Consider the following 57,671-nt stretch of genomic DNA (forward strand, 5'->3'; position numbering starts at 1 on the left):
TCATTTCCTGAAACAGATACCTCATTTTCAATCAAACCGGTTGCATTAACTCTACAGGTAATATCTAAACTGACGCTTGCCCCCTTATTTAAGTTGCCAATAGTCCAAACACCAGTATCCCTATTATAATTACCACTGGATCCGACAAAAATCAAAGAATCCGGAAGCAAATCACGAACAACAACACCAGTCGCACCATCAGGACCCAAATTAGAAACAGTAATTGTCCATTTAACCAAATCACCTAAGTTTGGAGTGGATTCATTTACAGACTTTTCAACAACCAAATCAGTTGCAGGTTTAACTAAAATAGGAACTTCCGCCCGATTATTAGACAAATCTTGGTCAAACTCATTTCCACTAACAGTAGCAACATTAACAAAACTGCCAGTAATATCAACCTTAGTATAAATGTCTACATTAACGCTTCCTCCAACAGCAAGATTACCGATTTCAATTTCATTATTGACCAAAGGCCTAGTGGAATTCAAATAAACAAAACCCCTAGGCAAAGCATCATAAATTCTAACACCAGTAGCAGCATCAGGACCTTTATTAGTAACGACTAAAGTCCACTTAACAACATCATGATAATTAGCAACACTAGCATTAACCAATTTAACAATGGCCAAATCACTGGCTGGATTAACCCTAATGATTTCATCGTCCTGATTGTTTGTTTCATCATAGTCATATTCATTTCCTGAAACTGACACCTCATTTTCAATTAAACCTGTTGCATTAACTCTGCAAACAATATCTAAACTGACGCTTGCTCCCTTATTCAAGTTACCAATGGTCCAAACACCAGTATTCCTATTATAATTACCACTGGATTCAACAAAAATCAAAGAATCCGGAAGCAAATCACGAACAACAACACCAGTCGCACCATCAGGGCCCAAATTAGAAACAGTGACTGTCCATTTAACCAGATCGCCAATATTTACTACAGATGCATTGACAACTTTTTTAACAGCCAAATCACAAGCTGGATTAACGTCAACTTTGGATTGGTCATGATTATTTGTCAAATTATAGTCATATTCATTTGCAGTGACATTTGCCTTATTAACAATTTCCCCTGTTTTATTTACCAAAGTTTTAATGTTTACAATAATTACTTCACCCACTTTCAATGAACCAATTGTCAATACTCCAGTGACGGGATTATATTTGCCTCCAGTATCATCTTCCAGATAAATTAATCCTTCAGGCAAAACATCCCTTACAACAATGCCTGTTGCATTGCTTGGACCATTATTTGTAATGTTCAGTGTCCAAATTACAACATCCTCATAATTAATATCATCGGAACTGACTGACTTTCTAATTTTATCATCGACTTGTGCAGTGACTTTAAAGGTTGTTGTGTTGGTTATCGCTTTGTAGTATGTGTCTTCAAAATGTCTTGCAGTAACAACATAGTTACCCACCTTTAAATTGTTTAAGATACTGCTTACCTCTCCAAAACAGTTTGAATTTAAGGTGTTATTATAAACAACAGTGCCATCTTCATGTTCCACAGTCAATAATATTTCCATATTATACTCGCGGTCATCTTGGTATAAATGTCCGCTTGTTGTAGCGCCTAAAACAGGTGTTTGACCATCAATCTCAATATATCTGTTATCTGCAGCATTATAGATTGCATTTGAAACGGCTAAATTGCCATATTCCGCAATATTATTGCCTCCATGAATGACGGAACTAATTTTTTCAGCTTCTCCGTAATAGATATCTTTAGCATAAACCGGGAGCAGATAAACCCATGCCTGATTTTGATATAATGTATTGCCAACTAATTTTAATTTGGTTCCATATTTGTCATAATAAATCGCACTGCCGTTTCTTGCTGTGTTGAAATAAAACTCGTTGTTTTCAACAATAGCTTCAGTACTATTAATATAGATTGCACCTCCCAAACCATCATCAAGTTTGGCTTTATCCGGTATTGCATCATTTGATATGAATGAAGAATCCTTTATTAAAGTATTCTTTCCTTTGATATAAACGGCTCCACCATCAACATTGGCAACATTATCATCAAAACCTGAACTTTGGATTACAACATTTTCTGCATTAATATTTATTGCACCCCCGATTTCAGAGGCATTATTCTTATTGAAATTACAGTTCTTGATGGTTATATTTAAACCATTTAGTTGGACAGCCCCTCCAATTGGAGCAACATTGCCTTCAAAATTACATTTTTCAATATCCAAATCCATCTCATTGTATGAAAAACCTGTTGATAATGCACCCCCATAATAAATTGCTGAATTATTGATGAAAGTACAATTTTTAATTAAACCGGATGCATGGTATGTTAAAGCGCCCCCTTGCGCTGCGGAATTATTGATAAAAATACAATTTTTATATTGAATTCCATCACGAACACAGCCTGCACCACCATGAGATCTTGTATGGATTGATTCGACATAATTATTCATAAACTTACAGTTGTTCACATAACCTCTTGACACTTCATCCATAAGGCCAATTTGAATTGCCCCTCCATAAATGTATTCCTCTATATCACTGGACACTCCATTAGAATCAAAAATACAATTTTTAATCCATGTATTATCACCATGCGCCGCAACTGCACCAGCAGCCGCAGTTGCATGATTCCTAATGAACTTACAATCTTCAATAACCAAGTTTGCAGCATCGACTGAATTATATAATGTTGCTATTGCCCCTCCTTTATATGCCGTGTTATTTCTGAAGGTGCAACCCTTTATATGTACATTTCTCGCCATGATATGAATGGCGCCAGCCAAACTATTTCGATAGGCATTTACAAAAGTCAAGTTTTCAATTGTCGACCCCGCTGCTCCATCATGCAAGACAAGAATATGGGTGATGCCCTTACCGTTTAGGTTTGCAAAGGAATCAGAAACAATATTTAACCTTTTATCTATAATTATATGATCATTTTCTTTTTCAGCGCGGAAATATCCGCTTAACTTAATCGTGTCTCCAGGCTGCGCCAATGCAACCTTTTCCCTAATCTTTGCGAATGTTCCGCCATTTAACAATTCATAAGTAGTACCTAAAACTTCATTATTCTGACTTACGCTTACCACATCCTCTTCATTTAAATTCGAACCTAAAACATTTTCATGAGAATTTCCAATTTTATCTTCAATATTTAAATCATTTCCAATTTCGCTGACATTTTGATTTAAATCCACAGCACATGCATCTTCCATGCAAACGCCAAATGCCGTGAATATTAAAACAACAAACATTAATGAAATTAGGAAATGCTTGCTAATAGCTATTTTTTGACAATATTTCATTTAAATCACCTTTTACGAGGACGATGATGAAACTATTAATTAGCAAAAAACTATTAATTAGCAATTAAACTTTTTATTTCAAATTTTATTTTAAAAAAGATAATAATTTGTATTGAATTTGACAATAAATGAATAATCTTAGAGATTTGCTTCAAGAGCCATCTATAACAAAACAATTTCATGCAAATATTTTGACAAAAATTATTCAGTTATTCCAATCCACTACTCTAAATTAAATTTTTATTAAAACCTATTAAATTTAATTTAAAATAAAAGATAATCATTCTAAATCCTCAAAATAGATATTAAACTAAAATATATTTAAATTTTTGGTTTAAACGGAATTTAAATCATTAAAATTAAAAAATATTGGATTTAAAAAGAAATTTAATAAACCACTATGAAAAAAATATTTTAATTAAAAAGTTGATAATTATATATTAATCAAATGCAAGGTAAAGAGATATGAAAAAACAAATTACAATATTATTATTGGCAATACTTATTGTTGCCCCCCTTGTTCAGGATGTAAGTGCATCTAGAACTGTTTTTTTAACTTCAGACAATATTATAGACCATGAAAATGATGTCAAGGTATTAAACTCCATCAAAGAGTATATTGAAGAGATTAGTGATGGAGAACTTCAGGTTATTGTTGATAACGAAGCCCCAGCACCAGGAGAAGGATATCGAGCAATACAGGTAACAAGCGACATCAGCATATGTCTTTCAGCAGCAGATGGAGGAAATTATCTGCAATTGGCAGAAGCCAGCGCAGATTCAGATAAACAAATAATATTAATTAATATCGGCAGTTATGATTTGAATAACAATAGTAACTACCTCAGAAGAGCATGGGATGACAATTACTCTAATGAAACTTTCATGGGAATACATGACCCTGGAACATTCCTTAAGAATGCAGGAATATACTATATCCAGCCTGTTGAAGAATTTCCAGATAATTTTAATGACGATGGATATCTAGCCAAATATGACGAAGAAATGAACAAGCAAATTGCACAAGAAATCGTAGACATTGCAAATGAACATGCAAACGACACCACCATGTTAAGCGACAATTTAGTTGTGAGGAACACCATTTCTCCAGCAGAGATGGCAGAAGCAAGTAAAGCTTTATTGAATAGTAACGACACAGAGATGAACGGAGAATACGGAAATTATACTGCTCCACAATTGCTTTATCAAACAAGCTCTTACTTGAATGGAAATGGTCTGGACATGCCCCGTTCATTTGATGCCCCTGAAAATCCAATGGGAATCTCATTTATGGTAAAAGATTCATACAGCATCTATGATTATATGAAAATGGCAGGCATTGTTAGAAATTATATGGATGAGAATGGACAGGCCCCAGACTCAATAGAATACGAAGGGGCACATATAGGATACTATGATCTAGTTTATAACTTTGCAAAAATAACTCAAAACCACACAGATGCAGAACATATGGATTTTGAACAAGAATATAAATTCGATAAGGTAAATGATTCAATATTGCTTAAAGCATTCCCATTCATTTTAATCTTATTTATATTATTCCTAGCATATCTAGGATATCAGAAAATAAGAAGATTTTAATAGATTTAATAAACGAGGAAAATTTATGAAAAGATATATCGCAGAATTAATAGGAACAATGGTTCTTGTTTTATTTGGTTGTGGAAGTGCAGCTATAGCCGGTTCTGTATTGGGTACTGTAGGTATCGCACTAGCTTTCGGTTTGTCTATAGTTGCTATGGCATATGTAATCGGAGACATCTCAGGATGTCACATCAACCCTGCTGTTTCAATCGGTATGTGGATTGATGGAAGAATGGAAACAAAAGACCTACTCCTGTATATAGTATTCCAATGTATCGGAGCTATTATTGGTATTGCAATACTCGCAGTCATTATCAACTCCGCCAACCTTGGAGGATACATGGCAACTGGATTAGGTCAAAATGGATTTGGCTCTGCATCAAGTGTTGGCATTAACGTTATCGGAGCTATAATCACAGAAATTATTTTAACCTTCGTATTTGTATTTACAGTTCTTGGAGTTACCAAAAAAGCAGAGAATGGAACTATTGCAGGTATTGTAATCGGTTTAACACTTGCGTTCGTTCACATCATGGGAATTCCATTAACTGGTACTTCAGTAAACCCTGCTAGAAGTTTAGCGCCTGCATTATTCTTAGGCGGCCAAGCATTGCAACAAGTTTGGGTATTCATATTAGCCCCAATCATCGGTGCAGTGATTGCAGGATTATTATATAAAGGATTAATCTCAGAGGATGCATAATCCTCTAAACTTATTTTTTTTTAAATTTTAATGCTGCCACAATAAATATGGCCATTTAATTTTTCAACATCATCTTTAATATTGAATTCAAAGCTATTTCTATTTGCAACATACATATGGGCCAAGGCAATTCCAACATCGATAGGATTCCATCTCTTAAGAAGCTGCCTTTTAACTATGTTCTGTTTTACCCTATACACATCGAAACCATCAGATGAATGTTTAAAAAACCATGGTTGTGAGTTAATGGCCGATGGGGCAAGTTGTGCAGGAATTAACAGGTCATCTTCAAAATCACTTATCTTAGACAAATCTTTCCTTTTGAAATTGGAAATATCCCTAGTCATCTTTTCAGATTTTCCAAAAGCGATTAGAATAACAAAATCCGGATTCTTAACTTTAACCGAATCCAATCCATCCCAACAGCTGCCAATTCCTATACTCTGCATGAAAAGGGAAACCTGTTGGAAAACAAAACCAACATTTTCAAGATAATTGCCTTTTTTCTCGGAATATATTGCCAGATAATATGGAGCGCTCCAACGATTGCGAATATTAACCTCATCAGAACTCAAAATGTTATAATAAAATTCAATTTCATCATTCAATGGTTCAACAGAGGAAATAAAATCAATGATGGAATCCATGTCTATTTCATCATCCAGATATTTCCTACACGATTTTCTAACATATATCTGATTTTCTAAATTCAATTAAATTCACCCTAATTACAGCACTGAATTAAAATTTAAATAACATATTATAAATAAATTATAATAGGTGAATATATGAAAATAGTTGTTGCAATTGGAGGATCAATTTTACTTAAAGAATATGATTGTAAAAAATTCCAAGAATATAGTGCTATTTTAAAAGATTTATCCCATGACCATGAATTATTCGTTGTTGTAGGTGGAGGAAAACCTGCAAGAGAATATATTGGAGTAGTTCGTGATTTGGGTGCTGGAGAAGCGCAATGTGATGATATTGGAATTGAAGTGACAAGAATCAATGCAAAATTATTATTATCCGCTTTGGGTGATGCAGCATATCAAAGAGTCCCTCACAATTTCCAAGAAGCTTTAGAGTTTTCTGCTAGTGGAAAAATTATTGTTATGGGCGGAACTGAACCTGCACACAGTACTGATGCAGTATCAGCAATTTTGGCAGAATACATTAATGCAGATAAACTTATTAATTTAACATCTGTTGATGGAATGTATACCAAAGATCCGAATAAATTTGATGATGCTAAACTTGTTCCTGAAATCACAGCAACAGATTTGCTTGAATTTTTAAGCGGCAAAGATGTGAAAGCTGGAACTTATGAATTCTTTGACACAACAGCAGTGCAAATGATTAAAAGATCCAATTTGGAAACTATCATAACTAATGGTTTTGAACCAGAAAACTTAATTAAAGCCGTTAATGGAGAAAACATAGGAACAAAAGTTATTAATGAATAGGTGAAAAAGTGGAAAACCTAATTGATATCGGATTGAACCTAATGCATTCTTCCTTTAGAAAGGACAGAGTGGAAATCATTGAAGAAGCCAAAAAAGTTGGTGTATCCCAGTTTATTATCACCGGCACTAATGTTCATTCTAGTCAAATAGCAGCAGAATACGCTTCAAAATTTCCAGGAGAATTATATTCCACATCAGGAGTGCATCCTCATGATGCAAAAACCTGTAATGGACATACTCCATTTGAATTGGAGAAAATAGCTAAAAATGATTGTGTTGTAGCCATTGGAGAATGCGGCCTTGATTACAATAGAAATTTTTCACCACAGGATTTGCAGAGAAAGTGGTTTGAAGCTCAAGTAGAAATAGCTGAAAAATTAGAAATGCCTTTATTCCTACATGAGAGAGAAGCACATGAAGACCTATACAAAATATTATCAAGACATGACAGCGTTGTTGAAAAATCAGTAGTTCACTGTTTTACTGGAACAAAACAAGAAGCTCAAAACTATATAGATTTAGGTTGTTACATCGGTGTTACCGGATGGATTTGTGATATGAAAAGAGGTAGAGACCTGCAAGAAGCTGTAAGTGTTATACCTCCTGAAAAATTAATGATTGAAACTGATGCCCCATTTTTAATACCTAAAAACTTTGACAAAAAGCCTAAAAAAAATAGAAACGAACCAAAATATTTGCCTCATATCCTCAAAACAATTGCCATCTGCATGGGAATTGATGCAGAGGAACTTGCAACTCAAGTTAATAAAAATACTAAAGAATTTTTCAAAATATAAATGGAGATGAATAACATGGCAGTAGAACCTCATAAACATTGTCCAATTTGTGGAACCCCAATACCTTTAGACGAACTTGTATGCTCACCAGATTGTCAAAAAGTCTGGGATGCCAGATTAGCGCAAAGAAGAAAATCAAGAATTATACTATATGTAGTCATTGCAATATTCATTATTATTTGGGCAGTGATGACCTTTATGAAAAAGGGATAAAATGATTTTAACATCAGCAAATACACTGGAATCAAAAGAAATAATCGACTATAAGGGACTGGTTACTGGAGAGTCCTTAATCGGATCCAACATTTATAAGGATTTATTTTCCGGCGTTCGCGATGTGGTTGGAGGAAGAACAAGCAAATATCAGGAAGAACTTGAAAAAGCAAGAGATATTGCGCTTGAGAGTATGGAAAAGAAAGCTGAAAGTTTAGGTGCAAATGCTATTATTGGACTTAAAATTTCTTACGACAATCTTGGAGGCACCATGGGAAATACAATTCTCGTAACCGCCTATGGTACCGCAGTAAAATACGAATAACATGAACTTTAGAGAAAGAGAAGTAAAAATAGCATATATCAGGGAAGCAATTTTCTGCATTGCAACAGGATGCGCAGCGGGTCTTTTTGTATATGGACTATTTTTATACTTCAATATCGCCATTTTTGGCTGGAATTTAGGTTTGATTTTTGCGCCCCTGTCTGCGGGTTATGTGGAAACAGCATTGGCCAATAGAATTATAGGACAAAACATCGGTGCAATCAGTGCATTCATCACGTTCATTCATACTACTTTTTGCAGTTTTATTTTAAAAAATCCGACATTGGGAGTGAATGCCATTACAGCGATTTCACTAGCCGTGATTCTGCAATCCGCTTTCCCAACATTGATAAACTATATCATAATGGTTGGAGGTTTGGGAATAATCTCCTACTTTTCAGGAATATTTAACAGAGTTACATCATTCTTCAAACGAAACATTGAATATGTCTATTACAAATACATTGTGAAAAAACCTCATGTTGTTGAAGTTGAGGTAGTTAAAGCTTTTGATGAAGAGGAAAGCAATCAAAGAATCAACGAATTAAATTTCTTTTTCATGACAAGTACTGATGTTATGGATCGGAAAATCGTTAATTTAGGCCAATTCCAAGCAAACATAATACTTGAAAAAGACAAACGATTAGTTAATTCCGACCAGAAGAAAGTTGAGATGACCACATTAACAAACCTTAAAAAAGGCAAAGACGATTCTTTAATAAAATTGGCTAAAATTATCAGCGAAGCTGGAGGAAATGGTGTTGTTGATTTGGAAATTGAATATGGATTAATTGGTCTTGGCGGGGACAGATATCAAATAAGCGCAATGGGAATGGGCGTTTATTTGACTTGATTAATTTTTCTTATCTGGAAAGACACTCCTAACTCTTTTTAAAAATTTTTTAAAGAACCTATTTAACCATCTTTTTTTCCGAATTAAGTCATAATAACATTTATATAAAGATATTAACATAAATATATAAAAAAACTTTTTACATATTCAAAAAGAACTCATAATGAGAGTAAAGAAGGTGTAAATATTTCGATTAAAAAGACAGCATTATTTATCTCTGTTGTTTTAATGTTCTTTTTAATATTAGGAGCAGTTAATGCATCCGAATTAGATAATGTAACAAATAATGAAAATACTAATTTATTAATGAATAAATTATCATCAGCAGATTTAGAAGAAAAAAGTTTAGAAAGTGTTGTTGATGATAATACTTTAAATAATGCAAATGTGCAAGCAAATGGTGCTTCTTCAACAAATACAACCAAAACAAGCACTAAATTAACAGTCGATTCAGCACATTATTCCAAATCAAATACGATTTTCAAGGTTATTCTACAAGATAAAGATGGAAATCTATTAAATAATAAAACCATTACTCTTAAAATTAATGGAAAAACTTATTCTGCAACTACAGACATTAATGGGTCTGCATATGTTAAAACTGCTTCACAAAAAATAGGAACTTATAGCGTGACTGCCAAATTTAATGGGAATTCAAAATACACCAAAAGCTCCTTTTCAGGCAAGGTAAAAGTGCTATCCTCCATTACAAATAGGGCAAATATTGTAAAAACATATGGAGTCGAAAAGAATTTTACGGCAACATTTTGGAAAGACAACGATAGACTATCAAATACAACTGTTAAAATCATTATTAATGGAAAAACATATGCCGTTAAAACCAATTCAAAGGGTGTTGCTCAAATAGGCACAGACCTTGCACCAGGAAAGTATACCATTAAGTCATATAATCCGTATTCCAAAGAAACAACATCAAATACACTGACAATTAATAAGGACAGTTCCAAGATTGTTGCATACAATGAATACATACCGCCTAAAACCAAGTATACTTATTCAATTACTTTAAAATCAGGGCAAAATACTCCTATCAGCAATGCAAAAATTCAATTCACATTCAACTATAAAAAAACAACTGCTTCAACAGACAAAAATGGGAAAGCAAGTCTTGCCATCCCTGCCCTTTCAAAAGGCACTTACAAAATTAGTTACTCCTATGGTGGAAATAGCAAATATAAATCTGTTTCAGGGTCAAAAACATTATATGTTCAAGATTCAACCACCAAATTAACTGCAAATAATTTGAAAATGCAGTATAATGACGGATCAATGTTTTCAGTTAAAGCAACCGACACATCAGGAAAAGCTCTAGTTAATAAAACCATTACATTTACATTAAATGGAAAAACAACCACTTCAAAAACTGATAGTGCAGGAATAGCTAAATTGGCAGTTGGAGATTTAAATCCTGGAACATATACCGTTAAAAGCGTTTATTCAAAATTAGGTTCTAAAGATTACAAGACTATAACAAACAGCATCACCATATCCAAACAAAAACTAAATATAAATACGGCAGATACAGTAGTGAAATACAACTCAGGTTCCAGTTTCCAAGCAATAATTAAAAACCAAACTGGAGCAGGCATTAAGGACATCACAGTCATATTTACATTAAATGGAAAAACTTCCAATGTAACCACCGATGCAAACGGAATTGCAAAATTAGTCATTAGGGAACCAATGGGATCATATCCAATCACAACCCAAATCGTTGATACTTCACTTTATACTGCTCAAAAAGTAACAAATAACATATTAGTTAACGGCACTAAGTTTAGGGCCAGTGACATGACATTGCCTGCAGATACCCCCGCCACATTCTCAGTGACATTACTTGACACACTGAACAATCCAGTGAGGGCAACTGTTAAATTTACATTAAACAATAATGTAAAATCCGTACAGACCGATGCCAACGGAATTGCAAACCTTCCAATATCTGGACTTAAAAAAGGAACATATAAAGTCACATATACTGACGGCTCTACTTCTGGAACATCTACAATAACCGTTACAGACAAGGTTACATTGCAAGAAGTCATTAAGGCATCACAAAATGTTAAATCATACATAGAAGGCAATGGAGAACTGCCAAATACCGTTACAATTGGCGGTGTAACTTACAATACTGCATCATACTTGTATATGGCATCACAAGCAATCATTAACCTAAAAAATAATAACAAAGGAGATATTGTCGTGAAATCTGTAAACAATCCCGCCAATCCACAGGCAGCAGCAAATCTGGGCAATTTATATGACTACCTTTCAGTTGCAAAAAGCATTGTAAGCACAGCAAATTCAAAAGGAATGATGCCCGATTCAGTGAGTTCGGCTGTAGGAAACATAGGATATAACGGATTGGTATATGCCATTGCCCGTGTTGTAGCATTTTATGGCGATAACTCAGCTATGCCTAACTATGTAGTTATCAAAACTTATTCAAAACCAAGTTATGATTCTCCTTTAAACACAAAGAACACAATTACAGACTTGAAGCCATATTTAGCGGCTTCAACCAATTGCCAAGTTAACGACCCTGCAATTGTATCAATAGTGAAATCACTTACTTCAGGATTAACTACCGATTTGGCTAAGGCAACTGCAATCTATAACTATGTGCGTGACTCAATTAACTATAATTTCTATTACAACACACAACACGGTGCTGTCGGCACTTTGAATGTTAAAAACGGTAATTGTGTTGACCAGTCACACTTATTAGTTGCCATGTATAGAACTGCGGGCCTTGCGGCAAGATATGCTCATGGGACATGCACATTCTCAAGTGGAACATACGGCCATGTCTGGACTCAGGTATTAATAGGCGACACCTGGATTGTAGGCGATCCGACAAGTTCAAGAAATTCACTTGGAAACGTTGCCAATTGGAATAACAATAATTATCAATTTAGAGGGTTCTTCCAAAGCATTGCATTCTAATTAGTTTCTTTTTAGACGAAATAATGGTGGAATAACATTGATTGTAAATGGAAAACGCTCATTGGCGCATGTTGAAAAAGTCACTTGGGTTAAACCAATTGAAGGCCATGATGGCCTTGAACTTATTGGAGTTCTAGGATGGAAATGCATCTCTGAAAGTGGAACCTTTAGCGAAGGGGATTTATGCGTCTATATTGAAATCAACTCTAAAGTTCCAAAAAAAGAATGGTCCGAATTTCTATACCATCACGACTATGAAGTTAAAACAACACACTTTAAGGACCTTAATGTTATTTCTCAAGGAATTGCACTGCCACTTAATGTTTTTGACGTTGAAATACCAAATAAAGAAGGAGAAGATGTAACAGAACTGCTCAAAATAACCTCTTATAATCTAGAGGATTTTACTCTCCAAAGCGATTTGCCAAATGAATACGATTTGGAAAATCAGCGCAGAGAAGAGATGATTGGAGATTCTGGAGATTGGTTAATGAATAGTGGATGGGGTAAAAAATCAATGAGCTATTTGTTTGGAGAAGAAAAAGACCCAAATCAAGGTTTTCCAACAAGATTCCCACACATTTCAAAAACAAACCTAGAATTCATTGAAAACATACCTGACATACTAAAAGATAAAACACCGTTCATACGTGCCCAAAAATGTGACGGCCTATCCGCAACATACATCCTTGAAAAAATAAAAAAGAGCTTCGGCAAGCCAGCATTTGAATTTTATGTTTGCTCGCAGAATTATCGGCTTTTTAAGAGAAATGATGACTCTTCAGACAATATGGAAAATTATTACTGGGAAATGGCTGAAAAATACGATATAGAAGATAAGCTTAAATTTTATCTTGAAAACAATGAAGAGTGCGAATATGTCTGCTGGCAAGGTGAGATATGTGGTCCTGAAATTAATGGAAATCCTCAGAAACTAACCGAAAATCATCTGTTCTGCTTCCAGATGATTGACAGTGTGTTTGGAAAATTTGATATCCGCAATGCCAAGCATATCTGGTATGAATATGATATGGAATGTGTTCCAATAGAGAGCATGACCTACATTCTTCCGGATGATTTCGAAGAATTCAAAAGAACTGCAGATGGATATTACAGCAAAAATGTATGCGAAGGCCAAACTGACTGTATAAGAGAAGGCTGGACATATTACAAAACAACAGACCCAAGTTTCAGCTTTAAAAACACTTCAATTAACTATTTAATAGACAAGAATATTTAAGGAACTATCCCCAACATTTTTATAGCCATGTAAAAAACCAGACATGAAAATACTATTTTTAATTTCTTTTGAGGCACTTTATGTGCCATTTTAGCACCCAGATATGCGAGAGGCACTGAAAAACAAGCAATTAAAAGAAAGTTAATAACACTTACATAACCTATCGAATAAGGGAATGTATTCACTCCCCAACCAGAAACGACATACGATAAAAATCCTCCAACTGCAGTTAGGGAAATAAAAATAGATGATGTTCCAATAGCTTCTATCAATGAAAAGCCTAGAAGTGCAGTTAGAATAGCGATTAAAAATATGCCTCCCCCAACACCCAGAAGCCCTGATGAAAATCCGACCGCCAGCCCAGTGATGGAAATTGTGGCATAATTGAATGATACTCTAGCATCTTCACGTTCTTTATTAATGTTTACGATATTGTTAACAGTGATGAAAAGCAACAGGCATCCGAAAATTATTTCCAAAATCCTTGACGGCAATGCAGATGCTACAAAACCACCAATAACGCCCCCAACTATTCCAAAAATACCTAACTGAATCCCTGGCTTTATAATTCCATCCAATGTTCTGGTGTGTCTGTAAGCGCCGCTTATTGAAGTTGGAATAATAATAGCCAAGCTAGTTCCCAAAGATATCAAAATTGCCAAATCAGGCACAACCCCAATGTACTTTAGCAAAAAGTATTGAAGGGGGACTATTAAAAATCCACCACCGACACCCAAAAGTCCTGATGCGAAACCCGCACAAATGCCAATTAAAATTAAACCTATAATATACTCAATTGGAAACATAAACATCATTTATTTAAAGTATTAATATTAAATTATTGTTCATGAAACTAAATAAAACTATCATAGTTGGATTGATTTTAATATTATTTTCAGGACTATTATTTGTAACAAACATTTTTAATCCAATTATCAGACCAATCACATACATATTCCTAATGGGATCATCAAAAGGCAAAGACATCATGTTTTTTGGTCTTTTAGGTTTATTCTTAATATTATCACAGGTAATCAAGAAAGACATCGATGTCACCAAATATTTAAAAATCTCAATTGTGATTGGTTCCATCACTTTAGTTTTTGGAATTCTTTTAGAAGTGATATTCAGATTGCAGATGGGAATAAAACTCAACACAATTTTTGCATCTATGACTAGCACAATGACAACTACAAGCATTTTGCATACTCATTTGATAAAGGCCATTTTGGGAGAGGTTCTAACTAAAATTATTGGACCTTTTATTCAAACAGACATTAATACAGGAGTCAGCCTATACCAATACCTTCCAAGTTTCAGTTTTCTAATAATAATACTGCTTCCAACATTGTTCATTACCATTGTTCTGGCTAGCCAAAAACGTCCATGGTTTTCAAATCTGTTGCTGGCATTCTTTTCAAGTTGCTTAATCATTGGAATTATTGACGGAGGATTATTCGGGACACCAGCAATTGTCGGAATAATGGGAATTTATCTAGTTTACAGAAACGGATACTACATTACCCGGATTGCCGGAAAAATATTTAAAGATGAAAATTTACTTAAAGAAAACGAAAAGTACCAGCCCCCATATAGAAATAAGGGATTGAGTAAAAAAAGGCGTATCTTTAATCATATCTTAGTCTACATTGTTGTAATTGGAATAATATTCTTACGCTTTACAATTGCATTTGCAGGAGCAGAACCTGATTGTTATACCGTGGATGTCATAAATGCCACAGAAGATGAAATCGATTTGGGAAACATCAGCGATAAGGTCATCAGTGTTGAAAACCATACCGACTTAAACAAAATAACATACCTGATAGACCCATCTTACAATGAAATGCAACTTTTAAATGACCTAAAGGTTCCCCTGAATGATTCATGCGAATATTACACCGTTTCCTGGAACATTTATTCATATTTATAATTGATGCTCATGAAAAGAATATATATCATTTTACCAATTCTTGCAGGATTCATGTTCGGATCAACCGGAATATTCGTGCGAACATTAACACAAAACGGAATTGACTCGACAACACTTCTGTTTTTAAGGTTTTCAATAGCCATAATTCCAATATTAATGGCAATACTGCTAACAGACAAAAGATTACTCAAGATAGACTTATCTGACATCCCCCTACTTCTAGCATGTGCCATATCTATTGTAGGGCTTAATTTATGTTATAACGAGGCCATAAATACCATACCCTTGTCTTTAGCTGCAGTGCTTCTTTCAATAGCTCCAATTTTTGTATTGATATTTGCATATCTCCTATTTAGAGAAAAAATCACATCAAAAAAGTTAGTTTGCATGCTTTTGGCCATATTTGGATGTCTGCTTATGACAGGAGTTTTAGAAGACAGTTTGACAAACATTCCATTATTTGGAATAGCTTTAGCTATCGGTGCAGGATTATTCTGGGCAATTTATATAATGGCTTCAAAAAAATCAATCGAAAACGGCAAACATACCTACACCATTTTAATCTATTCCATCATCTTCATTTCAATTGCACTCATACCTTTCACAGATTTCAGCCAGATTACAAGTTTCATCTCCATTAACCCCATATCAACAGCAATATTTTTAATATTGCACTCCACTTTCTCATTTGCCCTGCCATATATATTCTCAACATTGAGTCTAAACTACATGGACTCCGGAGTGTCGTCCATTTTTCTTTCAGGCTCAGAACCATTTGCAGCATTGATATTCGGATTATTACTCTACTCAGAAGTGCCAACCCCACTAATGCTTTGCGGTTTCATCACCACCATAATTGCAATGATGATGCTGTCTAGAAAAGAAAGCGTGAAAAATTAATTTTGGAATTCAAGATGAGAGGTGCATTTCAACTGTAAGTACCTCTAAATTAAACTTTTTTAAAATTAAAGTAAAATTAGTCTATTTAACCTATTTAAAGAATAATACTAATTTAATTAAAAAAATAAAATCGCCCAATCCAACAAATCGAAAACCTGATAAAAATCTTGACTTACTCGATTGAAATTCTCATACAGTAAACATCAAAAAACTGTTGAAATCAGAAAATGAATATGCTAATAACGATTTTCAATAGAACTAAAAAATCATGACTGATATTTATCAAAAATAAGTAAACGATTCAACAGAATGCATCAAATAGAGAAATTTTTTAATACTCCAAAAAATCGGCAAAAAACACATCTCCTAGAAAAGAATTATTTTCTAGAGACCTGAAAAAAACCACCTAAATTTAGATTCATGCATTTTTTACAAAAATTTATAAATTTAAAAAATAAATTTTTAACTATGATTTTCAGCATTATCATTCCCACTTACAATGAAGAGGAATACCTCCCAATCTTATTGGAAAGCATTAAAAATCAGGATTTCACAGATTATGAGGTAATTGTAGCTGATGCTAACTCTGAAGATAAAACAAGAGAAATTGCTAAAGAGTACGGATGCATAGTTGTTGAGGGAGGCCTTCCAGCTAAAGGTAGGAATAATGGTGCTCGAATAGCTAAAGGAGACTATCTGCTATTTTTGGATTCTGATTTAAGACTTACTGACGATTACCTGAGAAATGTCATATATGAATTCAGAATGGAAAGGCTTGGGATTGCAATAACCCAAATGGAAGCGATGTCAAATAAAGTAGAAGACAAACTATTCCATGATTTTGCAAATTACTTCATGATTGGTGTCGAAAAGATTAAACCCCATGGTGCAGGTTGTTATGGAATAATAGCCAGAAAGGAACTTCATGATGAATGCGGTGGCTTTGATGAATCATTGACATTTGGTGAAGATACTGATTATATTGAAAGGTTAGCTGAAAAAGAACCATTTAGAGTGCTTAGAAATGCTAAAATTGGTGTTTCAACCAGACGTCTTGAGGAAGAAGGAATTGAAACATTAATCCGACAATATGGGAAAAGTACTGTAAATGACTTTTTAGGAAAAAGAACTGATGCCAGTGAACTTGACTACGGTTTTGATCATGGAAAAGAAAAAATAACCACGACCAGATTTAAGAACTTGGAAAGAAGAACCGAGCAAATCAACGAACTTAAGCAAAGCTATGACAAATCAAGAGATAGCATAAGAACCATACAGTCAAATGTAAAATCAAAACATCGCCAAAGAGACAAAAAAGTCATCTTTTATTGTGTTTGTGGCGAAGGCATGGGGCATGCAATAAGAACTGGAGTTATAGTGGATAGGATAAAGGAAAAATATGATGTTCACATATTTTCAAGCGATAGGGCTTATAAATATTTAAATTCAAAATTTGATAATGTTTATGAAATAGGTGGATTCAATACTGTCTACATAAACAATAAAGTAAACAACCTAAAAACATTATCCCATGCCATAAAAAGGAATCCGACCAATATTAAAGTAGGATATGAAAATCTATATAAAAAAGCAAGGCAGTTAAGGCCAGACGTCATCGTTACAGATTTTGAACTCTACGCTACAATGTTGTCAAAACTTAGAAATATCCCTCTCATTAGCTTAGACAATATCCATATGATTACACAAACCAAAATCGACTATCCCAAAGATCATATCGGGGAAATGCTTAAAGCTAAAGGAGTCATTAAAACATATGTGGTTAAACCTAAAATACATATTTTGACCAGCTTTTTTTACCCAAAAATTAAAGCAAGGAAAAATGCCGTGATCTATCCTCCAATCATTCGTGAAGAAATCCTAAAATTAAAACCTGAAAAAGGAAACCACACCGTCGTGTATCAAACAAGCCGTGAAAGTGAAAAGCTTGTTCGAAAACTTAAAGCGCTTAAAGATGAACAATTCATTGTTTATGGATTCAATAAAGATGAAGCTGACGGCAACCTAACCTATAAACACTTTAATGAAGATGAATTTTATGATGATTTGGCTTCCGCCAAAGCCGTAATCTGTAATGGAGGATTCACATTCATATCTGAATCGATCCATCTCAAAAAGCCAATTTATTCCATCCCTGCCGCAGGCAACTTTGAACAAACCTTGAATGGTTTTTATGTTCAAAAGTTAGGTTATGGGGAATACCACGAAGTCATGAATGCCAAAAGAGTGGCCAATTTCCTAAAAAGCCTTCCAAAATATCAAAAAAGTCTTGCTAAAGTTAAAAAAACAAACAATGACGGAATCGTGCGTGAGCTAATTTATAGAATTGAAAAATATTCAAACTAATTCTTATTGCCCTAAAAAAATGCCTTAATAATGAACCATTTAAAAAAAAAAACTAGTTTTCCTACAAAAGTTAATATTTATTAATTAAATTTGACAAATAATTTATTATAGCATATAGGTGATCTTATGAATAGTAAAAAGACTTTTGGAATACTTTTCTTGATTCTAGTCCTGATTACTAGCGTAGGCGTCATATGCGCTAGTCAAGAAGTAGACTTTGCAGGAAAGAAATTCAATATTCCAGACAACTATAAACTTAAAGAATCAGACACTAATCTCGATGATGACGGTTTTGGATATCAAATTTATAGCTGTTCAGACAATATTGATGAAGACATTATTATTAACATCAATGTAAACACCCATCTTGGAACACTGAATCCGAATCCTGGTGAAGTAGAAAAGACCGTGAATGGTGTTGATGGATTCTATGACTCATCAAAAGGCACATTCACTTATGCTGATGGGGATTATCTAGTATCCATTCAAGCTCCGGAACAGCTACTTGAACAAATCGTTATTCAAAAATACGAAAACAGTTACGATGGACCTTACCAAGATTAATTAACGGTTTATAAGACCATTGTAAGAAAATCCATTGAAAAATTTAAGATTGGGGTTATTCCATAACCTCATAATTCTTTTTTTTTACAAATTAATTAATTTATAACAAAAGAAATAATTTCAACAAAATTTTGCTCAAAAAACAGTACATTTAACAAACTGATTTTAAAAAAAAAGAAAAAAAAGATTGGTTTGATTATGCTTCAGAGTATAATAAACCAATAGCTCTATTGTAGAAGAATACAAAGTAAACTGCAAAAATACCTAATAAGACACTACCAATAGTATTATTTAATTTACTGATTAATCCAATAATAAATGCAGCGATTAGTAATACAAGAACAATAACAATAACTGTTGCAATTATTTTACCTAATCCTACTCTGGAAATGTCTCCAATAGCTTCTCCAATAGCTAAAGCTTCACCTAAACTATCAGTTTTTGCTAATCTACATTTAGCCATAAAGTTAGCCAAAGCAAATATGATGACTAAGATTATACTGATTATGAGAAGTATCCAATTTTTAAGGAAAAGACCTAAAATTAAAATAATAATTGCTGGAATAATGTAATATACAATGCTAACAATAATTAATTTAATAGCATTTCCGATTTGTCTTCCGAGGTCTATTCCAGGACTATCAGATCTTCTTTCAATACCGAATTTTACAATGTCTAAACCGTATCCTTCAATCAAGAACAATACAAGAATAAGAACAATAAGTCCAATAATAGCCAATGCACTGAAAGTAAATCCAGCTAAACCTTTTGAAGAGACTGAAACTGCAGTTGAGACTAGAGTTGCACCTCCGATTAATCCTGCGATTATACTTAAAACTGCATATAAAACTAATGCTTTAATATTACTAAATGGATATGCTAAAGCATCTCCTATAATATCTCCTACACCCATTTTTTATCACCTTTTTAATTTAATTTATTATCACTCATATTAAAGAGTTATTTATTATATTATACATTTATATTATTTAAATATTAAGTAAAATAATAATTCTAAAATACCGATTTAATTAAAAAAAATCTTTTAGCAAATTTTAGAAAAAAAATGAATATTAAAAAAATAAAAAAAAGAATGATTAATCAGGCATTGCCTTAATTAATCAAAATGATGCAACTATAAAGTCACACCCATTTCTAACTGTTCTGTTAATTCCTTGTATCTGTTACGGATAGTAACTTCAGTCACGCCTGCAATATCCGCCACATCCCTTTGGGTTTTTCTCTCACCGAGCAAAACAGATGCAATGTATAGTGCAGCTGCAGCTACACCGGTAGGACCTCTTCCAGAAGTCAATCCCTTATCCATTGCTTTTTCAATTATTTCAATGGCCTTGGATTGCGCTTCACCGGATAAACCTAATTCAGATGCGAATCTAGGAACATAATCCACAGGAGAAGTAGGCGGCAGTTTTATATTCAATTCACGGGTCAGGAATCTGTATGTTCTACCAACTTCCTTTTTGGTGACTCTAGACACCTCAGCAATTTCATCTAAAGTACGCGGTACATTACAGCGTCTACATGCAGCATATAGAGAAGCGGCCACTACTCCTTCAATACTTCTTCCTCTGATTAATTTATTGTCTACTGCACTCCTATATACAACAGATGCGGCCTCCCTTACAGACCTTGGAAGACCTAATCTTGAAGAATCACGATCAAGTTCACTTAATGCGAACGCAAGATTTCTTTCGGTTGCACCGGAAATCCTGATTTTTCTTTGCCATTTTCTTAATCTGTACCATTGAGCTCTGTTTCTTGCAGGAATATCACGACCGTAAATATCTTTGTTTCTCCAATCAATCATTGTACTTAAACCTTTATCGTGAATGGTGTAAGTGATTGGAGCTCCCACTCTTGTACGCTTATCTCTTTGTTCATGGTCAAATGCTCTCCATTCGGGACCCATATCAACAAGATTTTCATCAATAACTAATCCACAACGAGCACATACAACTTCTGCTCTTTCATAGTCACCAATCAATTCAGTAGAACCGCATTCAGGACATACAGTTTGTTTATCTTGTGCATAATTATCATCTTGCATTTCTGTTGTTCTTGTCTTTCTACGTCCTCTTCTTGGCATTTCTTCTACTTCTTGTGTCGTGTTCTCATCCTCCTTTTTCTAGACTTTTTGGATTTCGGTTTCGATACAAACAGTTTTTCACCACAGTTTTTTGCAATTACATCTCTATTCGCTGATTTAAATAGGCGAACAGAAACATAGGGCTTTTTTGTTGGCCCGAATACATAGCCGACCTTACCTATCTTGTTTTTCTTGCTGTCAAAAACAACTGCACCTGGTGAGGGTGTCTTATCAGATCGCACTATTAATTTTCCAGAGTTTGCTATATGCAAACTTTTTCCTAAAAATTTCATAAAATCAAACTTAAAATCAAATCTGTATCATTTATATAATTAGAAATAGGTCATATATAAAGGTATCGATATATTTATATATAAATATTGATTTCTATTTAAATGTTTTTCTATTTGAGTCCGACAATTTCCGCCAAGGTTTTACCACCAGATATGTCCTTGATAATACCCGCCTCTTTTATCTTTACTGCAAGAGTGGCTTCCATAGTTTTTGCAAATAAACTTTGAGGAACAATGACAATGCCTGATTCATCACCCAAGAGAAAATCCCCAGTGTTAATTTCAATCCCCTCAATGGAAATAGTTTCGCCTAAAGTACCTAAACCTAAAGGAGATCCTGCATTTGGACAGAAGTTACTTGCAAATACTGGATAATCCATATCTAAAAGAGCATCCAAATCCCGTGCGGAACCATAGATTACAGTTGCCTTTATGCCGTTATCCCTGGCGCAGCTTGAAGCTAATTCCCCCCAAATTGCTTTATCATCACTGTCAACTTTAAAAAATAGAATGTCACCATCATTGGCTCCGTCAATAGCCTGGGCAGATGTTCCCCAGTCGTCAGATGATGTTTCAGCAGTGAAGATTCTTCCCCAAACCTTTTGATTGTTTATAGGTTTGATGGATTGGATTGTGCCTGACCTGGAAGTGATTGAATTATAGGCATCGGAAACCTGACAGGCGGACACTTCCTCAAGAAGTGAGATTAAATTAATATGTTTATCATAGTTTTTTCCATTGAATCTTAGATCATCAACGCTAACATCATTTAAATTAATTTTTTCTACATCAATACGTTTGTTTAAGCTTTTATTTTTATTTAAAACATCTTTCGGACTGATTGACATGACTTCACCAAATTTTTGTAACTAATATAATATTCTGTATTAACTTCTTAAAATATATAACAGATTTTATATATTAGTTCTACTAAATTTAATAATTGTAGTATTATAAGAATACTTTACATATTATTATACGCTCATAGAGTTTATTACATTATTATTATTACAATTATTATTAATTTAATCAAAAGACAGGAGAAAATCAAATATTAAGGAATTTGACAGTTAAGAAGTTTATAAATTAAAAATAAAATCATTAATTAGTAAATCATAGAAAACCTTAATAAAAACTCTCCCAAATGTATTAACTCTTTTTTAGTGTATAGTAGACAATAAGTTTATCGTATAATTTATGCACATTTACTTAGTATAACATAAATTATCCCGATTAAATTAAGCTTAGGAGGCTTAAAAATGGGAAAAGGTGAAGAATTAACAACAACAAAATACTTAATCCATGCTCAGATTACAGCTAATGGAATTGTTGAAAAACCTGATGTTGTCGGTGCAGTTTTCGGACAGACTGAAGGTTTGCTCAGTAATGATTTAGATTTAAGAGAGCTTCAAAGAACTGGAAGAATAGGTAGAATTCAAGTTAACATCCGTTCCAATAGTGGAAGAGCCAAAGGCGAAATCGTAATTCCATCCAGTTTAGATAGAGTTGAAACCGCCATACTCGCTGCATCTCTCGAAACAATCAATCGTGTTGGTCCTTGTGAAGCTTCAATTCAAACTTTAAAAGTTGAAGACGTAAGGGCTGTTAAAAGAGAACAAGTTGTCAACCGTGCAAAAGAAATTTACAAAAACATGGTTGAAAGTGTCGGTCCGGCCAGCATGAAAATGATTGAAGAAGTAAGGGAAGCTATGAGAGCTCACGAAATCTCAGAATATGGTGACGATCGCTTACCTGCAGGTCCTAGCATCCACACATCCGATGCAATCATAGTTGTAGAAGGACGTAGCGATGTATTGAACCTACTCAAATATGGCATCAAAAATACCGTAGCCGTTGAAGGCGTGAGCGTTCCGCAATCTATTGGAGATTTAAGTAAAAAAAGAACCACCACTGCATTCGTGGACGGAGACAGAGGCGGAGAGCTAATATTGAAAGAACTCTTGCAAATCGGTGACGTTGATTATATTACACGTGCTCCAAAAGGAAAAGAAGTGGAAGACCTGGAAAAAGATGAAGTATTGGTCGCACTCAGAGACAAAGTTCCTACCGCACAATTTTTAGCAACCAACAATATTTTCTCAGAAAATAAAAGAGATAACAGAAGACAAGACAGACGTCATAAGAAACAACAAAAATTCTCCAAACGTAACCAACCACGTGTTGAAGAGCCTGTTGTCGAAGATGATGAAGTCACCTTAATGAAGGATATGCTAAAAGAATTCGAAGGCACAGGCAACGGAGCAATTTTGGATGAAGCATTGAATATGACTAAAGAGGTTGAAGTAGAAGAAATCTATGAAGAAATCAAAAACATAGACGGATCTGCAGATGCCGTTATTTTCGATGGTGTAATCAGCCAAAGATTGGTTGACGTCGCATCACAAAAAGGAATTAAGAAATTAGTCGCATTCAATTCCATGAATATTGTTAAAAAGCCAAACAATATACAGCTAATTACAATTGACTGATGAGAATCTTTTTATTCTCATTCAAAATTTTTTAAAAAAAAGATAAAACTAAATAATATTGTGATATACATATTATATAGGATTCGGAAATTGGAGGTAAAAAATGAATATCAATATAGATAATTATTACAGTACTAGGAAAAATGTTTTTGAAAGAATTCAAGATGCCAGTACTGCAACTAAGTTACTCATGTCATTTATGATGGCTTGCATCACTGGTATAATGGCTCAAATCGTTATTCCGCTCCCATGGACTCCAGTTCCTATAACTGCACAAACATTTGCAGTATTATGTTCTGGTTTATTTTTAGGTAAAAAATATGGTTGTTTAAGCCAAATCCTATATATAGTGCTTGGAATTACCGTCATCCCCTGGTTTGGAGGAATGACCGGTGGCTTAGAAGTATTTTTAGGATCTACTTTCGGATTCTTTATAGGATTTATCATTGCTTCATACTTCATAGGATACATTACTGAAAAATATGCAAAAGCACGTAGTTTTTCAAGAATGGCAATCGTTATTGGAATCGCAAACTTTGCATTGATATACATTCCAGGATTAGCTGGGCTTGCATTATGGTCAGCTATCACCCAAGGTGCAACATTAAGCGTTGTCGACCTTTTGATGATGGGCCTCATTCCATTTATTGCAGGAGATATCGTGAAAATATTAGGTGCTGCTTCAGTATCCAAAGTGTTTTTACCGAAAGACTAAAAAAAGTTTTTAAACTTTTTTTCTTTTTTTTATTATTTTTTTGATTTAAATGAAACTTATTTTAAGAGGACATCACTTATTATGTCTTAAAGGATTTCAAGGTTACGGTTATGATGAAAATTTCATCAAGAACATAACCAACATTAACAATGAAATAAAACTCAACACAACTGAAATCATGCTGGCCAATTCTGCAGACGACATTTGCAACTCCTGTCCAAATTTAAAAAACGGCCTTTGTGAAAATGAAACTCATGAAAAAAAGATTGTTGAAATGGACAATGAAGTGCTAAAAAAATTGGACATCTCAAAAAAATATAATGCAATCGAATTATTTGAAAAAATCGATGATATTTTTAATACAAAGGAAAGTGTCTCCAAAATCTGTTTTAACTGTATTTGGCACGAAAAATGCTTATTTTACCAAAAATTATAATATAACCGATAGCTTTAAATACTATATATTAAAGATATATTATTGTTGTAATTTTGCAACAAACTATAGTCCCGTAGGGTAGTGGTAATCCTTCTAGGCTTTGGACCCGGAGACGGCGGTTCGACTCCGCTCGGGACTATTTTTTTAACTAACTATTTTTATTGATACTTTATGAAAAAGCTATTGCTTATTGGAATTGATACAAGAAGTATGCTTAACAGTGCACTAAAATTAAATTATGAAATATTTTCCGCAAGCTACTTTTCCACTTCAGACACTCCCCAAATTGAAAATCAAAAAATCATCATTAATGAAACTGATGGGGAGAGCTGTGGCATTTTTGAAGATCAATTCAATAGCGGAGCCCTTTTGGAATTAGCTAAAGATTACCTTGATGAAGTAGATTATATCATTCCCATTTCCGGTGTTTCCCCATCTAATTTTTCAAAAAAACACCAAAAGAAGATTTTAGGAACTGGAAATGTCAAAAATATTGAAAACAAATACAAGTTCTATAAAAATATCAAAGATGAATTTTTAACCCCTAAGACTTTTTGCATAAATGATATGGATGAAGCCATTGAAATAAACAAGAATTATGAAGACATTCAATTTATTTTAAAACCTCTTTGCGGAAGTGGAGGGTATGATATAAATCTCCTAGAAAATGATAGTGATATTCAACTAAATGGAAAGCAATTCATGATTCAAGAATACATCAGTGGAATCAATGTAAGTTCATCAATTCTTTCATCAAAAGATGATGCAAAAACAGTGATTAACACAAGATTGCTTACCCAACATGACTTCCACAAAAACAATGATTTCGTCTACATTGGGAATATCCTGCCATTAACCGATGAATCAATAATGGCTGAAGTAAAAGATATAGACCAGGTTAATAAAACAATGAATCATACATCAGAATATTTGGCTCGAAAATTCAACTTAATGGGATCAAATGGTGTTGACTACATCCTTAATGAAAATGGATTATATGTTATAGAAATCAATCCTCGAATTCAGGGAACATTTGAGTGTGTTGAAAAGTCATTAGAAATTAATATGCTGGATGCACATATCAAGGCCTGTCAAGGCGAAATCATAGAAATTCCAGAACCTAAATGTTATGCCTATAAAAAAATTGTTTATTCCCCAACAAGAATGAAATATGAAAAAATCGATTTGAACAATATTTTTGACCTGCCCCATATAGGTTCAATTACCGAAAAGTCAGAGCCATTGCTTACAATAATTGATAAAGATGAGGATTTTGAAAAATTATATGAAAAAGTAGAATCATCTAGCCAAAAAGTAAAACAAGTAGCTAGAAAAAGCCAACCAGATGTAAAATAAATAATATTACTCCCAATGTTATCATAAAAGTAGTAATAATCATGGCACGAGTAATCCATATAAACAATTTTGCTTTATGATCAGGGTCTTTCATATATTGGTCAATTGGATTTCTTCTCATTTTTTACACCTTATTTAAAAATTTCTAGTAAAAAATTTTTTTACAGTAACTTGATTACAAAAACCATTTTCAAAAATAAATAATTAATACAACTTTAAAATAAAAAAATAATAAAAATAGAAGAAAATGAAAAGTTTAGAGAAAAATTTAAGCTTCTGCATTAGAAGCTTCCTCTGCTTTTGCAGCTGCTTTTTCATTCTTCTCAATTGTTGATCTAATCATTTTCAATCTAACGAAGTTTTCCCTTTCCATTTCTTGGAGTCTCATATCAATATACTTTTCAGTATTTTGGAATCTTGGAATCATAATGTGTTCCAAAGCATTTACCCTACGTTTAGTAGCTTCGATTTCTTCAGCGAGTAGGAAAATGGTTTTTTCCACTTCACCCAGTTCGATTAAATACTTAACAGATTCCTCGAATTTTTTAGCAGCTTCGTCTAATTGAATAGTAGTATCAGAGAAACCGTAACCCCTGTCAATAATGGACCTTTCTTCCATTTTAACATCAGTTACAGGTACTGCTACACCCATAACACTTCTTGAAGTAATCTCAACATCAATAGATTCTTTAACAGATAATGCTGCTTTTCTAACAGCCAAATCACCCATTGCAATTTGAGCTTCAAGTAAAGCATCATTTGCTTCTTTTAGACTTAATTCTGCATTTTCACGAATACCTTTGACACGATCCAAGATATCAAAAAACTCTTTAATTAAAGCATCTCTTTTTTCTTTGAGTAAACCATGCCCTTTAACAGCAAGTTTAGTCCTGTTTTTAAGAGATAACAATTCCATACGAGTTGGATTAATTCCATCTATAATATCTTGTGCCATTTAATCACCTACATTACTGTAATGAGATTAGTCATCTTTTGGAAGGTATTGTTCAACAAATTCTTCTTTAACCCTTTTGAGTTCTGCTTTAGGTAAGATTTTAAGTAAACTCCAACCAAGATCTAAAGTTTCAAAGATTGTTCTGTCTTCATCTTTACTTTGGGTAATGAATTGGTCTTCAAATGCTTGAGCAAATTCTAAGAATTTTTGATCCCTTTCAGTAAGTGCTTCTTCCCCTACAACCGCAACGAGGTCTCTTAATTCACGACCTTCTGCATAAGCAGAATAAAGTTGGTCAGATACACCACTGTGGTCATCCCTAGTTTTGTCTCCACCGATACCACCACTCATCAAACGAGAAAGTGAAGGAAGTACGTCAACAGGAGGGTAAATACCTTTCCTTGAGATTTCCCTACTTAATACGATTTGTCCTTCGGTAATATAACCGGTTAAATCCGGAATTGGGTGAGTAATATCGTCTTGAGGCATAACTAAGATAGGCATTTGAGTAATTGAACCTTCTTTACCATCAATACGTCCTGCTCTTTCATAAATACCTGCAAGGTCAGTGTACATGTAACCAGGGTAACCTCTTCTTCCAGGTACTTCTTCTCTTGCTGCAGAAATTTCCCTTAAAGCTTCACAGTAGTTAGTCATATCTGTTAGGATAACCAATACTTGCATGCCTAAGGTGAATGCATAATATTCAGCTGTGGTTAAAGCCATTTTTGGAGTCAAGATTCTTTCAATAGCAGGGTCGTCTGCTAAGTTCATGAATACTGTTAATTTTTCTAAAGCTCCAGTACGTTCGAAATCTCTCATAAAGAAGTTAGCTTCTTCATTTGTAATACCCATAGCTGCGAAAATTACTGCGAACTCGTCGTCAGCACCTAATACTTTAGCTTGTCTTGCAATTTGTACAGCTAAATCGTTGTGAGGTAAACCAGATCCTGAGAAAATAGGAAGTTTTTGTCCTCTTACTAATGTGTTCATTCCGTCAATGGTAGAGATACCAGTTTGAATAAATTCTTCTGGGAATTCACGGGAAGCTGGGTTCATTGGAGCTCCGTTAATATCCAATTCTTCATCAGGAATAATTTCAGGTCCGCCATCAATAGGCTTACCAATACCGTTAAAGATACGTCCCATCATGTCTCTGGATACACCGATTTTAGCGGTTTGACCAGTGAATCTTGTTTTGGTATCTTTAGTGTTTAGGTCATTAGTTCCTTCGAAAACTTGAATAACAGCAACATCTTTAGTTACTTCAAGAACTTGTCCACTTCTTTTTTCACCAGTAGGTGTTTCAATATCTACAATTTCATTGTAACCAACGCCTTCTACTCCTTCAACAACCATCAAAGGACCTGAGACTTCAGATACAGTAGTATATTCTCTAGTTTTAATATTTGTATTCATTTTTAAGCCTCACTGCATTGTTTAGTAATTGCTGCTTGAATTTCTGCAATTTTTTCATCAAATACATCTTGTGGGATGTATTTCATTTTACCGATTTCTTCTTTAACAGGTAAAGCTACAATATTTGCAATTGGAGCTCCTCTGTTAACAGCTGCAAGAGATTCTTTGTAGAATAAAAGGATTGTTTTTAACATTTTGTACTGTTTATCAGGTGCACAGTATGTATCTACATCATCAAATGCATTTTGTTGCAAGAAGTCTTCTCTTAACATACGGGTAGTTTCTAAAGTAGCTTGGTCAGCTTCAGGTAATGCATCAGGACCAACCAATTGTACAATTTCTTGTAACTCGGATTCTTTTTGTAATAAACTCATAGCTTGGTCACGAGTTGCTCTCCAATCTGCAGCTACATTTTCAGCCCACCAGCCTTCAATACTGTCTACGTATAATGAATAACTTTGCAACCAGTCAATTGAAGGGAAGTGACGTTTATCCGCAAGGGATGCATCTAATGCCCAGAACACTTTACAGATACGCAAGGTGTTTTGTGTAACAGGTTCGGATAAGTCCCCACCAGGAGGAGATACCGCACCGACTACAGAAATAGATGCTACATGTGGTTCAGTACCTATAGTTTCTACCCTTCCAGCTCTTTCGTAGAATTGAGCTAACCTGGATGCCAAGTATGCAGGGTACCCTTCTTCCCCAGGCATTTCTTCTAATCTTCCTGAAATCTCCCTCATAGCTTCAGCCCATCTTGAGGTTGAGTCTGCCATAAGTGCTACGTCGTAACCTTGGTCACGGTAGTATTCAGCAATAGTAATTCCAGTATATACACATGCTTCACGAGCTGCTACCGGCATGTTAGAAGTGTTTGCAATAAGAACAGTTCTGTCCATCAATGGGTTTCCAGTTTTAGGGTCGTCAAGGAATGGGAATTCAGTAAGTACTTCTGTCATTTCGTTACCACGTTCTCCACATCCAATGTATACAACGATGTCTGCATCTGCCCATTTAGCTAATTGTTGTTGTGTAACAGTTTTACCTGATCCGAAAGGACCTGGAATAGCTGCTGCCCCACCTTTAGCTACAGAGAAGAAAGTGTCTTGTGCTCTTTGACCAGTTACCAAAGGTATATCAGGGTCTAATTTTCTAACATAAGGACGGCTTCTTTTTACAGGCCATTTTTGGAGCATTTGTACTTTTTCACCGCCAACTTCAGCAATATCCTCTAATATAGTGTATTCGCCTTCAGCTGCAATTTCAGTGACTTCTCCTTCTAGAGTTGGAGGAACCATGATTTTGTGTAAAACTGCTGTGGTTTCTTGAACTTCACCAAGCACGTCTCCACCTTTTAAAACATCCCCAACTTTAGCTACTGGCTTGAATAACCATTTTTTCTCTTTGTTGATAGAATCTACATCAATACCTCTTGCAATAAAATCACCAGACTCTTCTCTGATGATTCTTAAAGGTCTTTGAATTCCGTCAAAAATGGAACTCATTACACCAGGACCAAGTTCAACTGACAATGCTCCGCCAGTACATTCAACTACTTCACCCGGTTGGATACCGGCTGTTTCTTCATATACTTGGATAGTTGCGGTGTCACCTTCAAGCTCAATGATTTCACCAATAAGCTTCTCGTCACCTACCCTAACCATCTCAAGCATCTGAGCCCCTCTCATACCATCTGCGACAATAACAGGCCCAGCGATCTTAATAATATTTCCTTCAATAATCATTTAACCATCTCTACCCCGATAACTCTTTTAATAAGGTCATTTATTTGATCAGATGAACCTTCAGAGGACCCATCCTTATCAGGTATTTCAATTATCATAGGTAAAACATCAGAACCAATTTTTCTACTAGTATAATCTCTGATTTGATTTGCCATTTCTTGTGTAATAATAATAATTGAAATTTCGTCTTCTAAAAATTTATCAAAAGCTGCAATAGCTTCTTCTGAAGTATTAACTACTTCTGCTTGCTTGACACCACCCAATCTAAATCCTGAAACGGTGTCAATATCACCAATAACTGCTACTGAACTCATATTAACATCTCCATGATTTTAGAATTAGGGAAGTCTGCTTCTCTTTTTGCTCTTGCAATGATTTTTAAATTTTTAATTTCATTTTCTTTTTGACTTAAATAACCAATAATTGGACCAATACCTAATGGTTTTTTAGATGCTAAAGATTTTGAATATTTAGAAGCGTAAACGTCTAATGCTTTTTCGAATACTGCAACTGAACCTGTTTCATTGTAAACAGGCATTGCATCGGCTAATGCATCAGCATATTTTGTTCCCTCTAATCCTGATATCACATTGGTAACATCAGGGGATTCCATTAAATCTTTAAGTTTCCATTCACGTAATTGGTATCCTTCTTCTAATATATAAGGAGAGATTGCATCGTAGTCAAGGCCATCTTCTTTTGCCCTTATAATTAGTTTAAGATTAGCTACATCGACTTGTGTTCCAACATAAGAATATAATATTTGTTTGTTTTCATCGGAAGGAACATCAGTGGAACGTAATAATTTGCCCAAATAATATTTATCTAAAGCGGATTCCAATGGAAGAATCATTTTAGTATCTTCATATTGTGGAAGAGCATCTTCTAAAGCTGTAGCATATTCTGTGTTATCTAAACTTGTGACTATATCAGTTACATTATCGGCATCAACTAAAGATTCTAAATCACCATATAATGATCCGCGAGGAATTAATAATTCCTTAGTTTCTTCAGTTGTAAGGCCTACCTCTTTAGCAGTTAAAAGACTTTTAATGTTATCTATATCTGCTTTTTTAGACATTACGACAAATGGATCTTTAATGTCTTTAGGAGCTAAACCTGCGATAAAGTCATAAGTATTAGCACGTTCTACATCTAATGCTTTATCAAGAGGATATTCATCTAAAACATCAGCATAATCAGGAAAACCTCTAAGGTAGTTTTCAACTTCCTCAACATCATTAGTTTCAATGAGTTCAGAAATTTGCTTTTCATCAAAGAGTCTTCCTTTTCTAGCTCTTACTCTTGCACTTGGGTTGAAATAAGGATAAATGTCCAAAATTGGTCTAGATGCAATAATTACAACAATCGCACCAACAATAAGCACTGCAACAATACAAAAGACAAGTGTTGCCTCCGGTGAAAGTCCAAGAGCGCTTAGTGCTGTACCATTATCTACCATAATTTATCCTCCTAATTATTTAAATAAAATTTCTGCAACTTCACTACGTAATGCACTTTTAAATCTATCTAATCTAGCTTCAATAGTATTATTTACTTCAATATCTCCATTACTAGTTTTTAAGATAGCTCCACCAATGACATCTATAGGTTCACCTAAAGTGAATTTAATGCCACCTAATTCAAAGCTATCAGATGAAGATAAATCTTGTTTAAATTTATTTGTATCGGCTTCGTTTAAATGGATAATTAAATCATCATGTCCAATTTCATTAGCAGCCTCTTGAATCATTTTGGCTAATGAATCTTTATATTCATCATCCCCATCAGCTGCTTTTGCTTTTAATTCTCCAGTTGCTTGATTGAAAGCCGCATCGATTACTTCTTCTTTAGCGCCTAATTTTGCTCTACGAGCATTCATCTTAGCTTCAGAGATAATTTGCTGATATCTCATATCAGATTGTTTTTTACCGTTTTCTAAAATTTTAAGCTTTTCTGCTTCTGCTGTCTTTTCAGCTTTTGCTGTGATTGCTGAAGCATCAGCATTTGCATCTTGAATGATTACATCAGCTTTCTCTTGGGCTTCAGACATAATGCTTGAAACAATTTTATCTGTGCCTGAGCTCATATAAATTGCCTCCTTAACCGGCCAACATTCCACTGAATACCATAAGCAAGATAGCAATCAAGAAACCGTAAATAGCTTGGGTCTCTGGCAATGCAGAGAAAATAATACCTCTAGCAAACATGTCGTTGTCTTCAACAACAGCTCCAACGGAGGATGCTGCTGCCATACCTTGTCCCATACCGGAACCTAAACCAGCAAAACCAATTGCTGCACCGACACCAATAGCTACAATACCAACATTAATGTCCAATTTAGTTAAGTCACCAGCTAATAAACCTGAGAAAACTAATAACAAAATTGCAATCAAGAAACCGTAAATAGCTTGGGTCTCTGGCAATGCAGAGAAAATAATACCTCTAGCAAACATGTCGTTGTCTTCTGCAACTGCACCTACAGAACCTGCAGCTGCCATACCTTGCCCTAAACCAGAACCTAATCCGGCAAAACCAATTGCTACTCCAGCACCAATAGCTGCTAAAGCAGTACCTGTAATTTCTGCTACCATATTTAATTCACCTTTTGAATAATATTGATTTTTAATAATTTAAATTATGTAAATGAAAAAATTTTAATTTTTAACTTTAGTAAATGTTCTTTTTGCTTTGAAAGCTTCGAATTTTCCTTTACCTGCCATGAAGAATTGTGAGAAGAACTCAACATAGTTAAGACGTAAAGCGTTAATAAATGCACCCAATACTTGGAAAGCAAAGTTTGCAATATGACCAAATATGAATATGATTATTGCAAGCACTATTCCTGCAAATGGAACCATACCGTTTATCATTACAGCTAAGATGTTTACTGTCATAGCGATACCGCCAGTAGCCAAACATAATGCTAAAAGACGAGCAAATGATAAAACGTCTCCCATGAAACCGAAGACATCCATTAAACCATATGCGCCGTTAGCCCATACTAACATTCCAAGAGCAGCAATTATTAATATTCCGCCCAAAATCAAGCCAATCATACCGAGCATTCCCATATATCCTAATGCAAGGAAAATAATACCCGCTTCGAAAACAAACCAAACGATTTGAGAACCGATAGCCTCTTTAGTATTGCCATATCTTAAGTTATTGATTGCACCTATGATAAATCCTATATTTACATATATAAGACCGAGAGCAATAGCGATTAACAAAATAGTGTCCGGGTGTTTGAATGCTTCAACTGGCGCAAATACTGTCGGTAAACGGAAACCTGCTATTCTTTCCGGGAAATCCCCAATGAAACCGTTGGTCAACAAACCCAGTATAACAGCCCACAGACCGGACCAGATTAAAATCCAACCGAAAGAATGCATTGATTCTTTGATTTTTCCTAGACCTTTCAATAAAACAACACCAATGGCCGCTACTACCAAACCATAAACTGCATCGGTTAAACAGAAACCGAAGAATAATGGGAAGGTGATTGCAACAAATATTGTTGGATCCATTTCGTTATAACGTACTGGAGAGTACATATCAACGAGGTATTCGAAAGGTTTTGCATACCATCCGTTTTGTTGTAAAACAGGAACGTCTTCATCATCTGTACCTTCGACTTCAATTAATTCGAAAGCACAGTGGCCTTCAGAACATTTTTCAACTAATTGTTCAACTTTTTCAGTGTCTTTTACAGGCACCCATGCTTCAAGCACATAAGAATCTTTAGTTTGAACAAAAGAGGAAAGGATTTCGTTCTTTTCTTTTTCATTTTCTAATTGTTCTTTGAGAGCCAATATCTCATCATCCCATTGTTCAGCAACTGCTCTTAATTCTTTTTTAACAGCATCACGTTCTGATTCAATGGTTAACAATCTGGAATCAGCTTTTGAAATAATATGTTGAGGAGTACCTTCAACATCACCTACTTCAATTTTCTCAAAGTCGAATTTACGAAGTGTTGAATAAACATCATCACTAAATTCTTTTAATGTCACTACAGTGATAATTTCTCCATCTTTATCATCCATAGGAACTGTAAATACTTCTAATTCGTCTGTCAAGTTACTTAATTCATTTTTGATTTCTGAAGTAGATTCAGCATTAATCCTACCAACAGTAGTAGAAGTGTACTTTGAATCTTTTAAAAGAGCTAAATCCATGTCAAAATTAGATAAGCGATTAGCCAAACTTTTATTAGACTTTAGTTCACTTGTTTCAGCGTCGAGTGCGGCTAGTTTTCCTTCAATAACGCTTGTTTTACCCTCTACTTGAGCTAAAGTGTCTTCAGCTTTTTCAATGAAAGCTTCCGTATCTAAAGCCTCTACTTCTTTTTGAACAGGTAAATCTGGACTAATAAAAGACATTGCTAAGTCTTTTAACCCATGGCCTTCTGATAAAGAATTTCCTAATAGTTCAGATATACCGTTTGTTTTCATAAGAAGAGAAGATAATTTTCCAGTATATGGAGTAGCTTTTGCAGGAGTAACTAACTCCGCTAATTCAGGATCTTGCTGAACGCTATCAGAAATATCACTGACTTGTATAAGCCCGGATTCGTGGAGAGCATCCACTGTAGGAGCTACATACTTGTCCAGTGTAACAATTCTAATTTTACGCATTCTAGCTGTCTTGAACATATAATCTCACACTACAAAATATTTTTGACAATAATTGAAGCAGCATCATCAACATTTGCCATAGCTTTGTCTTTTAAGGCTTTAACATCACCTTTAGACTGCTCAGCAATTGATTGTGCTTCTATTTTAGCTTTATCTTCTGCATCAAAAACAGTATTTTTAGCTTCTTCTTCTGCTGCAATTTTAGCTTCAGAAACAATTTCCTCAGCTTTTAATCTTGATTCAGCAATTAAATCTTTTGATTGAGATTCTGAATCAATAATAAGTTGTTCAGCATCCGCTTCAGCTTTTTTTATCATTGCGATTGCGTCTGATATCTCTGCCATAATAAATCACCATGGTGTATTTATTTTTATTGTGCAATATATATATCTTTTACTATTTAATATTTGTAAAAATAGCTAAAATTTAAATTAGAATAAAAAAAAGCATTCAAATTATAAAATTTACATGAAAAAATAATAGAAAAAAAAGAATAAAAGATAAATCAATTATCTATAAAACCATTTCAGGATACCAGACGGTAATTTCCGTTTATAAGCAAGAATTGATATTACTATAATAATCAAACCCACTACAATGAGTTCTATGTTGTATGGATATTCCAAAAATGCATACCCTGCAACAGCAATGATAATACCTTCAAAGAAAAATACTGCTTTAGTCCAACTAGGATTAAATAATATCACCATATATGCAACAGCAATCAAAATCAAAACTATTGCAGTAGCAATAACATCATTTGTTATCGGTTGATGATTAAAAAACGGATAAATTCCCCAAATAATCAATGCCAATGCTAACATTACACCCAATAATTTAAACATTTTAACGTTTGCCATAATATTATGTTTAAGAATGTTATTATTAAAATTTTTCATGAAAAATATATGGATTATTTTAGAAAAAGATGGTATACACAATTATGATGAAAAAATATTGAAAAATTATAATTTTGAGCTTTTAAAACCTTGCATATTCTTTTTTAGATTAAAAAAAAATAAAGCAAAAAATAGAAAGATTATTTTCTACTTCTTATGAAACCAGCCCCAATTATAGCCATAGCAGCAACTAATACTGCTAACGGATTACCAGTAGCTGGACTGTTCACAGGGTTATCGGAGTTTTCTGGATTTTCAGAACCTTCTGGACTTTCAGAACCTTCTGGACTTTCAGAACCCAACGCCATCACATCATCTGTCGGTTCTGTGAGATTTCCATCCTCGCCTATTTCCTCTTCATCAGTGTCATCCTCAAGGTCTGCATCATCAGTTCCTTCATCACCTTCACCGTCTGTTGTGTCATCATCAATTGTTGTGTCATCATCTGCAATAATGTCGCCAGCATCGTCAACCGCTGAAACTGCAGTTGCACTCATGATTACAACAAATACGGCAAAGATAGCTATTAAGCTCTTATTTAATCTCATATTTTCACCTCCTAAAATCTTTATTAAAAGTTACATTGTTTTGTTAAATATAGTTTACTATAGTTATTAACTTTTTAAAATACAAAATCTTTCATAAATTTGATTTTCTTTGTGAGGTTGAAAAATTCACTATTTACCATATAACACTTAACACAAACTAAACTTCATAGTATTTATATCATCATATCCAGATGTTATTAACATGGATAGAGCAGTTTTGATTATTTTAAATGAAAACTTTTCACTAACACTTGACGGTGAAATAAAAAATAATAAACTTAAAGATAAAAAATTTTCACCCGGAAGCGACATTTGGACAGAAGAGCTTCCACGACTGGGTTTCAGTGATGAAAATGTTCAAAAGGACTATGATGAATTCATCTCAGACATCATGAGCCTGTTTACAGAACCTGGCGTTGATGAAGTGTTCCTTGATGCGAAAATAGGTGAGGAATCAGAATACCTAAACGGCAAAAAGCCATTGCTAATAAGAAAAATAGAAGAGTATAGCGTAGATGAAATCATAGAATAGCATTGGCCTTATTCAATACTTCATCCATGTCACTGAATTCCAGAGGTTCACCCTCTTCAGATACCTTTTCCGTTGTAATCAAAACATTTGGAGAAGCCCATATATATGAATACATGAAATAACCAACATTCACGAAAATCAGAAAAGAAATTGAAGACAATGCAATGATTAAACATATTGCATGTATCAATAGATTGCCATATCTTCTCTTTCTCATCAAGATGAAATTCTTGTCTTCATCAACCAACTTGAATTTTTTTTGGGACAACTCCTCTGAAATCTTTTTCATTTCTTTGGGAGTGTCTGCACCCAATATCAATAGCTTCATATTAATCTTTATAAACTACAAATTCATCCAATTCTTTTCTTGGAGTATCACGAGGCTCTGCATTACCATAACCTAAAGGGGTGAACAATACCGGCTCCTCATTTTCATCCAAGTCCAAGAACTTGTGAGCCTCATACTTTTTAAATGCACCTATATAACATGTTCCAAGACCAACATCCCAAGCTGCAAGAATCATATGATCCATTACAATTGTTGCGTCTATATCAGCGATGTTTTTTCCATCCCAAGGTCTTGTCCATGCCTTATCCCTTTGTGCAACAACGCATAAAGCATAAGGAGCCTCAGTAAACCATTTAGCAGCATAGATTTTGGATAATTCTTCCTTATATTTTTTGGTGTCAATTACATAGACTTTAAATGCCTGCGCATTGACTCCTGTTGGAGCGATTGTTGCTGCATTTAGAACATATTCCAACTTTTCTTTCTCCACTTCCTTATCCAAATAGCCTCTAACACTATAACGTTCTTTAATAACATCTATAAATTCCATTTTATCTTCAACCTTCGTAAATTATATCATCCAAATCGCAAAAACGCCTGAATTCTTCTTCATCCATTTTTTCTTCATGAATATGAGCAATAATGCCTGGGAGTCTGCCTATCATGAAAATTCCCAAACCCAAATCTGGAGTAAAACCCAAATCAGATAATATGGCTGCATTGGCACCATCCACATTGAGTCTAATTTTCTTTTTTTCATATGCCAAGTCTTCAACGGCAAGAGCAAGTTTGATATGGGGTCCAACAAAGCCCTGCTTAATTACAAGCTCCATCAATTTATCCGCCCTCGGGTCAACATTATGATACCTATGTCCAAAACCGGGTATCTTTTTATCACCAACGATATACTCATTGAAAATTTCAATAGCCAAACTGGCAATCTGCTTATTGTCAATGTTTGAGTCTTCAGTCAAATACAAAGAACCAATCTTTGATTGATACAACTCCATTGTTTTTTCAATGGCTCCAGCATGTTTATGACCAAAAGATAAAAATGCTCCTGCTACAGCCGAATTTAAAGGCGAACCGGATGATGCGACAAGACGAGCTGTCTGAGTACTCGGAGGAGTCGCCCCGTGATCACAGAATGAAACCAAAACCTGATTAAATATTCTTCCCTCGGTTATTGAAGGAAGCCTTCCTTTTAAAATTAAATAAACCATATCACTATATCTAATCTTTTCAATCAAATCCCTCTGATTATAACCTCTAGTGACAATTTTATCTGTTTCCACTTTAGATATAGCTGTTTTTAAAGAATGCTGGTTGACTTTAAAATTATTTTCTTGCATTTTAATGTATCCTTAATCTCAATTAATAATTAATATATTTTCTTACAATTTTAATGTTGCTACTCTCGGTTCGACAAAACATGACGGCCTAACAGCAACAATTCTAACCCCACTTGCCCTCTGATTGCCGATGTTAACATAAGAACCTAAAACAGTGGCATTTCCCCCAAAACCTAATGGACCAATACCTGTTTCATTTAATTTAGAGGTAACTTGTTTTTCAATTTCACTCATATCATCCAAATTGCCATAGGCGATTGATTTTAAAAGAAGCGCATTCGCTTCATAGTGTGTTCTTCCAATTCCAATAGACGGAATTGATGGAGTGCAACCCAATGCCCTCAACGAATCTTTTAACCAACCACAGGCCGTATCGATAACATTTGAAAAAGAGCGCTTATGATATACCCTAAATGTTTTAGCCCTGATTTCCGGACCTCCACCTTCAAGGATAAAATGAATATTCAATGTATCCGGAGAGATATCTCTCCTGTAACTCGATTCATCATTTCTGGAATCTATTAAAATTGAAGCTGGCTTGAGCATGCCTGGTTTTTCAAATAAACCTTCACTTTGCTCAATTCTTTCAATTTCACCACCCTTTACCGCCATAGGTCTTGCAGGAAGATTATTTAAGCCCAAAGCTATTCCTTCATGAATTTGATTTATTAGCTCCCCTGAAACTTCCCTTTGTGAACCCAACTCTATGATTACATGAGGAATTCCAGTATCATCACATAACGGGAATCTGGTCTTTTGGCTAACTTCATAATTTTCTAAAATTTGTGATAAGGCCCAACGGGCATTTTCATTATTCTCTTTCAAAATGGCCCTATTTAGTGCATTCAATTTATCTTCAGACAAGGTGGTGGATGCTTTAATGATTGAATCGGAAATATCGTCTAAAATATCCATATAATCACTCAGGAATTGATAAATCACTAGATTGATTAGGAGATGCAACAGCATCAGGACAATAAGAATCAATCACTCTTTTGACCAGCACAACTTGCTTTATGCGAGCTATTGCTTCTTTTTCTGTTGTATCCCAATTATGATTTGCGGCAACAGACCCTCCAGTTTTCAAATAAACCGGACTGGCAACATCAATGAAACTAGGAACTTCATAATGCCTTATAAAGCCGCCAGTGGACTTGGGATTTTCCGTATGCAAATCTAAAGAAATGTCGATGGCATTTCTAATTGCTGCAATCATAGGAATTTGCAAATCCCTAACTGGATTTAAAGAATTAAGACCCATTTCTTCAAGCATTACTGCAGAAGCAGGATTTGCATGTCCTGCATGGGCAGATAATTTAAAATGGACATTTTTTGGAATTTCACCTTCAATCCTCATTTTATTTAAAACCCAAAGCAATCCCTCATCATACAACAATATTCCTCGAACGCCAAGATCGCATGCCCTCTTTACATCCTCAATAGCATAAACTAAGTTGTCATAACCCCTAAGCCTATATCCAATTCTGCTTCCCTCTTTAGTGTGGGCAGTGGCTGACGTGTCATATGTTGCTCTTGGACCCACTGATAAAAACAACTCACAACCATAATTGATAGCCAAATCGACCATCTTTTTTATTTCATCATCACTTAAAAGCATTATTCCTTTTGTTTGGGTAACTCTGTGGATAAAAATATTGTTTTTAAAGGATTCCTTTAAAAGTGCACTCATTGCAATTGGAGATTGAATTCCCGGAACTTCAAAACGATATTGTCCACCATCACTAAAACGTTTGGATGATTTAAAATCGTCCCGAACTTCTCCAATTCCAACATTCTTTAAAAATTCTTTAGTATCGTCCATATTATCTACCATTCAACTTTTCAACGACATATTTCATGGAATAATCTTCTAGCGAATCTATTACCGTAAGATTTCTTATATCATATAAAGGGTTATTGGATTTGAATTTGTCAATCAATTCACTTAACTGGTATGGATTTTCAAAATCGCCTTTTGGAAGCAATGTAATATTCTGAAATACACCATTTCTGAATGCCTTGTCTAATTTAATAATAACATTAGACGGTCGTTTTTCAGGATACAGTTCATTTAACTGATCATCTGAAAGAATTATCATCCTGTTTACCAAATCTTTAATGCTGTTGACTTTATCGACAGTGGAATAGTTATCCAAAAGGCCAAATTCAATTAATTGATTTATATCATCAACAGTGACTTCGCCGACGACTAGCGATATTGCAACGGCATAAGGCAATGATTGCTTTAACTCTTCAATATTTTTAGGGTTGAAATTATTATGTTCGGCCGCAACGGAATACGTTTTTACGGCAATATTCTCTATATGCTCATATTCATCACCTATACTTGCCTTAAGCTTTAAAGCCGTGTCGATTGAAGAGTGAATATGTCTGCAAAATGGGTATTTCTTAAAGTAGATGTCTCTGACTCTTACCTTTCCTATATCTTTTATGATATCTTCAAAAGAAAAATTATCTACATCATAGCCATCATAGACCATTGTTTTTAAAAATCCTTCATTTCCCTCTAGAATAGTGCCACTGCCGGTAAATCCATTTCTCGCAAGAATTGCAGACAAGATTCCATTATATACTGCTTTTCCCGCATGAAGTGACTTGCCCATGGACCCTCCGTGATCTGATTCCAAAAGTCCTGCAGCTTGAGTTCCGCATAGGCCCAATGCATTTAAAATTTGATTATCATCAAGTTTCAACAGTTTTGAAGCGACGGTACCTGCAACAAAAGCACCAATAGTGCCGGTTGTATGAAATCCTTTATTCCTATGCATTGGATTTACCATCTTGCCAAGCAAGATTCCAACTTCATATCCAACAATGACTCCTTCTAAAAATTCTTTTCCGCTTAAATCATAACTTTCGGAGATTGCTAAAGCTGTTGGAAATATAACTGAACCCAAATGGATTTGAGCACCTCTGTGACCATCATCCAATTCCAATACGTGGGCAGAAACACCGTTTAGAAAACCTGCACTTAAAATATCAGTCTTTAAATTCCTTCCGATTACGGAAGCCTTTAAGTTTAGCTTGGAGTTTCCTGAAAATATTTCTTCAACTGTATTAAAAGCTATTTTTGAAGCATTCTCATTTGCGCCACGGTAAGTTACTCCAAAAAAATCTAAAAAAGCAGCTTTTACGGTGGTGATGGACTCCACAGTTGCTTGTTCATAACGATAGTTTGAAATAAATTTAGAAATATTTTTTAAAAACATAAAACACCTTAAGATAATATATGTTAAAAGTAGTATTAAAAATTTAACTAATGCCAAAAAACATCAGTTGAAAATTAATTTAAACTGCCGGAACACCGGTTAAAACCAATACTATATGGGCTACAATAGCTGCACCATAATATGTTGCTGCAATAACTAAAACAGTGATTACAATAGCTCTCCAACCTAAAGCCTTGAATTCATCCCAACTTTTACCCATACCAATACCAACATATGCTAAAAATACGGTGACAATAGATAAAAGTTCTACTTTGGACACATAATACAATACAAAATCAGATGTGGGCATTCCAGGAAATGCCAATAATATACCGAATATGCTTATATAAAGAATTGAAGAGACATTGAACGGCAAGTATCTTTCCAACCAAACCCCTGCAAGAGTAATAAGAGATAGAATACCCATACCCACCAAAGAATCGGTCATTGGATGCTTATAACCTAAATAATTACCAATCACGGTTATGACTGAAAATATAGCCAATAACAGAATCCAATTAAATATACCATGAACCGTGACATTTTCAGAACCGTCAATTAAATCAGGCATTATTCATCCTCCTTTTCAGGAATTATAGAATCTCTGCCAATTTTTGGTTCTAGCCAATTATACAGTCTTTCAGTTAATGGAATTGCAATAAACATTACAATATAGATACCAACACAGAATGAAAGCAGATTACTGAATCCTGCAAAAGCCTCAATTTGTGTTTCCAATCCAGGGAAAGCAGCAAGAGTCGGACCAATGGCTGCCGCATTCATACTGGCACTGCCTACCCCACTGGCCATAGCATATGCATAAGGATGGAGCGGTATGAATGATAATGAAAAGGTAACTAAAAAACTAATGAATATTGTACCGATTACGGTACCTATGATGAATATTGCGAACACTCCTCTTGATTGCGGAGAATTAAACCCGTATTTATCTACAACGACTGCAACATTAGGTTCCCTACCAATGGAATTAGTCATACCAATGGATTCTTTTTTAAATCCTAAAAGCAATGCAATTGGAAGCACTAAAATGGTTGCAAGGTGGCCCAATTCCTGTAGAATTAATGCGGGACCCATATCAAAAATCAAGCTTATTGACTGGCCGCTGGAAACAGCCAACTTGGCAATTAGAACACCGATGAAAAGCATCATTGCTCCTTCAGCAATACGAGCTTGCTTTCTTTGAATCCATTTGATGGGTTTGGCCAAATAAAAAACAAGCCCTAAAATAATAGTATAGATTAAAGGCATTATGGTAATGGCTACATCTTTTGTTATCGGGATTTTTATAGTACCGATTAATTCCGCAATAACAACCAGAATGAGTACGGTTATATGCAATCGGTAATCTCTCCAGGGATTCTTCTTCAAAATCCTCTTATCCGTTTTTTCACGATAAATATGTTCAACTTGTCCATCTTTATTTGGAATAAAAATCCGCTCCCAAAAATGTAACCCTTCAAAAAAGTTTATCAGTATAATATATTTTCCTAAAACATATTATTTAAATGGATAGCATTTAACTTTAAAAATATCACTAAATGAGAACAAAAACTAGTAATACTATTCCTATAATATGAATAAAAATGACAATGTTAAAGCAAAAATCATGCTCTCAATAACTGAGTTTGTACAATTAAACTCAAAATGAAATGACAATAATCAGCCATAATCATAAATTCATACGACAAAGTGGTTTTGAAAGGTGTCGCCTTGCAGAAACCGGTGTTTCATAAAATTGGAAATTTTTTAAAGATCTTTGGATTTTGACAGGAACTTTTTTACTGGATTTTATTTTCCTGCCACATTTTTTGCATTTGAACCCTTTATTCTTACCTGCGGAAGTCATCCTTTTTCCACATTCACAAATCGGATTTTTATACTCAACATCATTTAATTTTATAACTTGAAATTTTTCAATATTAAACGTATTCTGCTCACCAATTCCGCCGTATACCCTAATAAAATCGCCAGGACGCAAGTGAGAAACTGTATGCCTGAAGTTTTTGGTTGGCTCATATGCACCGCATTCTATTTCTCCGGAATCATCCCCCAGATAAAAGAACATGTGCCCCCCATCAATAATTTTTGGCCTGTTTTTAACAGTCCCGCAAACCTCATAGCATCCGAATTGCTTCATTGAGGAGATGTTTTCTGCTTTTTGAATGTGCATATCAGTATGCTGGTTTGTCTTAAAAATGCAAAAGTCTGCAATTGGTTCTTCAACCTTAACAATATCTTTTGCTTTTTTTAATGAATCGACATTATTTGATCTTATTCCATATAAAACCGGGCACGGTGTTTTTGGTTCGATTGCTATATAGTTTTCAGAATAATCTATATTTTCAAAAGTGTCAGGATAAGTCTCCTCATCCATCTTATAAACGGACTCATAATCAATGAGCCTTTCTGTTCCATAATTTTCAGATGCCCTGTAGGTAAGCAATTCAAAAGTATGGTCCTCTAAAGGAAGACTGATGGCCGCAATAGACCCAATTATCCCCCTTCCCTTTTTGAATTTATGAATCTCGCACCCTGCAGATTTTCCAAATTCCTCCGCTTCCTCAATTGTGATGAATTCATGAATTGCCCTGAATGCATAATCCTCCATTTCGGAAGTGATGTCACCTTCATAAAAAATTACTCCAGGGTTTGTATTGTCACAGTCAAACATCGAAAGGTTTTCAACTTCATCTAAAACAATTTGGCGAGCCAAGTTAGCTTTTCCGTCATTTTTAATTTTAAAGCTAACCCCTCCATTGCCCCTTGTTTTGAATCTTGCAAAGGGATTCAATCTAATCAATCTGGGATAATCCAATAGTTCAATGTCATTTTCATTTAATTTATTAATGATTTGGCTTGCCAGATATGTTGTGCACATTCCATCAGGGGAGTCCGTATCATCTATGCCAATATGTAAAACATTAATTATAATCACCTTTAAATATACAAATATATTAGATGTTAAAACAATATATAGTTAAGAGGTATTGAACATGTTAACTAGAGGAAACCTGCTACAGCAAATTGAAAATTTACTAAAGTCACAGGGTTTTAAAACCTCCGATGTCTATGAACAGGGTTCATTCGATTTGGTAGCAAGAAAAAACCTATTAATTTTACTTCTAAAAACATTTTTAAATATTGATAGCATCAATGAGCACAATGCCCATGAAATGAAGCAATTGGCGAATATCTTCTTAGCTTCACCCATAATAATAGGCGAAAAATCAAGGAACGGGCTCCTTGAAGAGGGAGTAATCTATGAAAGATATGAAATTCCGACAATCGGTTTTGATACCTTTAAAAACATGATTTTATACAATGAATATCCAGAAATCCTGGCTGACCGTGGAGGATATTTCGTGAAAATTGATGGAAATGTCATAAAGCAATACCGTGAAGAATATTCAATGTCACTGAAAGATTTAGCTAATCTGGCGCATGTTTCAAGAGCAACAATGTATAAATATGAAAATGGGATTGTCCGTGCAAATACGGAAACTGCAATGATTCTAGAAGAAATCCTCAATACAAAAGTTACTTTAGACATTGACCTGTTAAAACAACCACAAAAGGAAGATATTGAATATAGCGATGACGTTAACGATTTATCAAAGCTAGGTTATGGCGTTCTATCAACCGCTAAAAGTCCATTTGATGCGGTTGCAAAAATGAAAAGTTCAGATAAACATTCGCCGTTGATGGCCAACGTTGAAAAAAATAGAACAGAGAAAACTTTAAAAAGAATGGCAGTGCCCCTAAAAGACCTGTCGATGGTTACAACATCAGAACCAGTTTTTATAATTAATAACGATAAAATAAAAGAATCAATCGGCACGATTCCCGTCATTAAGTCTTGGGAGTTAAAGGAATTTGAAAATTCAAAAGAATTATTAAAAATGATTAAAGAAAGAAAAGAAAACTAGAGTGGTAAATATGGAAGAACTGCAAATTACAGACATGGAAAATCACCCAATAAAATGGGTTTGCAACTATAAGGGCCAAAAAGCTATTGGAATTTGTGGAAAAACACAAAAAATAGCTATGTTTGCATCAGATGAAAGAGTTTCAAGAATCCTGGATGACATTGTCATTGGAACCGATGAAGCTCAGGAAGGATACGGCTGTGAAGAGAAAAACAGATGCTGTAATTTCGACTGCAAATTATGTGAAATCTCCCCAAGACAGTACCTGCAGATTACAGGTAAAAAACCATCCAACAAAAATATTAAAGACCTAATAAATGGATTAAAAGATCTAAACGATTCTCTAAAAGAAGAAGGGCACATTCCATTTGAAGAATACGAAATCGTGAAGCTTTAGAATTCTTTTAAAAGTGAGAAATCTTCTTTCGCTTCATCGCAGCTTGCCACTCCAAGAGCAATAACATCAATATAATCTATGCTTTTAAAAAAAGTAAATGCCTCTTTTGGTTTTAAAACACCTGCCGCAAGAGCTCTTGTAGCTATTATTTTTTTATCCAACATGAGTAATTTCTGCTTAAAATCCTCCCTTTGAGATGCATTAAAAGCTGAAATATCCATCATATAAGACAATGAATTGAATGGAATCATAAAAAAATCAAATAGATTTAAATCCATCTTTTCAGGAAGCAAAGCTGCAGTTTTAGACGGAAATGAAGTAACAAGACCTGAAAGACAACCTGCATTATTAATTTCAGTCAATATCTTTGAGGTCAATCTCCAATCATGAGCGTCAACAATAAATTCATCGACAAGCATCAAAGGACAATCATATCCTGAAAACAATTCAATGTCCTCATCCCAATCGGCTTCTTTTGCAACTTCATAATTGGGATTCAAATAATCCACATCGGATTTTCCGACAGTTGCAATAACTTCCATCTTACAATCATTTTCACAAGCTATATCATAAGCTTCAAGCAAATTAGAATCATTTACCAAGTTTATTGCCCGTATTCCCCGATTATAAGACTCAATTATTACATCAGCGATATTTTGAGGATTAGAGTACAAATCTATTTCATAAATTCTTGCACGATGTCCAAAATAGGGCTCTGCAATGAACGGACCATAACCCAAAATTGCTTTCGGAATCGATTTGCCTTTAACTTCCAAATCCTCAAAAAACATGGTATTACCTACTCTTTTTCAACTATTACTGCAGTTCCATAAACAAGGATTTCCTGCATTACGTTAGATATTTCATTTGAATCAAATCTGATGGCAACAATACCATTTGCACCTAATTCTTTAGCATGCGCAATGGCTCTACTCAATGCTTCATCTCTTGATTCTTCCATCATTTTAACATATTGGCCTATTTCCCCACCAAAAAGGGATTTTACACCAGCACCTATTTGACCACCGGCACCTCTACTTCTAACAGTTAGGCCATATATAAACCCTTTTGTCTCAACAATCTTGAATCCTGGAATGTCATTAGCTGTTGAAATTGGAAATTCCTCTACAGATACCATGATTTCATCTCCTTGATTTTTAAAAGTCTGAACTCAATTCATACTTTAAATAATATTTTTTCACATTGAAATATTAAAATGTTTACATTAATTTAAATTTTAAATAATATAAAAAATATATATTTAACTAATATTTACTATTAAATATTCTCTTAAAATTAACAAATTATGGTGAAAATATGAAAGTACTTATTGCTGATGCTATTAACGAAAAGGGTATCGAAAATTTAAAGGAAGTAGCAGAAGTTGTAGTTGATACCAGCATTACTCCTGAGGAATTGGCTGATACCATTCATGAATATGATGGAATCATTGTGCGAAGTAGAACAAAATTGACCGCCGATTTAATCAAAAAGGCAGACAATATGAAAATTATTGCAAGAGCCGGTGTCGGCGTGGACAACATCGATTTGAATGCTGCAACCGAGAAAGGTATCATGGTGGTCAACTCCCCGGAATCCACTTCAGTCACTGTAGCTGAACACACTATGGGATTGATATTGAGTATGGCTCGTAAAATATCCATTGCTGATAAATCTGTTAAAGAAGGTAAATGGGAAAAGAAAAAATTCATGGGCGTTGAACTTAGAAACAAAACCCTTGGTGTAATAGGTATGGGAAGAATCGGTTCTCAAGTAGTCAACAGATGTAAGGCTTTTGGCATGGACGCCATGGCATATGATCCATATTTACCTGAAGAAGTTGCAAAACAGATGGGTGTTGAATTGACAGATTTGGAAACCGTCCTTAAAAATGCAGATTTCATCACAATCCACGTACCTCTTACTCCTGAAACCAAACACTCAATTTCTGCTGAACAATTTGAAATAATGAAAGATACAGCATACATTGTAAATTGTGCCCGTGGAGGAATCATTGATGAAGATGCGTTATATGATGCATTAGTTAATAATAAAATTGGCGGTGCCGCTTTAGACGTATACGAAGAGGAGCCACCTGCTGAAGATTCGAAATTATTCGAACTTGACAATATCGTTCTAACTCCACACATTGCAGCTTCCACCAAGGAAGCTCAAAGAGATGCTGCAATCATTGTAGCTGACGAAATTATTGAATTGGCTAATGGCAAAGCCCCTAGAAATGTATTGAACATGCCACGTATTGATAGCAACACCTATCAGGAATTAGCTCCATACATGGAATTATGTGAAAAATTAGGCAGTTTCATCTCACAAGGAGTCAACGGTAAAATCAAAGAGATTGAAATTATTTACAGCGGAGAATTAGCTGAAATTGATAACCTTGAAATCTTAACAAGAACCGTAATTCAAGGAGCTGTAAATCCATTCTTAAGTTCACCAGTTAATGCCGTAAACGCTTCCATTGTTGCAAAAGACAGAGGAATAAGCATTACCGAAGGTAGAAAGGACAATTCAAAAGGATATGAATCTTTAATTAAAGTCATTGCAAAAAGTGCAGATGACGAGTTCTCAGCTGTAGGAACCCATTTACACGAAGCAAGAATTTTAAAAGTAAATGATTACTGGGTAGATGTCATTCCTGAAGGACACCTGTTCATTGCAAAATATGAAGATGTTCCTGGAAGTATCGGTAAAATCGGTACAAAATTAGGAGAACATGATGTTAACATCGGAATTATGCAAGTTGGAAGAGATGAGAAAGGCGGAAGAGCCATCATGGTTCTAACTTTAGATAAAGAAATTCCAAAAAATGTTATCAAAGAAATCCAAGCTTTAGATAATGTTTATGAAGCTAACGGATTAGAGTTATAAAAAAACAATTTTCACCATATTGTTTTTTTTTATTTTCTTATTTTTTATATTCTTGAGTGATGTTTTTAATGCTGCCGTCAGGATTAAGCTCTATTTTGATTCTTCTAGGCGGTTGTTGAGTAAAAGATTCTAATTGATTTTGTCGCCTTTCAAATTCTTCATATTGATTTTCACGTTCATCGTCCAATGTTTTAAAGAATTCATCATCATCCTCATCGAAAAATCCAGGTTTGAATTCATCATCATCACTTAAAACATCATCCTCATCGAAAAATCCATCAGGGTCGTCATCAATTAAATAACCATAATCCCCTATTGTATAGTCCATAGGCTCCCCATAGCGATTATATGCCCTAAAAGTCTCCAGACTATAAGGCAGACACACAATCATATGGAAATAACCATATTTTGAAAATGTCTTTAAATCCGCATCCGAAGGGTGGGCGCTTGGTCCTGGATGTGAATGCACTGATCCCATATAACTGGTATTCATTGGAATCAGCTCCGTGTGAATAACAGCACCAGTTTCACAGGTTTCGCCCGGAAGAAACACCAGACTTGTGATATAGAGTATCCCATCTTTTATTTCACCGTCGAAAAAAGCTAAAAATTCATTGGGAAACGCCTGTTTGGCATAATAAATAACAGAGTCAAGAACTTCCCTGTCGATTCTCACTTCTTTAAATTCATCGTCATTATTTGGAAACAATTTTGAAATAAAACTCATTCTATCACATTTATTTGTCTAAAGAATTCTTCACTAAATTTAGGGATTTCCCAGTCAATGTAAATACTGCTTCTGTAGGAAACCTGATTCTTATTTTCCTTTTTATTGAAACCTACAATTTTTTTATTTTGCCTATATATTCCTATGCCCCTTTTCTTATAGGTTTCAACATCGTTTAAGTTAATGCCATTTTGAAACAATAATTCATGGACATCGCTTATGCCCATGCCTTTTATTCTATCGTTTGCCTCATTATTTGAGTATTTGGATTTAAGGTAGGAAATACCATGTGAATTAACGCAATTTCTCCAGGACTCATCCTGCCTCCATTTGAAATAATCCAAAATGTCTTCATCACTTATAGGAATGATTCTTGAATCAAAAGATAGAGGCTTTTTAAAATCAACACCATAATGCATTACAAAGGAGCTTGATGTGAAACCTGCAATAACAGAATTTAATTTTTCAATCCTGCCATCAAATGGGACCCTATCAAAAAGCAAGCTTATTTCATCTGAAAAAGTATAAATAAAAATAGGTGAAAACTCTTCAAATAAATCTCTGCATACCTGGGAGATTACTCTATAAAAATTTTCATCATAAGGCTTTTCCAATTTCAAATCACGGGCTAAAGAATGGAAACTTCTTCCATCTAGACGCATTACAATTTTGGAATTTTTTGGAACTTTTAGTGATGAATAAACTTCAAACTCTTTCATTACATACCCACACTTATAGTTTCATCGAAGCTTTTGAGCAATCTAATGGCTGAGAGGGCTGCCAACATGCTGGTTTTTGGATTAGCAGCACAGGGATAATTCATGGTTGTTGTTTTGAATTCTCCAAAGTCACCCCTTGCTGTAATCTCATGAACATTTCTATCCACACTTGGATCAACAATAATCTTAACATCAATATCCCTTTGACAAGCTATGCTGATTGTGGCTGCGACATTAATGTTGAGCGGAAACTCCTTAACGGCCTCGGAAGCCTTTCCTTCAAACAGCACTTCAACCTCATCAATATCCTTTCCAAGGGATTTTGGTGACTTGCGTGTGACAAGAGTCACTTCCTCAAGACCGAACTTGGCAACTGCCTTAATTCCATCCAAACCGACAATCGCTCCTGAAGGCAAGTGTATTCTGGCATTATTCCGTTTGGCTATCTGTTCAACTTCACTGTAAAATTCTGTGTCCATTAAAGCACCGATGCTCATTACAATCATGTCACGACCTTTACCCAACACGATTGGAGCATAATGCTTAACGGAATCCGGGGAAGCGCATTCAAGAACCAAATCGACATTATCAACCATATCATCAAAATCGAGAGCAGCCACACCACCGGCCAAACTTGCCAAATTCTCTGCCCTTTCAATGTCATTATCAAAAAAGTATGCAATTTCAATATCGCTATCCTCTGGAACTATACTGGTGGTTATAATGTTAGCTATAGCTCCACATCCTATAATACCTACTTTCATAGTATCACTCTAAAATAAGTTGAATAAATAGATTAAGAATTAAAAAAAGAATAAAGAAAGATTATTTATAATCTTTCAGACTCAAATTGAACTTGAGTTTCATTTTGTGGTTGAGTTTCGGTTGGTTTTGGAGCTGCTACTTCAGGGACTGGTGGTTCAGGATTAGCTTTTTTTATGTCCCTAGGATTGATTAACATAATGTCCCCAATAGCCTGAACTTTATCAAAATCAACAGTTAATAAATCATTTTGGAAGGATCTCATATCATTATCTTCAGGTGATTCGCCACGAATACTACCTAAAAATTGATTTACAAATCCTGCAGGTTTTCTTTCTTGTTCTATAGCTCTAACTTGTAATTTTGAAATTGTTCCTAACCTAATGTTAAGAATTACATCTTCTACACGACCAACATAATGTCCTGTGTTGGTATAAATATCTAAACTGCGTAATTTTGAAACTTCTACCATGTTAACACCACAATATAAAATAATAAATAAATAATTATGTATTATTTTATTTAATTGTTAATATAAATAGTTTATGTTTTTTAAACTTTTAAAATCCTTTATTTGCATAAAATTTATTTAATTATAAAATCAAAATATAGTTTAGACAATAAAGAGGACTTCAAATGTGGGATACAACAAAAGATTATAGAATTTTAGTGGCAAGCAAAGCAAGAGAAAATTACCTGAATCTAATTCCTACAGCATCATTTAGAGGAAGTTGGAACAAAAAGCAAGCCGTTGATTTAGGAAAACAAATGAACAGTGATTTTCAATCATTAATTTATTCTTACCTTGAAGGAGACGAATTGGTAAATTCTCCAGATGTTACGGCCCTAAAAGAAAAGGCCCTGAAGATTATCGAATATTTGGGAGGGGATGACTGGAATAAGAAATTCCTAAGCAATGCTCCTAAAGATGACAGGGAAAAAACCCAGGAAAACATCGCAAAGGTGAGATTTTTCCTTGACACAATAATCGGCCTTAAGGACAGGCTTGCCTTAGGCCCAATAAATGACCCCATCATGGGCATTGACATCAAAGTCGGGGAAGTGATGAGCGTTACAACCCATCCTAAAAACGAAAATCTGATGCTCTGTAATGTCAATTTAGGAAAACGAGCAATAACTGTAGTTACCAATGACTTGAACGTTAAGGATGACAATAAGGTAGGAGTGTCCTTGCTTCCACCGCAATCATTCGGAAACATTGTCAGTGAAGGAATGTTTTTGGGAATGAACGGAAGCATCCTCAAGGATGTTGAAGGAGAGCTTGGAGCCATGCCAAAAGGCATCCCAATGGAATCACTTAATGAGACCCGAAATCTCGTTGAAAACTATTTAAAGTAATTTTAATTAATTATTTTCTTTTTTTATATGGAATTATCTTAAGTTCAACCCAATCAATTTAGTTTTTGTCATTTCATCCACAGCATATTTTATTCCTTCTTTACCAACACCGCTATTCTTGAATCCTCCGAATGGCATGTTGTCAGTTCTAAAGGTGGACTGTTTGTTGACAAATACTGTTCCCGCATCTATCTCTTGAGCGAATCTCATTGCTGATGAATAATCATTAGTAAAAACGCCGGCTTGCAGGCCATATTCAGTGTCATTTGCAACTTCAATTGCTTCATCCAAATCATTTACACGAATGATTGGTGCCACGGGACCGAATGTTTCCCTTATGACCAAATCCATATCGGGTGTGACATCATCAATGACTGTCGCCTCATAAAATGCTCCGTCACGAGCTCCACCGGTCAATATCTTAGCGCCACTGTGAACTGCATTGTTGACAGTCTGCTGAACATGAATGGCTGCCTTTTCTGAAATCAAAGTTCCCAAAGTTGTTGACTCATCCAAAGGATTTCCCATCACCAGTTTTTCAGTTTCACTAACCAGTTTTTCTGCCAACTCATCGGCAATCGCATCCTCAACTATTACTCGCTTTACTCCCATGCAGACTTGGCCTGCATTCAAAAATGCTCCGTTTATTATTCCTTTTACAGCCTTGTCGATATCTGCATCATTTAAAATGATTACTGGATCGTTTCCGCCGAGTTCCAATGTGACCTTTTTCATTCCTGCTTTCTGTGAAATCATCATTCCGGTGGTTACGCTTCCGGTGAATGATATTTTGTCGATGCCCTCTGAGCAAACCAGATAATCCCCTATTTCTGAGCCATAACCTGTGACAACATTAACGACACCTGCAGGAAATTCCTCATTCAATAGTTCGCAGAACTTAATTACTGTTAATGGAGCTTCTGTTGGTGGTTTTACAATTACGGTGTTCTTACAGGCAATGGCCGGTGCAATCTTGTGAATTGTCAGGTTTAGAGGATAATTAAATGGAGTTATGGCCGCAACTACGCCTAACGGCACCTTTTGTGTGAATGCAAAAAATCCCTTACCGTTCAGACCAGCATCCAACGGCACGCTTTCACCATAGATTCTTTTTGCTTCTTCAGCTGAAAGACGTAATGTCTCTATAGACCTGTCAACTTCGACCAATGATTCAATAATCGGTTTTCCAACTTCCAGAGTCAATAATTCTGCAAATTCCCCACGTCTTTCTTCCAATTTTTCAACAACATTAAACAATTTATTTGAAACTTTAAAAGCTGACATTTCAACCAGCGCATCTTTAGCCTTATTCGCTTCAGCGATTGCCAAATCTGCAGTTTGCCTGTGGGCAATCGGAACTGTATCAATTACCTCACCATCATATGGGTTTTTAACTTCCAACAAATCATCGCTTGAAATGTGCTTTCCACCAATCAACATGTCCATCTTATCACCTTAATTAATATTTTATATTATGAAATAATAAATATTGACTATGGAAACAAATCGCTTTGAAACATTTTTCGATGCAATCATTGCAATCGTGATAACCGTTTTGGTTTTAAAAATTCCGCAACCCGCAAGTCCTACATTAGATGCCTTTCTGGAACTGCAAACAATGTATGTGGCCTATTTAATAAGCTTTTTAATCTTATATAATCTATGGTATGCCAACCACAATTTATTCCAGCTTGTCGATACGATAGACAACACCACCCTCTGGATTTACGGAATAATGACCTTTGTGATATCGCTCATACCTTATTTTACGATTTGGCTAGCAAACAACGTTTACTCACAGGCTGCGGAAACCATGTTTGGAGTGATATTCTTAGTAACCCACATACTAAATACATTGGCTACAAGAGCCGTTTATAGAAGCAACCCATATAATAAAAACCTGCAAAAAATCAACCACAATTCGTATTATTTAAATCTCCCAGTCATATTAATAGTTATCGGGTTTATTTTAACATACACAGTTTATCGGCCAGGAATCTATATTGCCTGCCTTGGCTCCATTGTTTTATGGATTATAATCGGCAGATTGATAAGGAGGGATAATTATGAAGACTGAAAGGTTTGAAGCGTTGATTGATGCAATTTTAGCAATCATCATTACAATCATCGTTTTGGAAATCCCCCTTGCAAGCAACGGCAGTTGGCAAGCTCTTTTTGATATAAAGTATGAATTTGCAATATATGCAATTAGTTTCATGATCTGCTTTAACTTCTGGAATTTTAACAACAACATTTTCAGCATAGTAAATAAAATCGATTACAAGGTCATCTGGACAATGGGGCTTACATTATTCGTATTTTCCCTGCTCCCTTACTTGACAACATTCGTTGCTGAAAATTTTTATCTGTTCTTCCCGCAATTCCTATACGGCTTATGCTTCATCATAACTGCAGTTCTTTCTTTATTAATTAGCAAATTCCTAAAAGACACAGATCCTGCAAACATCGCCCTGCAACTTGCATTAGACAAACATTATGCAATATACGGGACAATAATTTGCGTTGCAATTGGAATGATAATCGGATACTTCATCTATCCTCCCGCAGTAATGATATGCTGCCTGATTTCAATATTGGGAGTATGGTGCATACCAAAAATTCAATGCCATTTATCATGATGAGAGGAGCATTTCAAGTGTAAAGACTTGAAATGGCCAATTTTTTTAAACTACACAACAAACTTCCTTTTTTCAATGATTTAATTGTTATTTGGACATGTTAAGAATTCCAACCTAGAAAATCAAAAAATAAGAAAACTGATTTTTCCAATTTGGAAATTTGGAAAAAATATGGAGTTACTATCACCTAAAATTATTACAATAACTTAACCTGAATGATTTAAGTTAAGAAATATTGATTACTTCAAAAAGAATTTCAAGTTTCAACATGAATTAACAATACTTTGGAAAAATTACATGCTTTTAATTGAATATTCAGTGAAAAAATAATTTTTCAAAAAACCATGCCAATTGATGAATTCGAAATTCGTCAATGATAATACCCCCATCATGTGCAAAATTAAAATTTCAACGAAAAATTTCAACGAATCCTTTTAAGTGAAAAAAATGTTTAATCATCAATTGTTGAATTGAATCCATTGAAATTAATAGGGATGATAAAAAATAAAATGAAAATGAAGAGTTATTAGAAAAAAATTCAATTCAAGAAAAAAGCCGAAAATACTTAAATTCTAAAAAGGTCCCCTTAAACGACATAAACAATTGAAAATTTGAATCTTTGTCGTGAGAGATATGTCAAATATGTGAAAATCAAACAAGTTCAAAAAAATCTATTTGAAATATTTTTCCAAATTGTTTAGCTGATTATTAAATTCCCTAACCTCTTTTGATGAGATTTCACCACTCAAATCAGAGATGTAATTATTATACATGTAAATGGCCAATAAGACAACGACCATAATTCCGCCAAACAGCAATATGAACTCTGCTGATGCCTGTCCGTTATCATCCACTAGAATCCCCCCATAAGCAGACTTCCACCAAAGGCAGATATGAAATAGAATATTCCAAAAGCCGCTGCAGCAAGAGGCAGTGAAAACTTGATTCCTTTCTTAACGTCCCCATACATTATTATGCTGATTATGAAACCAACTAGAATAGAGTGGATTATCAAATAAATCTCGCCTGCCAAAGGTGCAGTTAGAATAATCTCCGATTCCATTCCATAGCTTTGCATAAACTCCGAATAGACTCCGACCATCCCTATTGCAAACGGCGTTGCAATAACTGCCGAGATTAACAGAAACATTACAGACATCATGACAGATGATTTTCTCTCACGTTTAATGGCAAGCAAATCGCGCAAATCATCAGACAAATCCAAAAGTACATTGGAAATGCTTGACCCGCTCTTACGACCATCCAAAATAATTCCAAAAATTCTCTCCAACTCTTTTGATTTTAAACGTTTGCTCATTGCTGTCCATGCTTCATCAAAATTTCGACCCATACGGATTTCAATTATTGTTCTGCGCATTTCGTCAAAGAGCGGCCCTTCCCCATACTGTGACATGTCATCCATTGCGTTTTCAAAACTCAGTCCGACCTGCAGCATGCTTGACAATTGCCTTAAAAAGTCAGGAGCAGTCTTTTCGATTTCCTGTGCCCGTTTTTCCTGCTGGACAATAACATACGTGAAAAGGCCAGGAATGACAAAAAGTGGCAAGATTAATACAGACACCGGCAGGTTTAAAAGTGTTAATATTAATGCCAATACAATTTCTGCCACCAAAATGAAAATTATGAGTATGGCTAAAACTTTACTTGCATCAGTAAAAATAGCTCCACTCAGCAAAAATTCCTGCAATTTGGATAGATAGTTTTCAGGTATAAAATTGTCCAAAAATATTGCTAAATCATCAATTATTTTGAATTTCATAAAATAAAATTAGACTTAAAAGCATATAAAGTGTTTGTTATTTTCTAAATCAATTTTACAAGGTAAAGACAATATTTAAAACCTTAAACTATTTTTCTTGTATTTCGAATATTCCTCGCAACAATATTAAAAGTCGAAATCAATGTTAATCTCAAACAAATTCTCGGTTTGTGCCAGTGTATTTACCAATCTTTCATCCAAATCGG

Annotated in this window: 62 protein-coding genes and 1 tRNA gene (1 of these 63 running past the window's edge); 25 read left to right on the forward strand and 38 right to left on the reverse strand. The window is 34.6% G+C overall.

The window, feature by feature from the left end; genetic code table 11:
- A partial coding sequence (locus IJE64_RS03615) for a hypothetical protein (RefSeq protein ID WP_292782154.1) occupies positions 1-3,308 on the reverse strand: 3,308 nt, incomplete at its 3' end.
- A 465-nt stretch (positions 3,309-3,773) separates the two neighbouring features.
- Here IJE64_RS03615 and IJE64_RS03620 point away from each other — a divergent pair.
- Together IJE64_RS03620 and IJE64_RS03625 are read left to right on the forward strand one after the other, a co-directional pair.
- Positions 3,774-4,910 carry an adhesin gene (locus tag IJE64_RS03620; RefSeq protein WP_292782159.1) on the forward strand — a complete coding sequence of 379 codons (1,137 nt, stop codon included), beginning with the start codon at positions 3,774-3,776 and terminating at the stop codon, positions 4,908-4,910.
- Positions 4,911-4,935: 25 nt separating this feature from the next.
- On the forward strand, positions 4,936-5,616 hold the full coding sequence (locus IJE64_RS03625; protein WP_292782162.1) for an MIP family channel protein: 681 nt from the start codon (positions 4,936-4,938) through the stop codon (positions 5,614-5,616).
- A 20-nt stretch (positions 5,617-5,636) separates the two neighbouring features.
- Here the strand turns inward: IJE64_RS03625 and IJE64_RS03630 are convergent, their stop codons facing one another.
- Positions 5,637-6,329 (reverse strand): nitroreductase family protein, encoded by a 693-nt coding sequence (locus IJE64_RS03630; protein ID WP_292782165.1) that lies wholly within the window; start codon positions 6,327-6,329, stop codon positions 5,637-5,639.
- 75 nt (positions 6,330-6,404) lie between these two features.
- Here IJE64_RS03630 and pyrH point away from each other — a divergent pair, with 75 nt between their 5' ends.
- The 7 genes from pyrH to IJE64_RS03665 all read left to right on the forward strand — a co-directional run bounded on the left by pyrH (position 6,405) and on the right by IJE64_RS03665 (position 13,477).
- A complete protein-coding gene (gene pyrH, locus IJE64_RS03635; protein WP_292782167.1) occupies positions 6,405-7,082 on the forward strand; it encodes a UMP kinase in 678 nt (225 codons plus the stop codon).
- A gap of 8 nt (positions 7,083-7,090) precedes the next feature.
- On the forward strand, positions 7,091-7,879 hold the full coding sequence (locus tag IJE64_RS03640) for a TatD family hydrolase (RefSeq protein ID WP_292782170.1): 789 nt from the start codon (positions 7,091-7,093) through the stop codon (positions 7,877-7,879).
- Between the two features lie 15 nt (positions 7,880-7,894).
- Positions 7,895-8,092, forward strand: coding sequence for a DUF2116 family Zn-ribbon domain-containing protein (locus IJE64_RS03645; protein ID WP_292782173.1), 198 nt, complete (start codon positions 7,895-7,897; stop codon positions 8,090-8,092).
- A 1-nt stretch (position 8,093) separates the two neighbouring features.
- Positions 8,094-8,417, forward strand: a complete 324-nt coding sequence (locus tag IJE64_RS03650) for a YbjQ family protein (RefSeq protein ID WP_292782176.1) — start codon at positions 8,094-8,096, stop codon at positions 8,415-8,417.
- Position 8,418: 1 nt separating this feature from the next.
- Positions 8,419-9,270, forward strand: a complete 852-nt coding sequence (locus IJE64_RS03655) for a hypothetical protein (RefSeq protein WP_292782179.1) — start codon at positions 8,419-8,421, stop codon at positions 9,268-9,270.
- A gap of 228 nt (positions 9,271-9,498) precedes the next feature.
- Positions 9,499-12,237, forward strand: a complete 2,739-nt coding sequence (locus IJE64_RS03660; protein WP_292782182.1) for an Ig-like domain-containing protein — start codon at positions 9,499-9,501, stop codon at positions 12,235-12,237.
- Positions 12,238-12,274: 37 nt separating this feature from the next.
- Positions 12,275-13,477 carry an RNA ligase family protein gene (locus IJE64_RS03665; RefSeq protein WP_292782184.1) on the forward strand — a complete coding sequence of 401 codons (1,203 nt, stop codon included), beginning with the start codon at positions 12,275-12,277 and terminating at the stop codon, positions 13,475-13,477.
- Here the strand turns inward: IJE64_RS03665 and IJE64_RS03670 are convergent.
- Positions 13,474-14,283: a sulfite exporter TauE/SafE family protein gene (locus IJE64_RS03670; RefSeq protein WP_292782186.1), complete on the reverse strand. Its 810-nt coding sequence runs from the start codon at positions 14,281-14,283 to the stop codon at positions 13,474-13,476. The two genes, IJE64_RS03665 and IJE64_RS03670, sit on opposite strands and share 4 nt — an antisense overlap.
- A 41-nt stretch (positions 14,284-14,324) precedes the next feature.
- Between IJE64_RS03670 and IJE64_RS03675 the strand changes: the two genes are divergently transcribed.
- The 4 genes from IJE64_RS03675 to IJE64_RS03690 all read left to right on the forward strand — a co-directional run bounded on the left by IJE64_RS03675 (position 14,325) and on the right by IJE64_RS03690 (position 19,238).
- Positions 14,325-15,410: a hypothetical protein gene (locus IJE64_RS03675; protein WP_292782190.1), complete on the forward strand. Its 1,086-nt coding sequence runs from the start codon at positions 14,325-14,327 to the stop codon at positions 15,408-15,410.
- A gap of 9 nt (positions 15,411-15,419) precedes the next feature.
- Entirely contained in the window at positions 15,420-16,310 is an 891-nt protein-coding gene (locus IJE64_RS03680) for a DMT family transporter (protein WP_292782193.1), read from the forward strand.
- 468 nt (positions 16,311-16,778) lie between these two features.
- On the forward strand, positions 16,779-18,674 hold the full coding sequence (locus IJE64_RS03685) for an MJ1255/VC2487 family glycosyltransferase (protein WP_292782196.1): 1,896 nt from the start codon (positions 16,779-16,781) through the stop codon (positions 18,672-18,674).
- 126 nt (positions 18,675-18,800) lie between these two features.
- Positions 18,801-19,238, forward strand: coding sequence for a hypothetical protein (locus IJE64_RS03690; protein ID WP_292782199.1), 438 nt, complete (start codon positions 18,801-18,803; stop codon positions 19,236-19,238).
- Between the two features lie 196 nt (positions 19,239-19,434).
- Here the strand turns inward: IJE64_RS03690 and IJE64_RS03695 are convergent, their stop codons facing one another.
- From IJE64_RS03695 to IJE64_RS03710, 4 genes are all read right to left on the reverse strand, one after another.
- Positions 19,435-20,151, reverse strand: coding sequence for a DUF4013 domain-containing protein (locus tag IJE64_RS03695; protein ID WP_292782202.1), 717 nt, complete (start codon positions 20,149-20,151; stop codon positions 19,435-19,437).
- Positions 20,152-20,373: 222 nt separating this feature from the next.
- Positions 20,374-21,306 carry a transcription initiation factor IIB gene (locus IJE64_RS03700; RefSeq protein WP_292782474.1) on the reverse strand — a complete coding sequence of 311 codons (933 nt, stop codon included), beginning with the start codon at positions 21,304-21,306 and terminating at the stop codon, positions 20,374-20,376.
- Positions 21,307-21,350: 44 nt separating this feature from the next.
- Entirely contained in the window at positions 21,351-21,638 is a 288-nt protein-coding gene (locus IJE64_RS03705; protein ID WP_342764987.1) for a Gar1/Naf1 family protein, read from the reverse strand.
- 110 nt (positions 21,639-21,748) lie between these two features.
- Positions 21,749-22,486 (reverse strand): RraA family protein, encoded by a 738-nt coding sequence (locus tag IJE64_RS03710; protein ID WP_292782209.1) that lies wholly within the window; start codon positions 22,484-22,486, stop codon positions 21,749-21,751.
- A 411-nt stretch (positions 22,487-22,897) separates the two neighbouring features.
- Here IJE64_RS03710 and dnaG point away from each other — a divergent pair, with 411 nt between their 5' ends.
- From dnaG to IJE64_RS03735, 5 genes are all read left to right on the forward strand, one after another.
- On the forward strand, positions 22,898-24,127 hold the full coding sequence (gene dnaG, locus IJE64_RS03715) for a DNA primase DnaG (protein ID WP_292782211.1): 1,230 nt from the start codon (positions 22,898-22,900) through the stop codon (positions 24,125-24,127).
- A 109-nt stretch (positions 24,128-24,236) separates the two neighbouring features.
- Entirely contained in the window at positions 24,237-24,842 is a 606-nt protein-coding gene (locus IJE64_RS03720; RefSeq protein ID WP_342764988.1) for a biotin transporter BioY, read from the forward strand.
- Between the two features lie 49 nt (positions 24,843-24,891).
- Entirely contained in the window at positions 24,892-25,278 is a 387-nt protein-coding gene (locus IJE64_RS03725) for a DUF1284 domain-containing protein (RefSeq protein ID WP_292782216.1), read from the forward strand.
- Between the two features lie 67 nt (positions 25,279-25,345).
- Positions 25,346-25,417, forward strand: a tRNA-Gln gene (locus IJE64_RS03730).
- Between the two features lie 32 nt (positions 25,418-25,449).
- Positions 25,450-26,634: an ATP-grasp domain-containing protein gene (locus tag IJE64_RS03735; RefSeq protein ID WP_292782218.1), complete on the forward strand. Its 1,185-nt coding sequence runs from the start codon at positions 25,450-25,452 to the stop codon at positions 26,632-26,634.
- Here the strand turns inward: IJE64_RS03735 and IJE64_RS03740 are convergent.
- From IJE64_RS03740 to IJE64_RS03795, 12 genes are all read right to left on the reverse strand, one after another.
- A complete protein-coding gene (locus tag IJE64_RS03740; protein WP_292782220.1) occupies positions 26,606-26,755 on the reverse strand; it encodes a hypothetical protein in 150 nt (49 codons plus the stop codon). The two genes, IJE64_RS03735 and IJE64_RS03740, sit on opposite strands and share 29 nt — an antisense overlap.
- Before the next feature lie 147 nt (positions 26,756-26,902).
- Positions 26,903-27,589: a V-type ATP synthase subunit D gene (locus IJE64_RS03745; protein ID WP_292782223.1), complete on the reverse strand. Its 687-nt coding sequence runs from the start codon at positions 27,587-27,589 to the stop codon at positions 26,903-26,905.
- 27 nt (positions 27,590-27,616) lie between these two features.
- The gene (locus tag IJE64_RS03750) at positions 27,617-29,008 is read right to left on the reverse strand and encodes a V-type ATP synthase subunit B (RefSeq protein WP_292782226.1); all 1,392 of its coding nucleotides are present in this window, start codon (positions 29,006-29,008) and stop codon (positions 27,617-27,619) included.
- A 2-nt stretch (positions 29,009-29,010) separates the two neighbouring features.
- Positions 29,011-30,753, reverse strand: coding sequence for an ATP synthase subunit A (locus tag IJE64_RS03755; RefSeq protein WP_292782230.1), 1,743 nt, complete (start codon positions 30,751-30,753; stop codon positions 29,011-29,013).
- Positions 30,750-31,067 carry a V-type ATP synthase subunit F gene (locus IJE64_RS03760; protein ID WP_292782233.1) on the reverse strand — a complete coding sequence of 106 codons (318 nt, stop codon included), beginning with the start codon at positions 31,065-31,067 and terminating at the stop codon, positions 30,750-30,752. Before IJE64_RS03760 ends, IJE64_RS03755 begins: the two co-directional genes overlap by 4 nt.
- A complete protein-coding gene (locus tag IJE64_RS03765) occupies positions 31,064-32,215 on the reverse strand; it encodes a V-type ATP synthase subunit C (protein ID WP_292782236.1) in 1,152 nt (383 codons plus the stop codon). The genes IJE64_RS03760 and IJE64_RS03765 overlap by 4 nt, the downstream gene beginning before the upstream one ends.
- 15 nt (positions 32,216-32,230) lie before the next feature.
- The gene (locus tag IJE64_RS03770; RefSeq protein ID WP_292782239.1) at positions 32,231-32,842 is read right to left on the reverse strand and encodes a V-type ATP synthase subunit E; all 612 of its coding nucleotides are present in this window, start codon (positions 32,840-32,842) and stop codon (positions 32,231-32,233) included.
- A 13-nt stretch (positions 32,843-32,855) separates the two neighbouring features.
- Entirely contained in the window at positions 32,856-33,347 is a 492-nt protein-coding gene (locus IJE64_RS03775; RefSeq protein ID WP_292782242.1) for a V-type ATP synthase subunit K, read from the reverse strand.
- A gap of 63 nt (positions 33,348-33,410) precedes the next feature.
- Positions 33,411-35,411 (reverse strand): V-type ATP synthase subunit I, encoded by a 2,001-nt coding sequence (locus IJE64_RS03780; RefSeq protein WP_292782245.1) that lies wholly within the window; start codon positions 35,409-35,411, stop codon positions 33,411-33,413.
- Positions 35,412-35,422: 11 nt separating this feature from the next.
- The gene (locus tag IJE64_RS03785; RefSeq protein ID WP_292782248.1) at positions 35,423-35,737 is read right to left on the reverse strand and encodes a V-type ATP synthase subunit H; all 315 of its coding nucleotides are present in this window, start codon (positions 35,735-35,737) and stop codon (positions 35,423-35,425) included.
- A gap of 165 nt (positions 35,738-35,902) precedes the next feature.
- On the reverse strand, positions 35,903-36,253 hold the full coding sequence (locus tag IJE64_RS03790; protein ID WP_292782250.1) for a hypothetical protein: 351 nt from the start codon (positions 36,251-36,253) through the stop codon (positions 35,903-35,905).
- Between the two features lie 179 nt (positions 36,254-36,432).
- On the reverse strand, positions 36,433-36,840 hold the full coding sequence (locus tag IJE64_RS03795; protein WP_292782253.1) for a hypothetical protein: 408 nt from the start codon (positions 36,838-36,840) through the stop codon (positions 36,433-36,435).
- A gap of 202 nt (positions 36,841-37,042) precedes the next feature.
- Here IJE64_RS03795 and IJE64_RS03800 point away from each other — a divergent pair, with 202 nt between their 5' ends.
- Positions 37,043-37,372 (forward strand): hypothetical protein, encoded by a 330-nt coding sequence (locus IJE64_RS03800; protein ID WP_292782255.1) that lies wholly within the window; start codon positions 37,043-37,045, stop codon positions 37,370-37,372.
- Here the strand turns inward: IJE64_RS03800 and IJE64_RS03805 are convergent.
- From IJE64_RS03805 to IJE64_RS03845, 9 genes are all read right to left on the reverse strand, one after another.
- Positions 37,362-37,700, reverse strand: coding sequence for a hypothetical protein (locus IJE64_RS03805; RefSeq protein WP_292782257.1), 339 nt, complete (start codon positions 37,698-37,700; stop codon positions 37,362-37,364). The genes IJE64_RS03800 and IJE64_RS03805 overlap by 11 nt on opposite strands.
- Before the next feature lies 1 nt (position 37,701).
- Entirely contained in the window at positions 37,702-38,211 is a 510-nt protein-coding gene (locus IJE64_RS03810) for a nitroreductase family protein (RefSeq protein WP_292782259.1), read from the reverse strand.
- Positions 38,212-38,218: 7 nt separating this feature from the next.
- A complete protein-coding gene (locus tag IJE64_RS03815; protein WP_292782263.1) occupies positions 38,219-39,013 on the reverse strand; it encodes a citryl-CoA lyase in 795 nt (264 codons plus the stop codon).
- 42 nt (positions 39,014-39,055) lie between these two features.
- A complete protein-coding gene (locus IJE64_RS03820; protein ID WP_292782265.1) occupies positions 39,056-39,928 on the reverse strand; it encodes a fumarate hydratase in 873 nt (290 codons plus the stop codon).
- Positions 39,929-39,932: 4 nt separating this feature from the next.
- Entirely contained in the window at positions 39,933-40,835 is a 903-nt protein-coding gene (locus tag IJE64_RS03825) for a peptidase (protein ID WP_292782480.1), read from the reverse strand.
- A 1-nt stretch (position 40,836) separates the two neighbouring features.
- The gene (locus IJE64_RS03830) at positions 40,837-42,243 is read right to left on the reverse strand and encodes an MmgE/PrpD family protein (protein ID WP_292782269.1); all 1,407 of its coding nucleotides are present in this window, start codon (positions 42,241-42,243) and stop codon (positions 40,837-40,839) included.
- A 79-nt stretch (positions 42,244-42,322) separates the two neighbouring features.
- A complete protein-coding gene (locus IJE64_RS03835) occupies positions 42,323-42,814 on the reverse strand; it encodes a hypothetical protein (protein WP_292782272.1) in 492 nt (163 codons plus the stop codon).
- A complete protein-coding gene (locus tag IJE64_RS03840; RefSeq protein ID WP_394355589.1) occupies positions 42,814-43,734 on the reverse strand; it encodes a DUF3100 domain-containing protein in 921 nt (306 codons plus the stop codon). The genes IJE64_RS03835 and IJE64_RS03840 overlap by 1 nt, the downstream gene beginning before the upstream one ends.
- 199 nt (positions 43,735-43,933) lie before the next feature.
- Entirely contained in the window at positions 43,934-45,199 is a 1,266-nt protein-coding gene (locus IJE64_RS03845; RefSeq protein WP_292782276.1) for a tRNA(Ile)(2)-agmatinylcytidine synthase, read from the reverse strand.
- 58 nt (positions 45,200-45,257) lie between these two features.
- Between IJE64_RS03845 and IJE64_RS03850 the strand changes: the two genes are divergently transcribed.
- Positions 45,258-46,190 (forward strand): transcriptional regulator, encoded by a 933-nt coding sequence (locus IJE64_RS03850; protein WP_292782279.1) that lies wholly within the window; start codon positions 45,258-45,260, stop codon positions 46,188-46,190.
- Positions 46,191-46,200: 10 nt separating this feature from the next.
- Entirely contained in the window at positions 46,201-46,587 is a 387-nt protein-coding gene (locus IJE64_RS03855) for a hypothetical protein (protein WP_292782281.1), read from the forward strand.
- Here the strand turns inward: IJE64_RS03855 and IJE64_RS03860 are convergent.
- Positions 46,584-47,378, reverse strand: coding sequence for a hypothetical protein (locus IJE64_RS03860; RefSeq protein WP_292782283.1), 795 nt, complete (start codon positions 47,376-47,378; stop codon positions 46,584-46,586). The genes IJE64_RS03855 and IJE64_RS03860 overlap by 4 nt on opposite strands.
- Before the next feature lie 8 nt (positions 47,379-47,386).
- Positions 47,387-47,725, reverse strand: a complete 339-nt coding sequence (locus IJE64_RS03865; protein ID WP_292782285.1) for a heavy metal-binding domain-containing protein — start codon at positions 47,723-47,725, stop codon at positions 47,387-47,389.
- 179 nt (positions 47,726-47,904) lie between these two features.
- Between IJE64_RS03865 and serA the strand changes: the two genes are divergently transcribed.
- Positions 47,905-49,479, forward strand: a complete 1,575-nt coding sequence (gene serA, locus IJE64_RS03870; RefSeq protein WP_292782287.1) for a phosphoglycerate dehydrogenase — start codon at positions 47,905-47,907, stop codon at positions 49,477-49,479.
- A 37-nt stretch (positions 49,480-49,516) separates the two neighbouring features.
- On the opposite strand, the gene IJE64_RS03875 is transcribed toward serA, so the two are convergent.
- The 4 genes from IJE64_RS03875 to IJE64_RS03890 all read right to left on the reverse strand — a co-directional run bounded on the left by IJE64_RS03875 (position 49,517) and on the right by IJE64_RS03890 (position 52,159).
- Positions 49,517-50,206 (reverse strand): Mov34/MPN/PAD-1 family protein, encoded by a 690-nt coding sequence (locus tag IJE64_RS03875; protein WP_292782289.1) that lies wholly within the window; start codon positions 50,204-50,206, stop codon positions 49,517-49,519.
- Positions 50,203-50,925: a tRNA(His) guanylyltransferase Thg1 family protein gene (locus tag IJE64_RS03880; RefSeq protein ID WP_292782292.1), complete on the reverse strand. Its 723-nt coding sequence runs from the start codon at positions 50,923-50,925 to the stop codon at positions 50,203-50,205. The genes IJE64_RS03875 and IJE64_RS03880 overlap by 4 nt, the downstream gene beginning before the upstream one ends.
- On the reverse strand, positions 50,925-51,689 hold the full coding sequence (locus tag IJE64_RS03885) for an aspartate dehydrogenase (protein ID WP_292782294.1): 765 nt from the start codon (positions 51,687-51,689) through the stop codon (positions 50,925-50,927). Before IJE64_RS03885 ends, IJE64_RS03880 begins: the two co-directional genes overlap by 1 nt.
- A 65-nt stretch (positions 51,690-51,754) precedes the next feature.
- Positions 51,755-52,159, reverse strand: coding sequence for a PRC-barrel domain-containing protein (locus IJE64_RS03890; RefSeq protein WP_292782297.1), 405 nt, complete (start codon positions 52,157-52,159; stop codon positions 51,755-51,757).
- A 164-nt stretch (positions 52,160-52,323) separates the two neighbouring features.
- On the opposite strand from IJE64_RS03890, the gene IJE64_RS03895 reads away from it, so the two are divergent.
- Positions 52,324-53,046 (forward strand): tRNA-binding protein, encoded by a 723-nt coding sequence (locus IJE64_RS03895; RefSeq protein WP_292782301.1) that lies wholly within the window; start codon positions 52,324-52,326, stop codon positions 53,044-53,046.
- Between the two features lie 33 nt (positions 53,047-53,079).
- Here IJE64_RS03895 and IJE64_RS03900 read toward each other — a convergent pair whose 3' ends face one another.
- Entirely contained in the window at positions 53,080-54,492 is a 1,413-nt protein-coding gene (locus tag IJE64_RS03900; RefSeq protein ID WP_292782303.1) for a lactaldehyde dehydrogenase, read from the reverse strand.
- A gap of 49 nt (positions 54,493-54,541) precedes the next feature.
- Between IJE64_RS03900 and IJE64_RS03905 the strand changes: the two genes are divergently transcribed.
- Positions 54,542-55,123, forward strand: coding sequence for a TMEM175 family protein (locus IJE64_RS03905; protein WP_292782306.1), 582 nt, complete (start codon positions 54,542-54,544; stop codon positions 55,121-55,123).
- A complete protein-coding gene (locus tag IJE64_RS03910) occupies positions 55,113-55,685 on the forward strand; it encodes a TMEM175 family protein (protein WP_292782309.1) in 573 nt (190 codons plus the stop codon). Before IJE64_RS03905 ends, IJE64_RS03910 begins: the two co-directional genes overlap by 11 nt.
- A gap of 671 nt (positions 55,686-56,356) precedes the next feature.
- Here IJE64_RS03910 and IJE64_RS03915 read toward each other — a convergent pair.
- The 3 genes from IJE64_RS03915 to IJE64_RS03925 form a co-directional block, all read right to left on the reverse strand.
- Positions 56,357-56,539: a class III signal peptide-containing protein gene (locus IJE64_RS03915; RefSeq protein WP_292782313.1), complete on the reverse strand. Its 183-nt coding sequence runs from the start codon at positions 56,537-56,539 to the stop codon at positions 56,357-56,359.
- The gene (locus IJE64_RS03920; protein WP_292782315.1) at positions 56,539-57,465 is read right to left on the reverse strand and encodes a type II secretion system F family protein; all 927 of its coding nucleotides are present in this window, start codon (positions 57,463-57,465) and stop codon (positions 56,539-56,541) included. Before IJE64_RS03920 ends, IJE64_RS03915 begins: the two co-directional genes overlap by 1 nt.
- Positions 57,466-57,591: 126 nt before the next feature.
- On the reverse strand, positions 57,592-57,671 hold the 3' end of the coding sequence (locus IJE64_RS03925; protein ID WP_292782317.1) for a transglutaminase family protein. It continues 487 nt past the right edge of the window; the window shows 80 of its 567 coding nt (coding positions 488-567); its start codon lies off the right edge, out of view — the gene reads right to left on this strand; it ends in the stop codon at positions 57,592-57,594.

It is taken from the genome of Methanobrevibacter sp., assembly GCF_017409525.1.
Classification (GTDB): Archaea; Methanobacteriota; Methanobacteria; order Methanobacteriales; family Methanobacteriaceae; genus Methanocatella.

What these genes read in the sequence shown, in the direction of transcription:
- dnaG (WP_292782211.1), top strand. Translation starts at nt 22,898, where the DNA reads ATGGGAAAAGGTGAAGAATTAACAACAACAAAATACTTAATCCATGCT.
- IJE64_RS03885 (WP_292782294.1), bottom strand. Translation starts at nt 51,689, where the DNA reads ATGAAAGTAGGTATTATAGGATGTGGAGCTATAGCTAACATTATAACC.
- serA (WP_292782287.1), top strand. Translation starts at nt 47,905, where the DNA reads ATGAAAGTACTTATTGCTGATGCTATTAACGAAAAGGGTATCGAAAAT.
- IJE64_RS03750 (WP_292782226.1), bottom strand. Translation starts at nt 29,008, where the DNA reads ATGAATACAAATATTAAAACTAGAGAATATACTACTGTATCTGAAGTC.
- IJE64_RS03800 (WP_292782255.1), top strand. Translation starts at nt 37,043, where the DNA reads ATGGATAGAGCAGTTTTGATTATTTTAAATGAAAACTTTTCACTAACA.
- IJE64_RS03855 (WP_292782281.1), top strand. Translation starts at nt 46,201, where the DNA reads ATGGAAGAACTGCAAATTACAGACATGGAAAATCACCCAATAAAATGG.
- IJE64_RS03735 (WP_292782218.1), top strand. Translation starts at nt 25,450, where the DNA reads ATGAAAAAGCTATTGCTTATTGGAATTGATACAAGAAGTATGCTTAAC.
- IJE64_RS03660 (WP_292782182.1), top strand. Translation starts at nt 9,499, where the DNA reads ATGTTCTTTTTAATATTAGGAGCAGTTAATGCATCCGAATTAGATAAT.
- IJE64_RS03740 (WP_292782220.1), bottom strand. Translation starts at nt 26,755, where the DNA reads ATGAGAAGAAATCCAATTGACCAATATATGAAAGACCCTGATCATAAA.
- IJE64_RS03670 (WP_292782186.1), bottom strand. Translation starts at nt 14,283, where the DNA reads ATGTTTCCAATTGAGTATATTATAGGTTTAATTTTAATTGGCATTTGT.
- IJE64_RS03850 (WP_292782279.1), top strand. Translation starts at nt 45,258, where the DNA reads ATGTTAACTAGAGGAAACCTGCTACAGCAAATTGAAAATTTACTAAAG.
- IJE64_RS03825 (WP_292782480.1), bottom strand. Translation starts at nt 40,835, where the DNA reads ATGGACGATACTAAAGAATTTTTAAAGAATGTTGGAATTGGAGAAGTT.
- IJE64_RS03890 (WP_292782297.1), bottom strand. Translation starts at nt 52,159, where the DNA reads ATGGTAGAAGTTTCAAAATTACGCAGTTTAGATATTTATACCAACACA.
- IJE64_RS03795 (WP_292782253.1), bottom strand. Translation starts at nt 36,840, where the DNA reads ATGAGATTAAATAAGAGCTTAATAGCTATCTTTGCCGTATTTGTTGTA.
- IJE64_RS03810 (WP_292782259.1), bottom strand. Translation starts at nt 38,211, where the DNA reads ATGGAATTTATAGATGTTATTAAAGAACGTTATAGTGTTAGAGGCTAT.
- IJE64_RS03680 (WP_292782193.1), top strand. Translation starts at nt 15,420, where the DNA reads ATGAAAAGAATATATATCATTTTACCAATTCTTGCAGGATTCATGTTC.
- IJE64_RS03745 (WP_292782223.1), bottom strand. Translation starts at nt 27,589, where the DNA reads ATGGCACAAGATATTATAGATGGAATTAATCCAACTCGTATGGAATTG.
- IJE64_RS03705 (WP_342764987.1), bottom strand. Translation starts at nt 21,638, where the DNA reads ATGAAATTTTTAGGAAAAAGTTTGCATATAGCAAACTCTGGAAAATTA.
- IJE64_RS03880 (WP_292782292.1), bottom strand. Translation starts at nt 50,925, where the DNA reads ATGAAAGAGTTTGAAGTTTATTCATCACTAAAAGTTCCAAAAAATTCC.
- IJE64_RS03710 (WP_292782209.1), bottom strand. Translation starts at nt 22,486, where the DNA reads ATGTCAATCAGTCCGAAAGATGTTTTAAATAAAAATAAAAGCTTAAAC.
- IJE64_RS03765 (WP_292782236.1), bottom strand. Translation starts at nt 32,215, where the DNA reads ATGGTAGATAATGGTACAGCACTAAGCGCTCTTGGACTTTCACCGGAG.
- IJE64_RS03770 (WP_292782239.1), bottom strand. Translation starts at nt 32,842, where the DNA reads ATGAGCTCAGGCACAGATAAAATTGTTTCAAGCATTATGTCTGAAGCC.
- IJE64_RS03755 (WP_292782230.1), bottom strand. Translation starts at nt 30,753, where the DNA reads ATGATTATTGAAGGAAATATTATTAAGATCGCTGGGCCTGTTATTGTC.
- IJE64_RS03685 (WP_292782196.1), top strand. Translation starts at nt 16,779, where the DNA reads ATGATTTTCAGCATTATCATTCCCACTTACAATGAAGAGGAATACCTC.
- pyrH (WP_292782167.1), top strand. Translation starts at nt 6,405, where the DNA reads ATGAAAATAGTTGTTGCAATTGGAGGATCAATTTTACTTAAAGAATAT.
- IJE64_RS03725 (WP_292782216.1), top strand. Translation starts at nt 24,892, where the DNA reads ATGAAACTTATTTTAAGAGGACATCACTTATTATGTCTTAAAGGATTT.
- IJE64_RS03785 (WP_292782248.1), bottom strand. Translation starts at nt 35,737, where the DNA reads ATGGCAGAGATATCAGACGCAATCGCAATGATAAAAAAAGCTGAAGCG.
- IJE64_RS03790 (WP_292782250.1), bottom strand. Translation starts at nt 36,253, where the DNA reads ATGGCAAACGTTAAAATGTTTAAATTATTGGGTGTAATGTTAGCATTG.
- IJE64_RS03690 (WP_292782199.1), top strand. Translation starts at nt 18,801, where the DNA reads ATGAATAGTAAAAAGACTTTTGGAATACTTTTCTTGATTCTAGTCCTG.
- IJE64_RS03700 (WP_292782474.1), bottom strand. Translation starts at nt 21,306, where the DNA reads ATGCAAGATGATAATTATGCACAAGATAAACAAACTGTATGTCCTGAA.
- IJE64_RS03865 (WP_292782285.1), bottom strand. Translation starts at nt 47,725, where the DNA reads ATGGTATCTGTAGAGGAATTTCCAATTTCAACAGCTAATGACATTCCA.
- IJE64_RS03830 (WP_292782269.1), bottom strand. Translation starts at nt 42,243, where the DNA reads ATGTTTTTAAAAAATATTTCTAAATTTATTTCAAACTATCGTTATGAA.
- IJE64_RS03775 (WP_292782242.1), bottom strand. Translation starts at nt 33,347, where the DNA reads ATGGTAGCAGAAATTACAGGTACTGCTTTAGCAGCTATTGGTGCTGGA.
- IJE64_RS03920 (WP_292782315.1), bottom strand. Translation starts at nt 57,465, where the DNA reads ATGAAATTCAAAATAATTGATGATTTAGCAATATTTTTGGACAATTTT.
- IJE64_RS03645 (WP_292782173.1), top strand. Translation starts at nt 7,895, where the DNA reads ATGGCAGTAGAACCTCATAAACATTGTCCAATTTGTGGAACCCCAATA.
- IJE64_RS03655 (WP_292782179.1), top strand. Translation starts at nt 8,419, where the DNA reads ATGAACTTTAGAGAAAGAGAAGTAAAAATAGCATATATCAGGGAAGCA.
- IJE64_RS03780 (WP_292782245.1), bottom strand. Translation starts at nt 35,411, where the DNA reads ATGTTCAAGACAGCTAGAATGCGTAAAATTAGAATTGTTACACTGGAC.
- IJE64_RS03695 (WP_292782202.1), bottom strand. Translation starts at nt 20,151, where the DNA reads ATGGGTGTAGGAGATATTATAGGAGATGCTTTAGCATATCCATTTAGT.
- IJE64_RS03675 (WP_292782190.1), top strand. Translation starts at nt 14,325, where the DNA reads ATGAAACTAAATAAAACTATCATAGTTGGATTGATTTTAATATTATTT.
- IJE64_RS03900 (WP_292782303.1), bottom strand. Translation starts at nt 54,492, where the DNA reads ATGGACATGTTGATTGGTGGAAAGCACATTTCAAGCGATGATTTGTTG.
- IJE64_RS03835 (WP_292782272.1), bottom strand. Translation starts at nt 42,814, where the DNA reads ATGCCTGATTTAATTGACGGTTCTGAAAATGTCACGGTTCATGGTATA.
- IJE64_RS03905 (WP_292782306.1), top strand. Translation starts at nt 54,542, where the DNA reads ATGGAAACAAATCGCTTTGAAACATTTTTCGATGCAATCATTGCAATC.
- IJE64_RS03625 (WP_292782162.1), top strand. Translation starts at nt 4,936, where the DNA reads ATGAAAAGATATATCGCAGAATTAATAGGAACAATGGTTCTTGTTTTA.
- IJE64_RS03910 (WP_292782309.1), top strand. Translation starts at nt 55,113, where the DNA reads ATGAAGACTGAAAGGTTTGAAGCGTTGATTGATGCAATTTTAGCAATC.
- IJE64_RS03815 (WP_292782263.1), bottom strand. Translation starts at nt 39,013, where the DNA reads ATGCAAGAAAATAATTTTAAAGTCAACCAGCATTCTTTAAAAACAGCT.
- IJE64_RS03805 (WP_292782257.1), bottom strand. Translation starts at nt 37,700, where the DNA reads ATGAAGCTATTGATATTGGGTGCAGACACTCCCAAAGAAATGAAAAAG.
- IJE64_RS03760 (WP_292782233.1), bottom strand. Translation starts at nt 31,067, where the DNA reads ATGAGTTCAGTAGCAGTTATTGGTGATATTGACACCGTTTCAGGATTT.
- IJE64_RS03895 (WP_292782301.1), top strand. Translation starts at nt 52,324, where the DNA reads ATGTGGGATACAACAAAAGATTATAGAATTTTAGTGGCAAGCAAAGCA.
- IJE64_RS03875 (WP_292782289.1), bottom strand. Translation starts at nt 50,206, where the DNA reads ATGAGTTTTATTTCAAAATTGTTTCCAAATAATGACGATGAATTTAAA.
- IJE64_RS03860 (WP_292782283.1), bottom strand. Translation starts at nt 47,378, where the DNA reads ATGTTTTTTGAGGATTTGGAAGTTAAAGGCAAATCGATTCCGAAAGCA.
- IJE64_RS03620 (WP_292782159.1), top strand. Translation starts at nt 3,774, where the DNA reads ATGAAAAAACAAATTACAATATTATTATTGGCAATACTTATTGTTGCC.
- IJE64_RS03650 (WP_292782176.1), top strand. Translation starts at nt 8,094, where the DNA reads ATGATTTTAACATCAGCAAATACACTGGAATCAAAAGAAATAATCGAC.
- IJE64_RS03820 (WP_292782265.1), bottom strand. Translation starts at nt 39,928, where the DNA reads ATGGATATTTTAGACGATATTTCCGATTCAATCATTAAAGCATCCACC.